The organism is Streptomyces sp. GD-15H (genome assembly GCF_045291515.1).
In the GTDB taxonomy this organism is placed as follows: Bacteria; Actinomycetota; Actinomycetes; order Streptomycetales; family Streptomycetaceae; genus Streptomyces.
Window position 1 is genome coordinate 2582672 of sequence record NZ_CP149447.1, and the last position, 57671, is coordinate 2640342.

Annotated in this window: 44 protein-coding genes, 1 tRNA gene, 6 pseudogenes and 1 riboswitch (2 of these 52 running past the window's edge); of the genes and pseudogenes, 22 read left to right on the plus strand and 29 right to left on the minus strand. The window is 71.2% G+C overall.

Annotated elements, in window-relative coordinates:
* Positions 1 to 803, minus strand: the 5' portion of a protein-coding gene (gene nusA / locus WJ438_RS12030; RefSeq protein WP_406725234.1) for a transcription termination factor NusA. Its footprint begins 184 nt before the window's first position; the window shows 803 of its 987 coding nt (coding positions 1–803); the start codon lies at positions 801 to 803; the stop codon falls past the left edge of the window.
* A gap of 2 nt (positions 804 to 805) precedes the next feature.
* Complete coding sequence (gene rimP / locus WJ438_RS12035) at positions 806 to 1342, minus strand: ribosome maturation factor RimP (RefSeq protein ID WP_406725235.1); 537 nt, start codon at positions 1340 to 1342, stop codon at positions 806 to 808.
* Positions 1343 to 1561: 219 nt separating this feature from the next.
* Between rimP and WJ438_RS12040 the strand changes: the two genes are divergently transcribed.
* From WJ438_RS12040 to WJ438_RS12050, 3 genes and pseudogenes are all read left to right on the plus strand, one after another.
* On the plus strand, positions 1562 to 2110 hold the full coding sequence (locus WJ438_RS12040) for a hypothetical protein (protein WP_406725236.1): 549 nt from the start codon (positions 1562 to 1564) through the stop codon (positions 2108 to 2110).
* A 3-nt stretch (positions 2111 to 2113) separates the two neighbouring features.
* Complete coding sequence (locus tag WJ438_RS12045) at positions 2114 to 2578, plus strand: ferritin-like domain-containing protein (protein ID WP_406725237.1); 465 nt, start codon at positions 2114 to 2116, stop codon at positions 2576 to 2578.
* Positions 2579 to 2640: 62 nt separating this feature from the next.
* A pseudogene (locus WJ438_RS12050) lies at positions 2641 to 3604 on the plus strand (aminoglycoside phosphotransferase family protein).
* A 106-nt stretch (positions 3605 to 3710) separates the two neighbouring features.
* On the opposite strand, the gene WJ438_RS12055 reads toward WJ438_RS12050, so the two are convergent.
* The 9 genes from WJ438_RS12055 to WJ438_RS12095 form a co-directional block, all read right to left on the minus strand.
* A complete protein-coding gene (locus WJ438_RS12055) occupies positions 3711 to 5411 on the minus strand; it encodes a proline--tRNA ligase (protein ID WP_406725238.1) in 1701 nt (566 codons plus the stop codon).
* 106 nt (positions 5412 to 5517) lie between these two features.
* Positions 5518 to 6084 carry an N-acetyltransferase family protein gene (locus tag WJ438_RS12060; RefSeq protein ID WP_406725239.1) on the minus strand — a complete coding sequence of 189 codons (567 nt, stop codon included), beginning with the start codon at positions 6082 to 6084 and terminating at the stop codon, positions 5518 to 5520.
* Between the two features lie 98 nt (positions 6085 to 6182).
* Positions 6183 to 7031 carry a GNAT family N-acetyltransferase gene (locus tag WJ438_RS12065; protein WP_406725240.1) on the minus strand — a complete coding sequence of 283 codons (849 nt, stop codon included), beginning with the start codon at positions 7029 to 7031 and terminating at the stop codon, positions 6183 to 6185.
* 143 nt (positions 7032 to 7174) lie between these two features.
* A complete protein-coding gene (gene ispG / locus WJ438_RS12070; RefSeq protein ID WP_406725241.1) occupies positions 7175 to 8332 on the minus strand; it encodes a flavodoxin-dependent (E)-4-hydroxy-3-methylbut-2-enyl-diphosphate synthase in 1158 nt (385 codons plus the stop codon).
* A gap of 239 nt (positions 8333 to 8571) precedes the next feature.
* Complete coding sequence (locus WJ438_RS12075; protein ID WP_406729660.1) at positions 8572 to 9864, minus strand: M50 family metallopeptidase; 1293 nt, start codon at positions 9862 to 9864, stop codon at positions 8572 to 8574.
* An 8-nt stretch (positions 9865 to 9872) separates the two neighbouring features.
* Positions 9873 to 11135 (minus strand): 1-deoxy-D-xylulose-5-phosphate reductoisomerase, encoded by a 1263-nt coding sequence (gene dxr / locus WJ438_RS12080; protein ID WP_406725242.1) that lies wholly within the window; start codon positions 11133 to 11135, stop codon positions 9873 to 9875.
* Between the two features lie 171 nt (positions 11136 to 11306).
* Positions 11307 to 13259, minus strand: coding sequence for an acyl-CoA dehydrogenase family protein (locus WJ438_RS12085; protein WP_406725243.1), 1953 nt, complete (start codon positions 13257 to 13259; stop codon positions 11307 to 11309).
* 102 nt (positions 13260 to 13361) lie between these two features.
* A complete protein-coding gene (locus WJ438_RS12090) occupies positions 13362 to 14096 on the minus strand; it encodes an ABC transporter ATP-binding protein (RefSeq protein WP_406725244.1) in 735 nt (244 codons plus the stop codon).
* Complete coding sequence (locus WJ438_RS12095) at positions 14093 to 15199, minus strand: ABC transporter permease (protein ID WP_406725245.1); 1107 nt, start codon at positions 15197 to 15199, stop codon at positions 14093 to 14095. Before WJ438_RS12095 ends, WJ438_RS12090 begins: the two co-directional genes overlap by 4 nt.
* Before the next feature lie 168 nt (positions 15200 to 15367).
* Between WJ438_RS12095 and WJ438_RS12100 the strand changes: the two are divergent.
* From WJ438_RS12100 to WJ438_RS12110, 3 genes and pseudogenes are all read left to right on the plus strand, one after another.
* Positions 15368 to 16566: pseudogene (locus tag WJ438_RS12100) on the plus strand (sensor histidine kinase); the annotation flags it as partial.
* Positions 16567 to 16671: 105 nt separating this feature from the next.
* Positions 16672 to 17307: a response regulator gene (locus WJ438_RS12105; protein ID WP_406725246.1), complete on the plus strand. Its 636-nt coding sequence runs from the start codon at positions 16672 to 16674 to the stop codon at positions 17305 to 17307.
* Positions 17308 to 17442: 135 nt separating this feature from the next.
* Positions 17443 to 17544: pseudogene (locus tag WJ438_RS12110) on the plus strand (LacI family transcriptional regulator); the annotation flags it as partial.
* A 4-nt stretch (positions 17545 to 17548) separates the two neighbouring features.
* Here WJ438_RS12110 and WJ438_RS12115 read toward each other — a convergent pair.
* From WJ438_RS12115 to WJ438_RS12130, 4 genes are all read right to left on the minus strand, one after another.
* Complete coding sequence (locus WJ438_RS12115) at positions 17549 to 17758, minus strand: hypothetical protein (RefSeq protein WP_406725247.1); 210 nt, start codon at positions 17756 to 17758, stop codon at positions 17549 to 17551.
* Between the two features lie 1325 nt (positions 17759 to 19083).
* Positions 19084 to 20544 carry an aldehyde dehydrogenase family protein gene (locus WJ438_RS12120; RefSeq protein WP_406725248.1) on the minus strand — a complete coding sequence of 487 codons (1461 nt, stop codon included), beginning with the start codon at positions 20542 to 20544 and terminating at the stop codon, positions 19084 to 19086.
* Positions 20545 to 20753: 209 nt separating this feature from the next.
* Positions 20754 to 22367, minus strand: a complete 1614-nt coding sequence (locus tag WJ438_RS12125; protein ID WP_406725249.1) for a PucR family transcriptional regulator — start codon at positions 22365 to 22367, stop codon at positions 20754 to 20756.
* Between the two features lie 278 nt (positions 22368 to 22645).
* Complete coding sequence (locus WJ438_RS12130; RefSeq protein WP_406725250.1) at positions 22646 to 24793, minus strand: ATP-binding protein; 2148 nt, start codon at positions 24791 to 24793, stop codon at positions 22646 to 22648.
* Between the two features lie 272 nt (positions 24794 to 25065).
* Here WJ438_RS12130 and gabT point away from each other — a divergent pair, with 272 nt between their 5' ends.
* Both gabT and WJ438_RS12140 read left to right on the plus strand, forming a co-directional pair.
* Positions 25066 to 26400 (plus strand): 4-aminobutyrate--2-oxoglutarate transaminase, encoded by a 1335-nt coding sequence (gabT, locus tag WJ438_RS12135; RefSeq protein WP_406725251.1) that lies wholly within the window; start codon positions 25066 to 25068, stop codon positions 26398 to 26400.
* A gap of 471 nt (positions 26401 to 26871) precedes the next feature.
* Entirely contained in the window at positions 26872 to 27510 is a 639-nt protein-coding gene (locus tag WJ438_RS12140) for a phosphatase PAP2 family protein (RefSeq protein WP_406725252.1), read from the plus strand.
* A gap of 133 nt (positions 27511 to 27643) precedes the next feature.
* Here the strand turns inward: WJ438_RS12140 and WJ438_RS12145 are convergent.
* The 7 genes and pseudogenes from WJ438_RS12145 to WJ438_RS12175 all read right to left on the minus strand — a co-directional run.
* Positions 27644 to 27938 (minus strand): annotated as a pseudogene (locus tag WJ438_RS12145) (hypothetical protein); the annotation flags it as partial.
* A 5-nt stretch (positions 27939 to 27943) separates the two neighbouring features.
* On the minus strand, positions 27944 to 29347 hold the full coding sequence (locus WJ438_RS12150) for an NAD(P)/FAD-dependent oxidoreductase (RefSeq protein WP_406725253.1): 1404 nt from the start codon (positions 29345 to 29347) through the stop codon (positions 27944 to 27946).
* 6 nt (positions 29348 to 29353) lie between these two features.
* Complete coding sequence (locus tag WJ438_RS12155; protein ID WP_406725254.1) at positions 29354 to 30154, minus strand: ABC transporter permease; 801 nt, start codon at positions 30152 to 30154, stop codon at positions 29354 to 29356.
* Positions 30155 to 31078, minus strand: a complete 924-nt coding sequence (locus WJ438_RS12160; protein ID WP_406725255.1) for an ABC transporter permease — start codon at positions 31076 to 31078, stop codon at positions 30155 to 30157. It lies immediately after the preceding gene.
* The gene (locus WJ438_RS12165) at positions 31078 to 32244 is read right to left on the minus strand and encodes an ABC transporter ATP-binding protein (RefSeq protein WP_406725256.1); all 1167 of its coding nucleotides are present in this window, start codon (positions 32242 to 32244) and stop codon (positions 31078 to 31080) included. Before WJ438_RS12165 ends, WJ438_RS12160 begins: the two co-directional genes overlap by 1 nt.
* 4 nt (positions 32245 to 32248) lie before the next feature.
* Positions 32249 to 33496: a PotD/PotF family extracellular solute-binding protein gene (locus WJ438_RS12170; protein ID WP_406725257.1), complete on the minus strand. Its 1248-nt coding sequence runs from the start codon at positions 33494 to 33496 to the stop codon at positions 32249 to 32251.
* Positions 33497 to 33545: 49 nt separating this feature from the next.
* The gene (locus WJ438_RS12175; protein WP_406725258.1) at positions 33546 to 35081 is read right to left on the minus strand and encodes a gamma-aminobutyraldehyde dehydrogenase; all 1536 of its coding nucleotides are present in this window, start codon (positions 35079 to 35081) and stop codon (positions 33546 to 33548) included.
* 222 nt (positions 35082 to 35303) lie between these two features.
* Between WJ438_RS12175 and WJ438_RS12180 the strand changes: the two genes are divergently transcribed.
* Entirely contained in the window at positions 35304 to 35960 is a 657-nt protein-coding gene (locus WJ438_RS12180) for an NADAR family protein (protein WP_406725259.1), read from the plus strand.
* A gap of 206 nt (positions 35961 to 36166) precedes the next feature.
* On the opposite strand, the gene WJ438_RS12185 is transcribed toward WJ438_RS12180, so the two are convergent.
* Positions 36167 to 36760, minus strand: coding sequence for a DUF4190 domain-containing protein (locus tag WJ438_RS12185; RefSeq protein WP_406725260.1), 594 nt, complete (start codon positions 36758 to 36760; stop codon positions 36167 to 36169).
* Between the two features lie 469 nt (positions 36761 to 37229).
* Here WJ438_RS12185 and WJ438_RS12190 point away from each other — a divergent pair, with 469 nt between their 5' ends.
* Positions 37230 to 38297, plus strand: coding sequence for an adenosine deaminase (locus tag WJ438_RS12190; RefSeq protein ID WP_406725261.1), 1068 nt, complete (start codon positions 37230 to 37232; stop codon positions 38295 to 38297).
* Positions 38298 to 38350: 53 nt separating this feature from the next.
* Entirely contained in the window at positions 38351 to 39055 is a 705-nt protein-coding gene (locus WJ438_RS12195; RefSeq protein ID WP_406725262.1) for a glycerophosphodiester phosphodiesterase, read from the plus strand.
* 204 nt (positions 39056 to 39259) lie between these two features.
* Here the strand turns inward: WJ438_RS12195 and WJ438_RS12200 are convergent, their stop codons facing one another.
* Positions 39260 to 40699 (minus strand): gamma-aminobutyraldehyde dehydrogenase, encoded by a 1440-nt coding sequence (locus tag WJ438_RS12200; protein ID WP_406725263.1) that lies wholly within the window; start codon positions 40697 to 40699, stop codon positions 39260 to 39262.
* A gap of 181 nt (positions 40700 to 40880) precedes the next feature.
* Between WJ438_RS12200 and WJ438_RS12205 the strand changes: the two genes are divergently transcribed.
* The 6 genes from WJ438_RS12205 to WJ438_RS12230 all read left to right on the plus strand — a co-directional run bounded on the left by WJ438_RS12205 (position 40881) and on the right by WJ438_RS12230 (position 46682).
* A complete protein-coding gene (locus WJ438_RS12205; protein WP_406725264.1) occupies positions 40881 to 41399 on the plus strand; it encodes an Lrp/AsnC family transcriptional regulator in 519 nt (172 codons plus the stop codon).
* A gap of 2 nt (positions 41400 to 41401) precedes the next feature.
* Positions 41402 to 42784 carry an aspartate aminotransferase family protein gene (locus WJ438_RS12210; RefSeq protein WP_406725265.1) on the plus strand — a complete coding sequence of 461 codons (1383 nt, stop codon included), beginning with the start codon at positions 41402 to 41404 and terminating at the stop codon, positions 42782 to 42784.
* Positions 42785 to 43044: 260 nt separating this feature from the next.
* The gene (locus WJ438_RS12215) at positions 43045 to 43794 is read left to right on the plus strand and encodes an ABC transporter ATP-binding protein (RefSeq protein ID WP_406725266.1); all 750 of its coding nucleotides are present in this window, start codon (positions 43045 to 43047) and stop codon (positions 43792 to 43794) included.
* On the plus strand, positions 43776 to 45182 hold the full coding sequence (locus WJ438_RS12220; protein ID WP_406725267.1) for a hypothetical protein: 1407 nt from the start codon (positions 43776 to 43778) through the stop codon (positions 45180 to 45182). The genes WJ438_RS12215 and WJ438_RS12220 overlap by 19 nt, the downstream gene beginning before the upstream one ends.
* A gap of 110 nt (positions 45183 to 45292) precedes the next feature.
* Positions 45293 to 45700 carry a VOC family protein gene (locus WJ438_RS12225; protein ID WP_406725268.1) on the plus strand — a complete coding sequence of 136 codons (408 nt, stop codon included), beginning with the start codon at positions 45293 to 45295 and terminating at the stop codon, positions 45698 to 45700.
* Positions 45701 to 46019: 319 nt separating this feature from the next.
* Positions 46020 to 46682: an LAETG motif-containing sortase-dependent surface protein gene (locus tag WJ438_RS12230; protein WP_406725269.1), complete on the plus strand. Its 663-nt coding sequence runs from the start codon at positions 46020 to 46022 to the stop codon at positions 46680 to 46682.
* Positions 46683 to 46746: 64 nt separating this feature from the next.
* Here the strand turns inward: WJ438_RS12230 and WJ438_RS12235 are convergent, their stop codons facing one another.
* From WJ438_RS12235 to rlmN, 4 genes and pseudogenes are all read right to left on the minus strand, one after another.
* Complete coding sequence (locus WJ438_RS12235; RefSeq protein ID WP_406725270.1) at positions 46747 to 47766, minus strand: ABC transporter ATP-binding protein; 1020 nt, start codon at positions 47764 to 47766, stop codon at positions 46747 to 46749.
* Positions 47767 to 49461, minus strand: a complete 1695-nt coding sequence (locus tag WJ438_RS12240) for an ABC transporter permease (RefSeq protein WP_406729661.1) — start codon at positions 49459 to 49461, stop codon at positions 47767 to 47769.
* A pseudogene (locus tag WJ438_RS12245) lies at positions 49437 to 50566 on the minus strand (thiamine ABC transporter substrate binding subunit). The gene WJ438_RS12240 and the pseudogene WJ438_RS12245 overlap by 25 nt, the downstream one beginning before the upstream one ends.
* An 80-nt stretch (positions 50567 to 50646) precedes the next feature.
* Positions 50647 to 50752, minus strand: a riboswitch (TPP riboswitch).
* A 60-nt stretch (positions 50753 to 50812) separates the two neighbouring features.
* Positions 50813 to 51919: a 23S rRNA (adenine(2503)-C(2))-methyltransferase RlmN gene (rlmN, locus tag WJ438_RS12250; protein ID WP_406725271.1), complete on the minus strand. Its 1107-nt coding sequence runs from the start codon at positions 51917 to 51919 to the stop codon at positions 50813 to 50815.
* A 257-nt stretch (positions 51920 to 52176) separates the two neighbouring features.
* On the opposite strand from rlmN, the gene WJ438_RS12255 reads away from it, so the two are divergent.
* Complete coding sequence (locus tag WJ438_RS12255; protein ID WP_406725272.1) at positions 52177 to 52467, plus strand: hypothetical protein; 291 nt, start codon at positions 52177 to 52179, stop codon at positions 52465 to 52467.
* A 966-nt stretch (positions 52468 to 53433) separates the two neighbouring features.
* Positions 53434 to 54599 (plus strand): annotated as a pseudogene (locus WJ438_RS12260) (tyrosine-type recombinase/integrase).
* A gap of 49 nt (positions 54600 to 54648) precedes the next feature.
* Here WJ438_RS12260 and WJ438_RS12265 read toward each other — a convergent pair.
* Positions 54649 to 54747: transfer RNA gene (locus tag WJ438_RS12265), tRNA-OTHER, on the minus strand.
* A gap of 259 nt (positions 54748 to 55006) precedes the next feature.
* Here WJ438_RS12265 and WJ438_RS12270 point away from each other — a divergent pair.
* From WJ438_RS12270 to istB, 3 genes are all read left to right on the plus strand, one after another.
* On the plus strand, positions 55007 to 55699 hold the full coding sequence (locus WJ438_RS12270) for a formylglycine-generating enzyme family protein (RefSeq protein WP_406725273.1): 693 nt from the start codon (positions 55007 to 55009) through the stop codon (positions 55697 to 55699).
* Positions 55700 to 56013: 314 nt separating this feature from the next.
* Positions 56014 to 57285, plus strand: a complete 1272-nt coding sequence (gene istA, locus WJ438_RS12275; protein ID WP_406725274.1) for an IS21 family transposase — start codon at positions 56014 to 56016, stop codon at positions 57283 to 57285.
* A 145-nt stretch (positions 57286 to 57430) separates the two neighbouring features.
* On the plus strand, positions 57431 to 57671 hold the beginning of the coding sequence (gene istB / locus WJ438_RS12280) for an IS21-like element helper ATPase IstB (protein WP_406729662.1). Its footprint extends 458 nt past the window's final position; 241 of the gene's 699 nt are visible here — the first part of the coding sequence; it begins with the start codon at positions 57431 to 57433; the stop codon falls past the right edge of the window.

Genomic DNA, 57671 nt, shown 5'->3' on the forward strand with positions numbered 1-57671 from the left:
AGCGCGTTCGCCACCATCTCGGCCGGGTCGTCCGACCAGTCGACGATGTCGATCTTCTCGCCGTTCAGCTCGCCCATGACATTGCGTACACGGCCGCCCATGGGGCCGATGCAGGCGCCCTTGGCGTTCAGCCCGGACCGGGTGGAGCGGACGGCGACCTTCGTACGGTGGCCGGCCTCGCGGGCGATGGCGGAGATCTCCACGGAGCCGTCGGCGATCTCCGGCACCTCCAGGGCGAAGAGTTTCTTCACCAGGTTGGGGTGCGTACGCGACAGGGTGACCGACGGGCCGCGCACGCCCTTCGCGACCCGGACGACATAACTGCGCAGCCGCATGCCGTGCGGGTAGGTTTCGCCCGGCACCTGCTCCTGCGCCGGCAGGATGGCCTCCAACCTGCCGATGTCGACCAGGACGTTCTTCGGGTCGCGGCCCTGCTGGACCACGCCGGTGACGATGTCGCCCTCGCGGCCGGCGTACTCACCGAGCGTCGCGTCGTCCTCGGCGTCGCGCAGGCGCTGCAGGATGACCTGCTTGGCCGTGGTGGCCGCGATGCGGCCGAAGTCGGACGGGGTGTCGTCGAACTCGCGGGCCTCCTGGCCCTCTTCGAGGTCCTCGGGGTCCTCCTTCGCCCACACCGTCACATGTCCGGACTCCCGGTTGAGCTCCACACGCGCGTGGCGGCGGCTTCCCTCGGTGCGGTGGTAGGCGATGAGGAGGGCCGATTCGATCGCCTTGACCAGCAGGTCGAGGGAGATCTCCTTCTCCCGTACCAAGAGCCGAAGGGCACTCATGTCGATGTCCACGGTTACGCCTCCTCTTCCGTCTCGTCGTTCTTGACGTTCTTGTCGTTCGTGCCGGTCTCGTCTTCCTTGCGGTTGAACTCGACCTGGACGCGCGCCCTGCTGATGTCGTCGAAGGCGAGGCTGCGCGCGGTGGCCTTGCGGCCCTTGACCCCGGGCACCTCGAGGTCGAGGCCTTCGTCGTCGACCCGCAGGATCCTGGCGACCAGTTCGTCGCCCGCGGTCAGCCGGAAGCTCACCAGACGGCCCGTGGCACGCACGTAGTGCCGGTGTTCGGTGAGGGGGCGCTCCGCGCCCGGGGTGCCGACCTCGAGGGTGTACTCCCCGCTGCCCATCGCGTCGGTCTCGTCGAGTTTCGCCGAGAGCGCGCGGCTCACATCGGCGATCCGGTCCAGGTCTGCACCGGTGTCGGAGTCGACGACGACGCGCAGCACACGCTTGCGGCCGACCGCGTCCACGGCGATCTCCTCGAGATCGAGGCCCTGCGAGCTGACGAGCGGTTCCAGAAGTTCTCGAAGCCTCTCGCTCTGGGTGGTGCTCATCCGGGTGACTCCTCGGCCGCGTGTGCTGTTGTGGGATGGGGCGCGTGTCTGGTCAAAGAGTATCCGGTCGCGAGGGGTGATGCCGTCCACCCTGTCACGGAGGGTGCCGCTGACCGCCGTCGGGCGGATGCCCGGGTACCGTGATCACGGGCCTGTGGCCCTCCTTCCCGTTCGTTCTTTCCGTCGCCACGTTCGTACGAGCCCCCGAGGACGCCTGCCGTGCCGTTCCCCCACGCTCCCCGCGCCCGCTCGGGGCCGCGCAGAAGGAGCCTGTTCACCGTCGCCTCGACGGCCCTGCTCGTGACGGGTTGTTCCGCCGGGTCCGAGAAGTCCGACACCACCGCCGGCAGCCGTCCCTCGCCCGCCGAGCGGGCACGCGCGCGTGCGGCGGGCGACAGCAGGAAGCTGGCCGAGCGGTACGACGCCGTGATCGCGGCGCACGCCGGGCTCGCGCCGCGGCTGCGTCCGCTGCGCGAGGAGGTCGTGCGGCACGCGGAGGCCCTCGGGAGCACGGCGACGCCCACGGCGTCGGCGTCGCCGGGGTCGCAGGGGTCGCCGTCCCCCTCCGGGGCGCAGCGGTCCGCCTCGCCGACGGCCTCCGTGCCCGCGACGGAGAAGGACGCCCTCGCCGGGCTCGCCGCCGCGGAGCGGGAGATCGCCGACCGGCGCCTGGAGGCGCTGCTGGACGCGCCGGCCGAGCTGGCCCGGCTGCTGGCCTCGGTGGCGGCGGCCGGGGCGGCGCACGTGTATCTGCTGACGAAGGGGTGACGGGTGAGCGAGGCGAAGGACCGGGAGCTGCGGGCACTCCAGGCGGCCCTGGCCGCGGAGCACGCGGCGGTGTACGGCTACGGGGTCGTCGGCGGACGGATCGCGAAGGAGCGTCGCACCGACGCGCGTGCGGCGTACGACGCGCACCGCGCGCGCCGGGACGCGCTGGTGCGCGACGTGGAGGACACGGGCGGCGAGCCCGTCGTGGCCGCCGCGGGATACGCGCTGCCGTTCCCGGTGCCGGACGCGGCCGCGGCGGTAAGGCTCGCGGCGGAGCTGGAGAACCGGGTGGCCGGGGTGTACTCGGACCTGGTGCGCGCGAGCCGTGGCGCGCGGCGCCGTGCGGCGGCCGAGGCGCTGCGGGAGGCCGCGGTGCGGGCGGTGCGCTGGAGCGGGGAGAGCGTAGCCTTCCCTGGGCTCGCCGAGCGGGCCGACCCGGCCTCGGGGGCTCCGACGCCGACGGCGTGACGGGGCTGCGGGCCGGAAGTGGCGGCAGGCATCGCTTACAGCACGAAGGGAACTACTCGCGCATGGTCCTCGAACCGCCGCAGCGCCTGGTGAGGGCGCTCGGTGAGACGGCTCCCGACGGTGCGGAGTGGCTGGAGAAGCTGCCCGAGACGGCGCGCGAGGCCGTCGCGGTGCGCGGGCTGACCGTGGAACGGGTGCAGGTGCCCGGGGGACGCAGCAGCCTGGTGGTGCTGGTGCGGACGTCCGAGGGCGGTCCCGCGGTGCTGAAGCTGGCTCCGGCGAGGGCCCGGCCGGAGAGTGAGCGGGCCGCGCTGGCCCACTGGAACGGTCTGGGCGCGGTCCGGTTGCTGGAGCCTCCCCAAGCTCTCGGCTTCTCCCCACTCTCGGCTCCGCTCGAGCGGGGAGGGACTCCCGTCCACCGATGGCGCGCTGCTGCTGGAGCGGCTGCATCCGGATGTCTCGGTGCGGTCGCTGCCGGAGGCGAAGGCGCTGCTGGAGGCGGCCGGGACGCTGCGGCGGCTGTGGGTCGAGCCGCCCTCGGGCGATGCCGCCCACCTCTTCGAGACGGTGGCGGAGCGGACCGGCCGGCAGGCCGAGGCCATGCGGGCGGCCACCGCGGGCGACCCGGAGGTGACACCGCTGGTGTCGGCGGCGCTGGCAGTACGCGAGGAGCTGCTGGCCGGACCACCGGAGCACCGGCTGCTGCACGGTATGTTCCGGCAGAGCAAGGTGCTCTCCGGCGAGCGGATGCCGTGGCTGGCGGTGGGCCCGGACCCGGTGGTCGGGGAGTGTGCCTTCGACCTGGCCCGGCTGGTCCGCGACCGGGTGGAGGACCTCGTCGCCCAGACCTCCGGCGCGGCGACGACCCGCCGCCGGGTGAAGCGCCTCGCGGAGTCCCTGGAGGTCGATCAGGAACGTCTGCGCGGCTGGACGCTGTTCCGCGCGGTGGAGTCCGGCGTACGCGCCCGCCGCGTTGGCCGCGCCCAGGACGCCGAACTCCTCCTGGAGTTCGCCACCTGGCTCTGACCCACACCCGCCGCCCCATGCCTGCACCGCCCCGCACCCGCCGTCGGGACGAGCCCCGGGAGGGTGCCCCGCGCGGGAGTGGTTCCGCGCGGGGCCACCGGGTGGGTCAGGTGGTGAGGCGGGTGACGGCCTCGTCGACGGTGAGTTCCTCGCGTTCGCCGGTACGGCGGTCCTTCAGCTCGACGACGCCCTCGGCGGAGCGGCGGCCGGCGACCAGGATCTGCGGGACGCCGATCAGCTCGGAGTCGGTGAACTTCACGCCCGGGGAGACACCCGCGCGGTCGTCGACCAGGACGCGGACCCCGGCGGCGGCGAGCTTCTGGGAGACGTCGAGGGCGAGCTCGTTCTGGAGCGCCTTGCCGGCGGCGACCACGTGGACGTCGGCCGGGGCGATCTCCTTGGACCAGCACAGGCCCTTGTCGTCGGCGGTCTGCTCCGCGAGGGCCGCCACCGCGCGGGAGACGCCGATGCCGTAGGAGCCCATGGTGACGCGGGCCGGCTTGCCGTTCTGCCCGAGGACGTCGAGCTTGAGGGCGTCGGCGTACTTGCGGCCCAGCTGGAAGATGTGGCCGATCTCGATGGCGCGGTCGAGCCGGAGGCCGGTGCCGCACTTCGGGCAGGGGTCGCCCTCGTCGACCACCACGACGTCCACGTACGCGTCGACCTCGAAGTCGCGCCCGGCGACCACGTTCTTGGTGTGGGTGTCGGCCTTGTTGGCGCCGGTGATCCAGGCGGTGCCCGGCGCCACCCGCGGGTCGGCGATGTAGCGGACCTTCTCCAGGCCCTGCGGACCGACGTAGCCGCGGACCAGGTCGGGGCGGCCGGCGAAGTCCTCGGCGGTGACGAGTTCGACGGCGGCCGGGGCGAAGTGCGCCTCGACCTTGCCCATGTCGACCTCGCGGTCACCGGGGACGCCCACGGCGACGATCTCGCCGCCGACCTTGACCAGCAAATTCTTCAGCGTGGCCGAGGCCGGGACGCCGAGCGAGGCGGCGAGGGTCTCGATGGTGGGGGTGTCGGGCGTCGGGATGTCCTCGGCGGCCGGGACGGCGGAGCCGTCGACGGGCTTCAGCTCGTAGGAGATCGCCTCGGTGTTGGCGGCGAAGTCGCAGTTCGGGCAGTCCGCGAAGATGTCCTCGCCCGCCTCGGCGGGGGCGAGGAACTCCTCGGACTTGGAGCCGCCCATCGCGCCGGCGGTGGCGGCACAGATGCGGTAGTCGAGGCCGAGGCGCTCGAAGATCCGCTGGTACGCCTGGCGGTGCAGGGCGTACGACTGGGCCAGCCCCTCGTCGTCGAGGTCGAAGGAGTAGGAGTCCTTCATCAGGAACTCGCGGCCGCGCAGGATGCCCGCGCGGGGGCGCGCCTCGTCGCGGTACTTGCTCTGGATCTGGTAGAGGATCACCGGCAGGTCCTTGTAGGAGGACGCCTGGTCCTTCACCAGGAGGGTGAAGATCTCCTCGTGGGTGGGGCCGAGGAGGTAGTCGCCGCCCTTGCGGTCCTGGAGGCGGAACAGCTCGGGGCCGTACTCCTCCCAGCGGCCGGTCGCCTCGTAGGGCTCACGCGGCAGGATGGCGGGGAGCAGCACCTCCTGGGCGCCGATGGCGTCCATCTCCTCGCGGACGACGCGTTCGACGTTGGCGAGGACCTTCTTGCCGAGCGGCAGCCAGCTCCAGATACCGGCGGCGGTGCGGCGCACATCGCCGGCTCGGACGAGGAGCTTGTGGCTGAGGACCTCGGCGTCCGCCGGGTCGTCGCGCAGCGTCTTCGCCATCAACTGGGACATGCGCTGGACCGGTGCGTTCGCCATGGTTCTCGTACTCCTGCTGATGGGGGTCCCCCGCTCGAGCGCAGCCGAGAGCGGGGGAGGGTGATGACAGGAGGTTAGCCGGGCGGGACGGGGCGGTGGAAATCGGTTACGGGCGCCGGAGCGGCAAAGGTGCTCCCATCACCGCGTACGGCTTGGGGGCGCTGGGGAAATGGACCCGGCGGGCGAGGTCCTCGTATCCCAGGGAGCGGTACAGGCCGCGGGCGGGACTCTCGATGTCGATGGCGGAGAGGATCGAGCGGGGTTCGTCGGCTCCGTCGGTGATCGTGGTGATCAGGGCGCGGCCGATGCCGTGCTTCTGGTGGCGCGGGTGGACGTGCAGTTCGGTGATGACGAAGGAGTCGTCGAGCCAGTGGTCTTGACCCTGGGCGCGCAGGTGGGGCTCGACGACGGTGGACCACCAGTGGGCGCGGTCGTTGGGCATGCCGTAGACGAAGCCGACGAGACGGCCGGCGACGGTGGCGCCGAAGGCTCTGGCTCCGCGCAGGGTCATGTGGCGCAGCACGATCTGCCGGCGTACGGCCACCTCGTCGGGGCCGAGGCCGAACGCCGCCGCCTGGACCGCCAGTGCCTCGTCGACGTGGGCGGCGAGGTCGAGGGGGCCGATCACGACGTCGTCGGGATGGGGGTGCCCGTGACCGGGAAAGCGCAGCATGCCGGGGAGACTACAGGGCATCGGCATGGGTCGGGACGCCACCGCGGACCGCACTTCGAGGCCGGGACGGGCGGTGCGGGAGCCTCGGTGCGGGCGGTTCAGAACAGGATGCTCATGAACGCGCCGACCTCCTGGAAGCCCACCTTCTGGTAGGTCCGGCGCGCGGGGGTGTTGAAGTCGTTGACGTAGAGGCTGGCCACGGGGGCGACGTCCGCGAGGGCGTAGCGGAGCACGGCCGCCATGCCGGGGGCGGCGATGCCCCTGCCCCGGTACTCGGGGGCCACCCATACGCCCTGTATCTGGCAGGTCCGGTCGGTGGCGGCTCCGATCTCGGCCTTGAAGACGACCTTGCCGTCGGCGTCGAAGCGGGCGAAGGCGCGTCCGGCGCCGACGAGTTCGGCGACCCTGGCCTGGTAGAGCAGGCCGCCGTCGCCCGCCAGCGGGGAGATCCCGACTTCCTCGGTGAACATCGCCACACAGGCCGGCATGATCTTTTCCATCTCGTCCTTGCGGACGCGGCGGACGTAGGGGTCCGGGGCGATGGTGTCGGGCAGCCTGTCGGTGACCATGAGGGGCTGGTGGGCGCGGACCTCCCTGGCGGGACCCCACTGGGGTTCGAGCAGCCGCCACAGCTCGGCGGTGGGTGCCGCGGGGCCGACGACGGAGGAGCAGCGCCGGCCGGCCCGGCGGGCGCGGTCGGCGAAGGCGCGGACGGCCCGGGGGGTGGCGCAGATGGGGACCAGGTTGGCGCCGGCGTAGCAGAGGGAGGTGAGCATGCCGTCCTCGTACCAGCCCCACATCTCGCCGCCGAGCCGCCATGGGTCCAGGCCCGCGACCTGTACCCGGGATGTCACGAAGGCGTTCGCCACCGGCTCGCGGTCGAGGACGGCGAGGGCGGCGTCCAGGTCACTCGGTTCGAGGACCCGGGAGGTGGTCTGCGTCAACACGCGCGGGGGGCCTCACACATTTGGGTCTGCTGGTTTCCGCACTGTACCTGCCGAATTTGTGTGCTGCCGCTCCGCGGCGGGGAAACGTTTCCTGCCCGGGGGTGTCCCGGGCAGGAACGGCCTGACCAGCCGGGTCGACCGGCTCAGCCGGCGACCGAGATCCGGGGTTCGCCGGAGGCCACGCCGTCGGCCTCCATCCGCTCGGCGATCTTCATGGCCTCCTCGATGAGGGTCTCCACGATCTTCGACTCCGGGACGGTCTTGATCACCTCACCCTTCACGAAGATCTGCCCCTTGCCGTTGCCCGAGGCCACCCCCAGATCGGCCTCACGCGCCTCCCCCGGCCCGTTCACCACACAGCCCATCACCGCCACCCGCAGCGGCACGTCCATCCCCTCCAGCCCGGCCGTCACCTCGTCCGCCAGCCTGTACACATCCACCTGCGCGCGGCCGCACGACGGACACGAGACGATCTCCAGACCCCGCTGCTTGAGATTCAGCGACTCCAGGATCTGCAGACCCACCTTGACCTCCTCCGCCGGCGGAGCCGACAGCGACACCCGGATCGTGTCCCCGATGCCCTGCGAGAGCAGCGCCCCGAACGCGACCGCCGACTTGATCGTCCCCTGGAACGCCGGACCCGCCTCCGTCACCCCCAGGTGCAGCGGATAGTCGCACTGCGCCGCGAGCTGCCGGTACGCCTCCACCATCACCACCGGGTCGTTGTGCTTGACCGAGATCTTGATGTCCCCGAACCCGTGCTCCTCGAACAGCGACGCCTCCCACAGCGCCGACTCCGCCAGCGCCTCCGGCGTCGCCCTCCCGTACTTCCGCAGCAGCCGCCGGTCCAGCGACCCGGCGTTGACCCCGATCCGGATCGGCGTGCCGTGCTCGTGCGCCGCCTGCGCGATCTCCTTGACCTTGTCGTCGAACTGCTTGATGTTGCCCGGGTTGACCCGCACCGCCGCACAGCCCGCCTCGATCGCCGCGAACACGTACTTCGGCTGGAAGTGGATGTCCGCGATCACCGGGATCTGCGACTTGCGCGCGATCGTCGCCAGCGCGTCCGCGTCGTCCTGGGTGGGACACGCCACCCGCACGATCTGGCAGCCCGACGCGGTCAGCTCGGCGATCTGCTGCAACGTGGCACCGATGTCCGCGGTACGCGTCGTCGTCATCGACTGCACCGATACCGGCGCGTCCCCACCCACCGCCACCGACCCGACCTGGATCCTCCGGCTCTTGCGGCGCGGGGCCAGGGTGATCGGAACGGACGGCATGCCGAGAGAAATCGCAGTCATCTGCTGTGCAACCCCAAGTCGTGGATCAAGGTCCGGCTCCCGGTGAGCAGCGGGCTCCGCGCTTCGAGATTACGGCACGGGCGTCGGCCCGAGCACATCCCGTCCGCGAACCCGCCCAAAGGGCGATGGCCCGGAACGAAAGGGTTCCAGGCCATCGTGAACGGCAGATGTCCGGCGGATCCGCACCCGGTGGTGACGTGGGGGTCCGCACCGGTCCGCCCAGCCCGGTCCGGTCCCGGCTAGGAGATCCGTACCGGGTTCACCACGTCCGCGACGAGGACGAGGAGCGTGAAGCAGACGAAGATCCCGGCCACCACGTAGGCCACCGGCATCAGTTTCGCCACGTCGAACGGGCCCGGGTCGGGGCGGCGCAGCACCTTGGCGAGGTTGCGGCGCAGCGACTCCCACAGGGCGCCCGCGATGTGCCCGCCGTCGAGCGGGAGCAGCGGGAGCATGTTGAACAGGAACAGGGAGAGGTTGAACATCCCGAGCATCATCACGAACATGGCCACCTGCTGGGAGGCCGGGATGTCGAGTGTGGCGATCTCGCCGCCGACCCGGGCCGCTCCGACGACGCCCATCGGGGAGTCCGGCTCGCGCGGACCGTCGCCGAAGGCCGCGTCCCACAGGGCGGGCACCTTGGACGGCAGGGCGGCGAGGGAGTCGACGGCGTCGCCGACCCGGTCGGTCATCCAGACCGCGGAGTCCCCGAAGTCCTGTTTGACGACGCCGGTGGCCGCGCTGAAGCCGAGGAAGCCGGCCTTGACGTACTCACCCTCGACGTAGGTCCCGTGGGAGTCCCTCTTCGCGACCTGGTTGGTGGCGATCTTCGCCTGGAGGGTGACCTCCAGGCCGTCGCGGTCGACGACGATCGGCACGGCCTTGCCGGCGCTGTCGCGGATGAGGTCGGAGAGCGTGCCCCAGTCGTTGGTCCTGACGCCGTCGAACGCGACGATCTTGTCACCCGCCTCCATGCCGGCCGCCGCGGCCGGAGACCGGGGGTCGGACTTCACGCACTCGTCGCGGTTCTCGCTCTGCGAGATGACGCACGGGGAGACCGAGCTGACGGTGGTGGTCTGCTGCTGGATGCCGAAGCCCATCAGCACGGTGAGGAACAGCGCCACCGCGAGGATCAGGTTCATGAACGGGCCCGCGAACATCACGATGACCCGTTTCCACGGTTTGCGCGTGTAGAACAGGCGTTTCTCGTCGCCGGGCCGCAGTTCCTCGAAGGCAGCGGAGCGGGCGTCCTCGATCATGCCGCGCCACGGCGAGGTGGAGCGGGCCTCCAGCCGTCCGTCGGCGCCGGGCGGGAACATGCCGATCATGCGGATGTAGCCGCCGAGCGGGATCGCCTTGACGCCGTACTCGGTCTCGCCCTTCTTCCGTGACCAGAGGGTCGGGCCGAAGCCGACCATGTACTGGGGCACCCGGATGCCGAAGAGCTTGGCGGTGGACAGGTGTCCCAGCTCGTGCCAGGCGATCGAGAACAGCAGGCCGACCGCGAAGACGACTATGCCGAGGATGAACATCATGGTCGTCATGCACGCGCCTCCGCGCTCGCCGTACGGGCAGTCAGTTCCCGGGTCCTCGCTCGCGCCCAGGTCTCCGCTTCGAGGACGTCCGGGACGGTCAAGGAGGTTCCCGTCCGCGGGGTGCCGTGCTCCTCGACCACCCGCGTGACGGTATCGATGATCCCGTTGAACGGCAGCGCGCCGGCGCGGAACGCCTCCACGCACTCCTCGTTCGCCGCATTGAACACCGCCGGGGCGGTGCCCGCGAGCCCGCCCACGTGCCGGGCCAGGTCCACCGAGGGGAACGCCTCGTTGTCGAGGGGGAAGAACTCCCAGGTGGACGCCTTGCTCCAGTCGAAGACCGGGGCGGCGTCGGGGACCCTTTCGGGCCAGCCGAGGCCGATGGCGATGGGCCCGCGCATGTCGGGGGGCGTCGCCTGGGCCAGTGTCGACCCGTCCGTGAACTCGACCATCGAGTGGACATACGACTGCGGGTGCACGACGACCTCGATGCGGTCGAAGGGAATGTCGTACAGCAGATGCGCCTCGATGACTTCGAGTCCCTTGTTGACGAGGGTGGCGGAGTTGATCGTGATCACCGGGCCCATGGCCCAGGTGGGATGGGCGAGGGCGTCCTCGACGGTGACGTTCGCCAGCTCGTCCCTGGTGCGGCCGCGGAAGGGGCCGCCGGAGGCGGTGACGACGAGTTTGCGCACGTCCGCGCGGGTTCCGGCGGCCAGCGCCTGGAACAGCGCGGCGTGCTCGGAGTCGACCGGGATGATCTGCCCCGGCTTGGCCAGCTCCTTGACCAGCGGGCCGCCGACGATCAGCGACTCCTTGTTGGCGAGCGCGAGGGTGCGGCCGGCTTCGAGGGCGGCGAGCGTGGGGGCCAGTCCGATGGAGCCGGTGATGCCGTTGAGGACGGTGTGGCAGTCGGAGGCGGCGAGCTGCGTGGCCGCGTCCGCTCCGGCCAGGATCTCGGGCAGCGGCTCCCCCGCCCCGTACCGCGCCGACAGCGCGTCGCGCAGCGCGCCCGCGACGTCCTCGCGGGCGACGGCGACCGTGCGCACCCGCAGCCGGTGGGCCTGCTCGGCGAGGAGGGAGACGCGGCCGCCGTTGGCGGACAGGCCGGTGACCCGGAAGCGGTCGGGGTTGCGCAGCACGAGGTCGATGGCCTGGGTGCCGATCGACCCGGTGGAGCCGAGGATCACCACGTCCTTGGGGCCGTCCCCCGCCACGGGGTCGTACACCAGGTGCGGGTCGGCGAGCGGAGCTGGAGCGTCGGTCATGGAGCCCATTGTGTCCGGTCGCGGGCACTGCCGGGGCCCCGCCCCGGCAGCTCGTGTGTCATGTCCCGCGCCCATGTCCTGTCGCCGTGTCTTCCTGTTCTCTCCCGGCCTCGGCCGTTACCGGCCCGGCCCGGGCTGCCCCGCGCCGGGCCGGGACAGCCCCGGCCCGCCTCAGCGGATCGGTCGGTGCACGTTCTTCCGTGTGCTGGGGCCGGGCGCGGCGTCCGCGATCCAGGGGCCGTCGCCCGACGGGTTGACGACGCCCTGCTCCAGCCACTCGTAGGTGCCGGACAGCACACCCTTGACGACCTTGCGGTCGATGTCGTCGGTGTTGGTCCACAGCCGGTTGAAGAGCTCGTCGACGCGGACGCGGGACTGGCGGCAGAAGGCGTCGGCGAGCTGGTAGGCCTCACGGCCGTGGTCGCCGCGACCGCGCAGCAGTTCGGCGCGGACGCAGGCGGCGCTCATCGCGAACAGTTCGGCACCGATGTCGACGATCCGGCCCAGGAAGCCCTGCTTGGTCTCCATCCGGCCCTGCCAGCGGGACATGGCGTAGAAGGTGGAGCGGGCGAGTTTGCGGGCCGTGCGCTCGACGTACCGCAGGTGCGGGGAGAGGTCGATCCCGTGTTTGAACTCGCCGTAGGTGCCGGGGAGCTGTCCGGGGCCGGCGACCAGTTTGGGCAGCCACTTCGCGTAGAAGACGCCCGCGTTCGCGCCCGCCTTCGCCTTGTCGCCCAGGGATTTCTCGGGGTCGATGAGATCGCCGGCGACCGACAGATGGGCGTCGACGGCCTCCCGCGCGATCAGCAGGTGCATGATCTCGGTGGAGCCCTCGAAGATGCGGTTGATGCGCAGGTCGCGCAGGATCTGCTCGGCGGGCACCGCCCGCTCGCCGCGCGCCCGGAGGGAGTCGGCGGTCTCGAAGCCGCGTCCGCCGCGGATCTGGACCAGTTCGTCGGCCATCAGCCAGGCCATCTCCGAGCCGTACAGCTTGGCGAGCGCGGCCTCGATCCGGATGTCGTTGCGGTTCTCGTCGGCAATCTGGGAGGAGAGGTCGAGCATGGCCTCCAGGGCGAAGGTGGTCGCCGCGATGAACGCGATCTTCGAGCCGACCGCCTCGTGCAGCGCCACCGGCTTGCCCCACTGCTCCCGGGCAGCCGACCACTCACGGGCGATCTTCAGGCACCATTTCCCGGCTCCGACACACATCGCGGGCAGGGACAGCCGTCCGGTGTTGAGCGTGGTGAGCGCGATCTTCAGGCCCTGGCCCTCCTCACCGATGCGGTGGCCGGCGGGAACGCGGACCTGGTGGAAGCGGGTGACGCCGTTCTCCAGCCCGCGCAGGCCCATGAAGGCGTTGCGGTTCTCGACGGTGATGCCCTCGGAGGCCGCCTCCACGACGAAGGCGGTGATGCCGCCCCGATGGCCCTCGCTCTTGGGCACGCGCGCCATGACCACGAGGAGGTCGGCGACCACTCCGTTGGTCGTCCACAGCTTCACGCCGTCGAGGACGTAGCCGCCCTCGCCGTCCGGGACGGCGGTGGTGGCGAGCCGTGCCGGGTCCGAGCCCACGTCGGGCTCGGTGAGCAGGAAGGCCGAGATGTCGGTGCGGGCGCAGCGCGGCAGGAACGTGTCCTTCTGCTCCTGGGTGCCGAAGATCTTCAGCGGCTGCGGGACGCCGATCGACTGGTGGGCGGAGAGCAGCGCGCCGATCGCGGGGCTGGCTGAGCCGACCAGGGCGAGGGCCTTGTTGTAGTAGACCTGCGTCAGACCGAGGCCGCCGTACTTGGTGTCGATCTTCATGCCGAAGGCGCCGAGCTCCTTGAGCCCGGTGACCACCGCGTCGGGGATCCGCGCCTCGCGCTCGATCCGGGTTCCGTCGATCTTCGTCTCGCAGAAGTCGCGGAGTTTGGCGAGGAACTCCTCGCCGCGCTCGGCGTCCTCGTCGGCCGGGAGGGGGTGGGGGTGGATGAGGTCGAGCCGGAAGCGGCCCAGGAACAGTTCCTTGGCGAAGCTGGGCTTGCGCCAGTCCTGTTCCCGCGCGGCCTCCGCAACCTGGCGGGCCTCACGTTCGGTGACGGTGGGTCGGGACGGAGTCCGGGGTGTCTCGGGTGTTGCGGACATGAGGCTCACCTCGCCGCGAATCGGGATGCGTGGACGGCGGCCCGCGAGATCGATGTCCATGATCTTGTGGGCCTGCGTGGTGCTTTACGTTACTGACTGGTGCTACCCGTTCGTATCTACCTGATGTGTAGCGACTCCACCACCCTTTGTGCGTCCGTTCGGCCCACACGCCGACGTGAGGCGTCCGTCGTGGACCTCGGCGATCCGGTCGGCGGCGGCGAGCAGGGCGCGGTCGTGGGTGACCAGGACGGTGGCGGTGGCCCGTTGGTGGGTGAGCCGGGTGATGAGTTCCATGACGGCCGCGCCGCGTTCGTGGTCGAGGGCGCTGGTGGGCTCGTCGACCAGGAGCACGGTGGGGTCGTTCATCAGGGCGCGGGCGATGTTCACCCGCTGGCACTGGCCGCCGGAGAGCTGGTGCGGGCGGCGCCCGGCCTGGTCGGCGAGCCCGACGGCGTCGAGCAGTTCCATGGCCCGGTCACGGGCGCCGCGCGGCCTTCGGCCGTCGATGTGGGCCATGACCTGGAGCTGTTCGGCGGCGGTGAGGGAGGGCAGCAGGTTCGGCTGCTGGAAGACGATGCCGATGCTGCGGCGGCGCAGGTCGGTGAGGTCGCCTCGGCTCATCCCGGTGGTGGGGGTGCCGTTGACGGTGACGGTCCCGGAGTCGGGTGCGACGAGGGTGGCGGCGACGGCGAGCAGGCTGGACTTGCCCGAGCCGGACGGACCGACGACGGCGGTGAGGCTGCCCCTGGGCACGTCGAGGCCGACGCGGTCGAGAGCGGTCAGCCGGAAGTCGCCGTCGGGGTAGGTGAGGGTGACATCGGTCAGTTCGAGGCTCATCGGGCGCTCCCCAGTGCGGTCAGCGGATCGACGGAGGTGATACGGCGGATGGAGAGGGCGGCCCCGAGAGCGCCGAGGACGATCATCACGGCGGCGGGGACGAGGACGGTCCCGGGGGTCAGCTCGAAGGGAACGGCGGAGCCGGAGAGGGCGGCGCCGGTCGCGGCGGCGAGAGCGCCACCGAGGAGGGTTCCGCCGGTCAGCAGGACCAGGGCCTGGCCGAGGGCGTCCGCCAGCAGGCTGCGTGTGGTGGCGCCCAGCGCCTTGAGGACGGCGACGTCACCGCTGCGCTGGATGGTCCACACGGTGAAGAAGGCGCCGATGACCAGCGCGGAGATCGCGAACAGGAAGCCGCGCATCAGCTGCAGGGAACCGTTCTCGGCGGTGTAGGAGCCGATCGCGGACAGGGAGTCGTCCTTCTCGACGGCCAGGGTGCCGGCGGCCCGGTCGATGGACGCGGTGTCCGCGTCCGGGCCGGTGTTCAGGGCGATGACGGTCGCGGTACGGCCGTCGGCGGCGCCGGTGTCCGCGGTGGCACCGGCGGGCGGGGTGATCCCGTCCCAGGTGCCGAGCGTGGCCCACACCACGGGGGTGTGGCTGAAGAAGGCGTCCCCGCTCACCGCGGCGACGGTCAGCCGCCGGTCGGCGAGGGTGACGGTGTCGCCCGGCCCGGCCCCCAGTTCGGTGGCGGCGGTGCTGGACAGCACCACCGTGCGGTCGTCGATCCGGTCGCTTTCGGGGGCGAGCGGCGAGCCCGGTGGCACGCCGAGTACCGAGACCCCGGTGGTCCGTTCTCCGGCGCTCGCCCGGGTGGTGGTGATGCCCAGCGGCTGGGCACGGGTCACGCCGGGCGCCGCCGACCAGGTCCGCCACTGTTCCTCGGTGACGGTGGAGTCGGCGTACGAGAGGTCCTGGCCGTCGGCGGGGGCGGCGAAGGCGATCCGGTCGGCCGGCAGGCCGGTCACGGCCGAGACGTTCTGCCGCGCGAGCCCCGCGGTCAGGCCGGAGAGCAGCCCGACCAGCAGGGTGATCAGCACGACGACGGTGCCCATCAGCGCGAATCGCCCCTTGGCGAATGTGAGATCCCTCCAGGCGACGAACATGTCCCGGCCTGCCCTTTCGATCGGTGGAAGCGATACGTCCCACCCTCGCGGCACGGCCCGGGGCCGGGCATCGCACGCAGGGCCGGATTTTGCGAATCGAAGGATCGGCAGGCGACTCCACCTTTTGATCGATGCCGGTGAGGGGATTTCTCCGTAGGGTGGTGGGTGATGAACGTTCTCACTCCCACCACTCGGCCTCTCGCCCGGTGCCTGCATCTGCTCGTGGCCGGGCTCCTCGTCCTGACCGCCGCGCGGGCGCTGGTCACGCGCGATCCGCAGGCGGGTGCCGTCGTGGCAGTGTGCACCGCCGTGGCAGGGGTCTACGCGGTCGGCCCGCTGACGCCGCTCATGTCCGTCTCCCGCCGGGCCGCCGGGTGGTGGCTCGCGGGGCTGGGCGCGGTCTGGCTGCTGTTGCTGGTGCTGGCCCCGGACGCGGTGTGGCTGGCGTTCCCGCTGTACTTCCTCCAGTTGCACCTGCTCTCCCGGCGCGGCGGGCTGGTCGCGGTCGCCGCCACCGCCGTCGCCGCGATCACCGCGTTCGCCGTCCATGAGCGGGCCTTCTCCCCGCCGGGGCGGTCGGGCCCGCGCTGGGGGCGGCCGTCGCGGCTGCCGTGGTGTGGGGGTACCAGGCGCTGTACCGGGAGAGTGAACAGCGCCGCCGGCTGATCGAGGAACTCACCGTCACCCGCGCCGATCTGGCCACCGCCCAGCACACCGCCGGTGTGCTGGCCGAGCGTGAACGGCTGGCCCGGGAGATCCACGACACCTTGGCCCAGGGCCTGTCCAGCATCCAGCTCCTGCTGCGCGCCGCCGAACGTGTGCTGCCGGAGCGGCCCGAGGCGGCCGGCGCGTATGTCGTGCAGGCCCGGCAGGCGGCCGTCGACAACCTCGCCGAGGCCCGCCGGTTCGTGGCCGCCCTCAGCCCGCCCGCGCTGGAGGGCACCACCGTGGCGGGTGCCCTGGAGCGGCTGTGCGCCACCACCAGCGCCCAGCACCCCGTCACGGTCCGCTTCCGCCGTACCGGTACGCCGCTGACGCTGCCCACCGCGGTGGAGGTGGCCCTGCTGCGCATCGCGCAGTCCGCGCTGTCCAACACCGTCCGGCACTCCGGGGCCCGGGGCGGCACGGTCACGCTCTCCTATCTGGGCGACGCCGTGGCGCTCGACGTGGTGGACGACGGCACCGGGTTCGATCCCGAGCGCCTGGGTGCCCCGGACCCGGCCGCGGGCGGCTTCGGCATCGCCGGGATGCGAGCCCGCACCCGCGCCCTCGGCGGCGCCCTCGCCATCGAGTCGTCGCCGGGCCGGGGCACCGCCCTGTCCGCCCGCTTCCCACTCCGGGCCACCGAGGCAGGGGACGAGCACCCGACCCGGGACGCACACCGGTACGCGAACGAGATCCGGACCGAGAACGAGTTGCCGTCCCGGACCGAGAACGAGTTGCCGTCCCGGATCGGGAGCGAGGTGTAACCGGTGAACGACACCCCCATCCGCATCCTGATCGCCGACGACCACCCGGTGGTCCGGGCGGGCCTGCGCGCCGTTCTGGAGACCGAGCCCGGCTTCAGCATCGTCGGGGCGGCCGCCACCGCCGAGGAGGCCGTGGCCCTCGCGGCAGCCGGCGGGGCCGACGTCGTCCTGATGGACCTGCAGTTCGGCGCCGGGATGAACGGAACACAGGCCACCGCCGCCATCACGGCCCGCCCCGGAGCGCCCCGCGTGCTGATCGTCACCACCTACGACACCGACGCCGACACCCTCCCGGCCATCGAGGCCGGCGCCACCGGATACCTGCTCAAGGACGCCCCGCCCGAGGAACTGGCCGCCGCCGTCCGTACCGCCGCCGCCGGACGCACCACACTCGCGCCGACGGTCGCCGACCGGCTGATGAACCGGCTGCGCACACCGCACACCGCACTGACCCGGCGCGAGACGGAAGTGCTCTCCCTGGTCGCCGAGGGCCTGTCCAACCAGGCCGTCGGCGCGCGGCTGAACCTCACCCAGGCCACCGTGAAGTCGCACCTGGCCCGCGTCTACGCCAAACTCGGCGTGGACTCCCGTACGGCCGCGGTCGCCGCCGCTCTCGCGCTGGGCGTCATCCGCCGCTGAGAGCGGGCCGGGCCCCCTCGGTGTCGTACCGAAGGGTTCGTGGGAACCTGGCCGTGTCGGGGACGGCTCGCATTCCACCCCCCGGGACGGTGGGAGAAAGACCGTCGAGGCGCTTCACGAGAATGGGAGAGCTGGATGGTCGCCCTCGCCGAGGTCGCCCAGCACGCCGGAGCCTTGGCGCGCACGGTGAGCCATGTCCTCAGCGGCAAGCGGTCCATCCCCGCGCACACCCGGCAGTGGCTCAGTCCGTGTCGATCGCGAGCATGCGTATCGCCTTCTTGACCAGTGGCAACGCGGCCCGTAGCCGCTTGTCCCCGCCCGGCTGCTTCGGCAGGTACGAGAACTCGGAATCCGTCAACTGCGGCGGTCTGCCCAGACACCGCTGCCCTTCCAGCTCGTCGCCGATCTTCACGTACGGTGCGGTGAGGAGGGTGTCCAGGGCGGTCTTCACCCCCTGATCCCGGATGTCCTCCTCTGGTGTTCAGTCACGGCTGGCAGGAGATCGACCGCCGTGCCGGCAGACAGTACGGCCGGCCCCGCATCGTCATGCACAAGCAACCGACCTGAGCCTTTGGAACAGCTCGTTCTGAGGCGCCCTGCCTCTGGCCCACAGAGGTCGAAGGCCAAGAAGGAGACGGCCTGGACCAGGTGAACGGATTCCTGCGGCAGTACGGTGCGCTGCCTCCAGGACGTGTCCGGCGGATCATGACGACTCCCATGCGGGAGGTGCTACGCCGTGCGAGGGCGGGGCAACCGCCTGACTACCATGACCTACGCCCGCATACGGCGGCGGGAGGAAATATGGGCGAGAGAACCGATGGTCCGACTGCCAGGGGGCGAAGCGCCGGAGCTTCACATTCCGCACTGCGGCACCTTGGCGCCATGCATCTGAGCGGAGCCATACTCCTGCTCACGTTCTTGGTGCCGCCGTTGTGGATGCTGGACGCCGCCTACGCGACCCCGCCAGGCAATCCCACCGCGGATGCTCCCTTCATCCTCCTCTTCGCTGTGCCGCTGGCATGCGCAAGCTTCCACGTGATGGTGCAGATCCCGGCCGGGCTTTTGGGAGCCTGGCTGGGCAGAAGCCGCACGACACTGGTCAGGTACGGGAGCGCGGTCGTAGCGGCAAGCGCACTGAGTCTGCTCCTCTTCTGGAGCCTGGGAGGGAGCGCCTGGGGCAGCATCTTGCCCGCGTGGGCTGACGCCATGGTGCGCGGATCACTTGGTCTGGCCGGGTACATGTGGGTCATGCGGGCGCGGCCCGGATCCGTGCGCCACGGACAGAGCTGATCGCCGAACCCCGGATTCCGTCCAGTGGATCAGGTGTCAGGCTTGTACAGGCCCACTGAACCACCCCGGCTCTGCCGGCCACGGGACCTACGACTGGGCGCAGACCGTCCTGTCCACCATGCCGCGCTCCGGGGGCTCGGACGGACTCGAGGTCTCCGGCGCCGGAGACGGCGCGACCGCCGTCCGTAAGGCATCGACCACCTCGGCACCCCTTACGCCCACTGTCTGGCCCGTACGACCACGTCACACTCGGCGCGTCCAACGCCGTCGACGGCGTTGCACGGCGTACAGGACCTGCCACCGAGGCCGCGCGGCCCGCTGCGGCTCGCGCGGGTCGGCTTCTTGTCCGGTTGAGGGCCGGGGGCGGCCGACGCGAAGAAGGGGTCCGGCGCCGGAAGGTATCGGTGCCGGACCCCTTCGGACGACGGGCCACTTCCCCGCGAAGCTACCTGAGGAAGGTCGCCGAGAACCGGGGAACGGTCCGCCTCACAGGTCGAGGCCGGTCAGGACCATCACCCGCTCGTAGGTGTAGTCGTCCATCGCGAACCTCACGCCCTCGCGGCCCACACCGGACTGCTTGGTACCGCCGTACGGCATCTGGTCGGCACGGTAGGAGGGCACGTCGCCGACGACCACGCCACCGACCTCCAGGGCACGGTGGGCCCGGAAGGCGGCCTGCAGGTCGTGGGTGAACACCCCTGCCTGGAGGCCGTACTTGGAGTCGTTGACGGCTGCGAAGGCCGCCTCCTCCCCTTCCACCTTCAGCACGTTCAGGACGGGTCCGAAGACCTCCTCGCAGGAGATCCGCACATCGGCCGGTACGTCGGTGAGCACGGTCGGCGCGTAGGAGGCGCCGTCGCGCTTGCCCCCGGTGAGCAGGGTGGCACCGGCGTCGACGGCCTCCTGCACCCACGCCTCGACGCGCTCGGCGGCGTCCTGGCTGACCAGCGGGCCGACGTCGGTGGCGTCATCGGCCGGGTCGCCGGTGACCTGGGCCTCCACGGCGGCGACGATGCGCGGCAGCAGCCGGTCGTAGACGGAGGCGTCCGCGATGACCCGCTGCACGGAGATGCAGGACTGGCCGCCCTGGTAGTTGGAGAAGGTGGCGATGCGGCTCGCCGCCCGGTCCAGGTCCTCGTCGCTCGCCCAGTCGGCGAGGACGACGGCCGCGCCGTTGCCGCCGAGCTCCAGGGTGCAGTGCTTGCGCGGCACCGAATCCATGATCGCGTAACCGACCTGCTCGGAACCGGTGAAGGAGATCACCGGCAGCCGCTCGTCCTGGACGAGGGCGGGCATACGGTCGTTGGGGACCGGGAGGATGCTCCAGGAACCGGCCGGCAGCTCGGTCTCGGCGAGCAGCTCACCGATGAGCAGCCCGGACAGCGGGGTCGCCGGGGCGGGCTTGAGGACGATGGGGGCGCCGGCGGCGATGGCCGGGGCGATCTTGTGGGCACACAGGTTCAGCGGGAAGTTGAACGGCGCGATGCCCAGCACGACGCCCTTGGGGAACCGCCGGGTGAGGGCGAGTCGTCCCCGGCCGCCGGCGTCGGTGTCGAGCCGTTGGGCCTCGCCGCCGTTGAACCGGCGGGCCTCCTCGGCGGCGAACCGGAACACGGACACGGCCCGGCCGACCTCGCCGCGCGCCCACTTGACCGGCTTGCCGTTCTCGGCGGAGATCAGCCGGGCGATCTCCTCGGTGCGCTCGACGAGCCGGCGGCTGACGTGGTCGAGGGCGGCGGCGCGGACGTGGGCGGGGGTGGCGGCGAACTCGTCCCGTACGGCGTACGCGGCGGCCACGGCCTCCTCGACCTGAGCGTCGGACGGCACGCTCACGGTGCCGACGACCCGGCCGTCCCACGGAGAGGTGACGTCGAAGGCAGCCTCGCCCGTGGCCTGGCGGCCGGCGAGCCAGAAGGCGTGGGTGGCTGCCGATTCTTCCTTTGGCATGGCGAGTCCCGGCCCTTCCGCGTTGGAGATGAGTTGGTTCTGAATCCACGGTAGGGCCGGGGTGACGACGGGTCGTTTGTCCAAGTCGTAGCAGTCGGGTGCCGACGCACGCCGTTTTGGCCGAGCGGTCGCCGGCATGCCCGCCGCGCCCGGCACCGGCCCTGCCTCTCGGCCCGTCGTCAGTCGCACCCGGGCCGTCGCGTCAGTCGTCAGTCGGACGAGGTCGCCTTCAGTGCCAGCCACAATTCCATGCGTACGTCCGGGTCGTCCAGGGAGCGGCCGAGGATCTCCTCGACGCGACGCATGCGGTAGCGCAGGGTGTGGCGGTGGACGCCGAGGTCGGCCGCCGCGGCGTCCCACTGCCCGTGCCGGGAGAGCCAGGCGCGCACCGAGGCGACGAGGTCGCCACGCCCGGTCGCGTCGTGTGCGTAGAGAGGGCGCAGCAGCCCGTCGGCGAACGCGCGGACCGCGTCGTCGGCGAGCAGCGGTATCACGGACCCGGCGGCCATCTGCTCGTGCTCCACCAGCACCCGCCCCCGCCTCCGCGCCACCGACAGCGCCTGTCCGGCCTGCTTGTAGGCGGCGGACGCGGCGATGGGGCCGACCGGTGCGGAGAGGCCCACGACCAGTTCATCCTCGTCGGCGCCGACCAGGGGCTCGTGGGCTTCCCCGCCGCTCCGCGCCGCTTCCAGGCCGGCCGCGTGGTCGCAGCACGCGGCCACCGCCGCGCCGCCGTCGGCGGCCAGCACCACCAGCCGCTCCCGCTCCGGCACCACCAGGACCGCCTCGCCGGAGCGGGCGGCGGCCGATTCCATGGCCTCCGCCAGGGCGCCGAGGGCGTCGCCGTTCGGGTCGCCCTGGGCACGGACGGCAGGCGCCGTCCCCGTCTCGGCCACGACGATCCGGAAGGGCGCGTCCAGGAGACCGCCGTACAGGTGTCCGGCCACCGCGCGGGCGTGGTCGGGCTCCCCGGCGAGCAGCATGCGCAGCACGGCGGCACCGATCCGCTGTTCGGCCGCACGCAGGGAGCCGGAGCGTTCCGTGGTCAGGGTGAGCAGCGCGACGGCGGAGTGGACGGCGTACCGCTGGGCGGTGCCGAGCGCGGCCGCCGTGCCCACGGCGAGCGCGGCCCGGGGGCGCCGGCCGGTGCCCAGGGAGTGCAGTTCGACCCGGTCGTCGTCCTCCGGCCCGGCCACCACCGACGAGGCGGGTGCGGACCGCTCCCGCAGCCGGCGCACATCGGCCGTGAGCCGTGCCGCGCGCCTGCCCGCCCACTCCGGTGCCGCGGCGACGACGGCGCCCGAGGCGTCGTACAGCGCGGCCCATCCCTCGATCTGGGAGGCGAGGGCGGTCAGCAGCCCCTCGGGACCGCCGGTCAGCCCCTGCTTGGTCAGCTCCCGCTGGGCCGCGAACCCCGCGGTCACCGCGCGGTACTGGTCGGCGGCGATGGCGGCGGAGACGGCCTTGCTGATCGCGAGGAAGGGGGTGCGGCGCGGCACCTCCAGCAGGGGCAGTCCCTCCTCCCTCGCCGCGTCCACGAGCGCCTCGGGGATGTCCTCGTAGTGGACGCCAACGGCGAAGCCGAGCCCTACGACACCCGCCCCCACCAGTCGTTTCACATAGCGGCGCATCGCCGCCGGATCCTCCGCGTCCAGCTTCAGGGCGGTGATCAGCAGCAGTTCCCCGCCCTCCATGTAGGGCACGGGGTCGGCCAGCTCACTGGCATGAGCCCAGCGGACCGGCACGTCGAGGCCGTCCTCGCCCGCCCGCACGGTCAGTTTGAGCGTGGAGTGGTGGACGAGCGAAGCGAGCGTCGGGGGCATGGGACCTTCAGGTCGGCGGAGATCGGCGGATCCGGCGATCGGAGGAGCCGATGGTCGGTGATCAGGCATGCGCGTGGTCGGGGCCAGGACACCGGACGGCAGGGCGTCGGGTGAGTGTGGTGAATTTTTGGCCGTCACGTATGAACGACCTATGTCGATTCTGCCCCACCGTACGGTCGAGGCGTCACCGCATATTCGGACGGCTCTCCCTCCGGCTCGTTCACCCCTTGTCCGGACGACCGGGCAGCCGGACGAGCGGGCAGCCGGGCAGCCGCGGCTCAGCCCCGCAGGTTCACCAGCAGCGGTGGCGCGTGCTCGCCCTTGACGTTGGTCAGGGAGAGCACCGCGTGTCCCGCCGGCATCGCGTGCGCCAGCTCGGACGCGGACCACCGCTCCCGCTCGACCTGCCGCACGGTGACGGCCCGCGCGGTCGGCGCCTTGCCGGTGATGGCCCGCCGCACCGCGTGCCAGGCCTTGCCCGCGGGACTGTCCGCGATGATCTGCCGGTCGGTGACGTCCCGCGCCTCGGTCCACTCCTTGCCCCACACCTCGGCGAAGTCCTGCCCGTCCCACGGGGTGAGCCCGGCCAGTGCCATCCTGCACCCGACGGTCCCGAGCAGCGGTCCGCGCAGCGGCCTCGCCACGTCGTCCAGGGTGCGCAGGGTGAGTACCGCCCCGGCGTTGGCCGACCGCAGCCGCTGGATGCCGCGCACGGCCTCGGGGGTGATCACGCCGGTCGCGTCGTCCAGCACCAGGCAGGCGAACAGGGACCTGTCCTCCCGTACCGTCACACTCGCCGTGAACTGCGCCAGTACCAGCCGTGCCAGCACCCGCGAGGCGTCGGCATGACCCCGCTCGGGCAGGTCGACACGGACCCGCACCGGATGGTCCAGCGCCTTGAGGCTGAACGGCCGGGACTGCCCGGAGGCGGCCGCGCTCTTGAAGGCCGTGCTTTTGAAGAACGTGGCGAAGGCCGGCCGGTCCAACAGCGCCACCCGGTCGGCGAGGACCCCGCCCACGTCGCCGGGGTGGGCCATCTGCCTTTCCCGGGCGTCGAGTTCGCGCAGCAGCGACTCCTGCCCCGTCTCCGTCAGGCCCTGGCGCAGCGCGGTCAGCGGGCCGGGCGAGCCGTCGAGCAGCCCGCGCAGTTCCGGAACGGAGGGGAAGCGGCCGTGCACCGCGCGGAAGGGGCCGAGGAGCTGGGCGAGGACGGTGGTGGCGCGCCGGCTGTCGCTGCCGGGGTGCGGGTCGGCCAGGTCCCCGGCCAGCGCCTCGGCGAGCACCGCGGCGGCCTCGTCGGGGTCGGTGGTGCCGCCGTACAGGTCGAGGTCGTACGCGGAGTCGGGGTTGCCGATCCGTACCACGACGTCGTACGCGTCGGCCGGGCCGAGTCCGGCTCCCGCGGCGCCGACGACGACCACGGCGGCCCGTCCGGCGAGCGCGTGCAGGCACAGCGATTCGGCGAGCGGCCGGACGACACCGCCGGTCTTGCCGGAGCCGGCCGGTCCGACCGCGAGCAGGGAGGTGCCGAGCAGTTCGGGGCCGAGCGCGAGGCCGGCGCCCCGGTAGGCATACGGGTTGCGGACGTCGTCGGCGGTGGTGCCGAGCCGCACCTGCCCCGTGATCAGGTCGTGCCGGGCCTGCCGGGCGGGCAGGTCGCGCGCGCCGGACGGGTGCGGGCAGGCGGCGGCGCCGTGGCTGAGCACCGCACTCGTGAAGGTGGCGAGGGAGTGCCGGCCGGTGCGTACACCCTGCCAGGCGCGGGCGATGCGGGCGTGGTCGACGTCCCGCATCAGCCCGGCGCGCGCGTCGGCGGCGAGCCGCTCCGCGGCGTCCGCGGCGCCCGCGGCGCGCAGTGCGGGCCAGGTGGCGGGGTCGGCCTCGGGGGCGGGTGGGCGCCCGCTCTCCGGGGGCGTCCGGCGCCATGCGGGCGGCCCGTAGCGGCGCCAGATCTCGTCCCAGCGGCCGAGCCGCCCCACTCCGATCACGAGGGCGCCCGCGATCAGCAGGTAATAGGCGTAGACGGCCACGACGGCGCCGAAGCTGTGGGGTTCGGCCCAGGAGTCGGGGATCATCGCGTAGAGCGGCAGCAGCCACCAGCCGCCGAGGTACCCGTTCCACAGCAGCGACCAGATCAGCCAGCCCACGAGGAACGCGATCAGGGCCCCGCTGAACAGCTGCCGCCCCGGGATCCGCTCCGGTTCCTCCTCCGGGCGCGGCCGGTGTCCGAACCGCCACACGCCGGGCAGTGCCTCCGGGCGGGGTGTGCGCAGCCAGATCAGGAACGCCGACCCGTCCGGCAGCGGCGGCACGCCCGGTGCCCTGACCGGCCTCGGGGGCACCGCGGGCACCTCCGGCGGCCCCGCAGGGCGCGGCACGGGGTTCGTATGCGTACCCCGAGCGTCCTGCGTCCCGTCGCTGTCCATCGCCCTGCCCCCTGACCAGCCGCGCCGTTCACCGTCAGCGAGTCAATCTAACGCCCCGGCAGGGCGAGTTCACCGTTTACCCGGCCAGGTCGCGCCACGGCGAAAGGCCCGTCCGCGCCAAGCCCTCGCCGTGTCCCGTGCCACCGCTATGTCCATCACGGACAACCCGGCCCCCGGAACAACGCCCACATGGAGCATGCCCAGCTTCCCCTCACCGTCCTAGCCTGCGAGAAAAGGAACCAAGTGTCCGTTACACCCCCCAGGAGCCCCTCATGACCGCACTTCCGCAGGAGCGCCGCGTCGTCACCGCCATCCCCGGCCCGAAGTCGCAGGAGCTGCAGGCCCGTCGTACCGCCGCGGTCGCACAGGGCGTGGGCTCGGTGCTGCCCGTGTTCGCCGCGCGGGCGGGCGGCGGGATCATCGAGGACGTCGACGGCAACCGGCTGATCGACTTCGGCTCGGGCATCGCGGTGACCTCCGTCGGCGCCTCCGCCGAGGCCGTCGTACGCCGCGCCTCCGCCCAGCTCACCGACTTCACGCACACCTGTTTCATGGTCACGCCGTACGAGGGGTACGTGGCCGTGGCCGAGGCGCTCGCCGAGCTGACGCCCGGCGACCACGCCAAGAAGTCGGCCTTGTTCAACAGCGGCGCCGAGGCCGTCGAGAACGCCGTCAAGATCGCGCGGGCCTACACGAAGCGGCAGGCGGTCGTCGTGTTCGACCACGGCTACCACGGCCGCACCAACCTCACCATGGCGCTGACCGCGAAGAACATGCCGTACAAGCACGGCTTCGGCCCGTTCGCGCCCGAGGTGTACCGCGTCCCGGTGGCCTACGGCTACCGCTGGCCGACCGGCCCCGAGAACGCGGGTCCGGAGGCCGCCGCGCAGGCCATCGACCAGATCTCCAAGCAGGTCGGCGCGGAGAACGTGGCCGCGATCGTCATCGAGCCGGTGCTCGGCGAGGGCGGCTTCATCGAGCCGGCGAAGGGCTTCCTGCCCGCGCTCAGCAAGTTCGCGCAGGACAACGGCATCGTGTTCGTCGCCGACGAGATCCAGTCCGGTTTCTGCCGCACCGGCCAGTGGTTCGCCTGCGAGGACGAGGGTGTCGTCCCGGACCTGATCACCACCGCCAAGGGCATCGCCGGCGGGCTGCCGCTCGCCGCGGTGACCGGCCGCGCGGAGATCATGGACGCGGCGCACTCGGGCGGCCTCGGCGGCACGTACGGCGGCAACCCGGTGGCCTGCGCGGGTGCGCTCGGCGCCATCGAGATGATGAAGGAGCTGGACCTCAACGGGAAGGCCAAGGCGATCGAGGCGGTCATGAAGGCCCGGCTGACCGCGATGGCCGAGAAGTTCGACGTCATCGGTGAGGTCCGGGGCCGCGGCGCGATGATCGCCGTCGAGCTGGTCAAGGACCGTACGACCAAGGAGCCGAACCCGGAGGCGACCGCCGCGCTGGCCAAGGCCTGCCACCAGGAGGGCCTGCTGGTGCTGACCTGCGGCACCTACGGCAATGTGCTGCGTTTCCTGCCGCCGCTGGTCATCGGCGAGGACCTGCTGACCGAGGGCCTGGACATCATCGAGCAGGCGTTCGCACGTGTCTGAGCAGGCTTTCGCGCACATCTGAGCCGTCGCAGGAGCGGGTGAGCCGCCCCGGATTCCATTGCCGGGGCGGCGAGCGGCAGAGCGTGTGAAGAACGTGTGCGGGGTGGATGACAGGTATCCGTCGGCCCTGTCGCGGGCCCACCCCCTGCCGTAGGTTCTACCGAGATGAGAGATACGGCCGCTCACAGGGGACTGTGAGCGGTTCGGGCCGAGGCCTCCCCAGCTTCGACCTGGTCGTGCCCTCGCGCACACAACCGGAGCCCCCAGGTTCGGGTCTCCTCCCCGATCGGACAGTCGCCCGCCCCAAACCCCCCGGGGCGCGCGGCGTTCCGATCCGGACGGCCGCCCGCGCCTCACGGACGGCGGGCCGTTCCCCGAAGGGCCAGTGCTCCCCCCTTGCACTGGCCCTTCGGCATGCCACGACACACTGGCTCTTCGGCCCGCCCCGGCCCGCCTGCGAAGCTGGGCACCATGCTGCTGCTCGGACCGCCCGTTCTCCTCTTCGCGCTGATCACCTGGCAGGTCGTCGTCGACGGTCCCCTGGTGGGCCTGGACGAGCGGCTGAGCAGGGCCCTCGTCCGTCCGGACCGGGCCTCCGAGGTGTTCGCCGACCTCGGCAACGTCGAAGTGGCCGTGCCCGCCCTGGTGAGCGCGCTGGGGTATGCCGCGTGGCACGGGCGTGCCGCGGGTACGGACCGCTGGTGGCTGGCGCCCGCCGCCGGAAGCGTGGCGATGGGCCTGGTGCCGGTGCTCGTCGTGCCCCTGAAGGCGTGGACCGACCGCCCCGGCACCCCGGCCGTGCCTCCGGCGCTCGGCTACTACCCCTCCGGCCACACCGTCACCGCCGTCGTGGCGTACGGCGCGGCGGCCCTGCTCCTCCTTCCGCTGCTGCGCTCGGCGGCGGTCCGCCGCGCGCTCGTGCTGCTCTGCGCCGCCCTCGTCGCCGCCGTCTCCTTCGGTCTGGTGCGCCGGGGCTACCACTGGCCGCTGGACGTGGCGGCGGGCTGGTGCCTGGGGGCGGTACTGCTGATCTGCCTGTCACTGCTGGTCGGCAAAGACAGCCGTTCACAGTCCGCCGGAGCTCCCGGCGCCGAAACCGGTCCCCGCTGACGGGCCATGCCGCTCTCACGCCCCACCACTCGCTTCCTTGTGCGCGCTCACTCGCCTTCCCCGGCACCACTCGCTCCCCCTTCGAGAGGCCCAGCGGCACCTTGGGGCGCTGACTGTCCGGTCCCGGCTGCACGTCCTCCCGCCCGGCGAGCCCCGCCGCCGCCTCGTGCACGGCCGGTCCGAGCAGTGCCGGATCGGTGAGTGTGCCCGGCCCGTCCGGCGGAACAGCCGGCGCGTCCCGTCGGCCGACACGCGGCCCGGGCAGGGCGCCAGGATCCAGGTGCCGTCGTCCGCCGTGCGGATCCCGGTGCCGACCCAGCGGCCGCGGGCCCGCGGTGCCCGGCGGCACGAGGGAGCCCGTCCGCGCGTCGCCGAAGTCGCCCAGCACGGGGCCCGGGCCGGTCGGGGACGCGGGTGGGCACGTCGAGCGGCCTCAGCTGTCGAAGCCCAGCCCCAGCCGGTCCATCGTGCGCAGCCACAGGTTCCGGCGTCCGTCGTGCGCGTCGGCCCGCGCCAGGGACCACTGGGTGAGCGCGATACCGGTCCAGGCGAAGGGCTCCGGCGGGAACGGCAGCGGCTTCCTGCGCACCATCTCCAGCTCCGTGCGCTCGGTGCGCTCCCCCGCCAGCAGGTCCAGCATCACCTCGGCGCCGAAGCGGGTGGCGCCGACGCCGAGCCCCGTGTAGCCCGCCGCGTAGGCGACCCTGCCCCGGTGGGCGGTTCCGTAGAACGCCGAGAAGCGGGAGCAGGTGTCGATCGCGCCGCCCCAGGCATGGGTGAAGCGGACGCCCTCCAGCTGCGGGAAGCTGGTGAAGAAGTGGTCCGCGAGCTTCGCGTAGGTCTCCGGACGGTCGTCGTACTCGGCGCGCACCCGGCCGCCGTACGGGTAGACCGCGTCGTAGCCGCCCCACAGGACGCGGTTGTCGGCGGTCAGCCGGAAGTAGTGGAACCGGTTGGCGGTGTCCGCGAGCCCCTGCCGGTTCTGCCAGCCGACGGACGCCAGTCGGTCGGCGGTGAGCGGCTCGGTCATCAGCGCGTAGTCGTAGACCGGGACGGTGTAGGCGCGGGCCCGTCGGACCAGGCTGGGGAAGACGTTGGTGCCGAGCGCCGTGGTCCGGGCGCGGATCTGCCCGTAGGGGGTGCGTACGGCCAGTCCGGCGCCGTACGTGCGCAGGCTGAGGGCGGGGGTGTGCTCGTACACGCGGACGCCGAGGCCGAGACAGGCCCGTTTCAGTCCCCAGGCGAGTTTCGCCGGGTGGAGCATGGCCACCCCCCGGTGGTCCCACAGGCCGCCCCGGAAGGTGGGCGAGTCGACCTGGGCGCGGACCGCGTCGGCGTCCAGGAACTCCACGCCGCCGGAGAGCCCCCGGCGGTCCATCTCCTGGTACCAGTCGCGCAGTGCCCGTTCCTGGTAGGGCTCGGTGGCGACGTCGATCTCGCCGGTGCGTTCGAAGTCGCAGTCGATGGCGTGGCGGGCGACCGTCTCCTCGATGGCGTCGAGGTTGCGGGCGCCCAGCCGCTCCAGCTCGTGGATCTCGTCGGGCCAGCGGGTCAGGCCGTTGGCCAGGCCGTGGGTGAGGGAGGCGGCGCAGAATCCGCCGTTGCGGCCCGAGGCGGCCCAGCCCACCTCGCGCCCCTCGACCAGGACGACGTCGCGGCCCGGATCCCGCTCCTTGGCGATCAGCGCCGTCCACAGTCCGCTGTATCCGCCGCCCACGACCAGCAGGTCGCAGGTCTCGGTACCGGTGAGGGCGGGCTCGGGCCGCGGCCTGCCGGGGTCGTCCAGCCAGTACGGGAGGGGCCGGACCTCGGAGAGGGATGCCGTCCAACGGCTCATGGTGGCCTACGCCTTCTGCCGGTTGCGGCGGTCGCCGACGGCCATGGAAACCAGTACCAGCAGGACGGCGACGACGAACATGGCCGTGCCGATGACGTTGATCTGCACGGGAGTTCCGCGCTGGGCGGAGCCCCAGACGAACATCGGGAACGTGACGGTGGAGCCCGCGTTGAAGTTGGTGATGATGAAGTCGTCGAAGGAGAGCGCGAAGGCGAGCAGCGCGCCCGCCGCGATGCCGGGTGCGGCGATCGGCAGGGTGACCCGCAGGAAGGTCTGGAACGGGCCGGCGTACAGGTCCTGGGCGGCCTGCTCGAGGCGCGGGTCCATGGACATCACCCGGGCCTTGACGGCGACCACGACGAAGCTGAGACAGAACATGATGTGGGCGATCAGGATCGTCCAGAAGCCCAGCTGGGCGCCCATGTTGAGGAACAGGGTCAGCAGTGAGGCCGCCATGACCACCTCGGGCATCGCCATGGGCAGGAAGATCAGCGAGTTCACGGCGCCGCGGGCGCGGAACCGGTAGCGGACCAGCGCGAACGCGATCAGCGTGCCGAGCAGGGTGGCGCCGAGGGTCGCCCACAGGGCGATCTGGAGGCTGAGCGACAGGGAGCCGCACAGGCCGGAGACCCCGCACGGGTCCTTCCAGGCGTCGGTGGAGAACTCCTGCCACTCGTAGTTGAAGCGGCCCTTCGGGTTGTTGAAGGAGAACACGGTGACGACGATGTTCGGCAGCAGCAGATACGCGAGCGTCAGCAGTCCCGCGATGACGACGAGACGGCGCTTGAGCCAGTGGACGAAGGCCATTTACACCAGATCCTCCGTGCCGGACTTACGGATGTAGAGCGTGACCATGACGAGGATCGCGGCCATCAGGATGAACGAGAGCGCGGCGGCCGTCGGGTAGTCGAGGACGCGCAGGAACTGCGACTGGATCACGTTGCCGACCATGCGGGTGTCGGTGGAGCCGAGCAGGTCCGCGTTGATGTAGTCGCCGGTGGCCGGGATGAAGGTCAGCAGCGTGCCGGAGACGACGCCCGGCATCGACAGCGGGAAGGTGACCTTGCGGAAGGTGGTCGAGGGCCTGGCGTACAGGTCGTTCGCCGCCTCGTGCAGCCGCGGGTCGAGGCGTTCCAGTGAGGTGTAGAGCGGCAGGATCATGAACGGCAGGAAGTTGTACGTCAGACCGCAGACGACGGCGAGCGGTGTGGCCAGCACCCGGTCGTCCGCCGTCCAGCCGAGCCAGGCGGTGACGTCCAGGACGTGCAGGGTGTTCAGGGCGTCGACCACCGGACCGCCGTCGGCGAGGATCGTCTTCCAGGCGAGGGTGCGGATCAGGAAGCTGGTGAAGAACGGCGCGATCACCAGGATCATGATCAGGTTCCGCCAGCGTCCCGCGCGGAAGGCGATCAGATACGCCAGCGGGTAGCCGAGCAGCAGGCACAGCACGGTCGCGGAGGCCGCGTAGAGCACCGAGCGGACGAACTGCGGCCAGTACGCGGACAGGGCGTCCCAGTAGACGGCGACGTTCCAGGTGACCCGGTAGCCCTCCTCCAGGGACCCCGTCTGGACGGAGGTGGAGGCCTGGTAGATCACCGGCAGCGCGAAGAAGACGACCAGCCACAGCAGGCCGGGCAGCAGGAGCAGGTACGGCGTCCAGCGGCCCCGCCTGCGCGGTGGTTTCGTCTCCGGGGCGGGCGCCAGGGGCGGCGCCTCGGTGGCCGTGGCCATCAGACGACCTCCTCCTCGACGGTCTCGACGCCCGCGTCCACATCCTGCGCGGCGTCCAGGCCGAAGGTGTGCGCGGGGTTCCAGTGCAGGACGACCTCCGCGCCGGGCACCAGGCGGTCGTCGCGGTCGATGTTCTGGACGTAGACCTCGAACGCGGTGCAGACCGGGCTGTCGACGACGAACTGCGTGGAGACACCGATGAAGCTGGAGGCGGCGATCCGGCCGGTGATCCGGTTGCGGCCCCCGGGGATCTGTCCGGCGTCGTCGGCGTGGGCGAGGGAGATCTTCTCCGGGCGCACCCCCAGCAGCACCTTGCCGCCGGTCGTGGTGGGGCCGCTGTTGCGCGCCGAGGGCAGGACGAGTTTGCCGCCGCCCGCCTTCAGCACGAGGTCGTCGCCGGACCTGGAGTCGACATCGGCCTCGATGAAGTTGGACGTGCCGAGGAAGTTGGCGACGAACGTGGTGCGCGGGTTCTCGTACAGGTCGGTGGGCGGGCCGAGTTGCTCGACGCGGCCGGCGTTCATCACGGCGACCGTGTCGGCCATGGTCATGGCCTCCTCCTGGTCGTGCGTGACATGCACGAAGGTGATGCCGACCTCGGTCTGGATGCGCTTGAGCTCCAGCTGCATCTGGCGGCGCAGTTTGAGGTCGAGGGCGCCGAGCGGCTCGTCGAGCAGCAGCACCTTGGGGTGGTTGATCAGGGCACGGGCCACCGCGACGCGCTGCTGCTGGCCGCCGGAGAGCTGGTGCGGTTTCCTGCGCGCCTGCTCGCCGAGCTGGACGAGGTCGAGCATCTCCCCGACCTGCTTCTTCACCGACTTGATGCCGCGCCGACGCAGGCCGAAGGCGACGTTCTCGAAGATGTCGAGGTGCGGGAAGAGGGCGTAGGACTGGAAGACGGTGTTCACCGGCCGCTTGTACGGCGGGAGCGCGGTGACGTCCTGGTCGCCGAGGTGGACGGTGCCGGCGGTGGGTTCCTCCAGGCCGGCGATCATCCGCAGCGTGGTGGTCTTGCCGCAGCCGGACGCGCCGAGCAGCGCGAAGAAGGAGCCCTGGGGCACGGTCAGGTCGAGGGGGTGTACGGCGGTGAACGCGCCGTAGGTCTTGCTGATGCCGGTGAGTCGGACGTCCCCGCCGTGGGCGGCCGTGTCGTTCGTCGTCTTCATCTCGTCACGCCCCCGTGAGTTTCGCGAACCTGGCTTCGAATGCCGGCTCTTCCTCGGAGTTCAGCGAGCGGAAGGCACGGGACTTGGCCTGCATGGCCTGGTCGGGGAGGATCAGCGGGTTGTTCGCCGCGTCCTCGTCGATCTTCGCGAGCTCGTCCTTCACCCCGTCGACTGGACAGACGAAGTTGATGTAGGCGGCGAGTTCGGCGGCCGGCTGCGGCTCGAAGTAGTAGTCGATGAGCCGCTCGGCGTTGGTCTTGTGCCGGGCCTTGTTGGGAATCAGCAGGTTGTCGCTGGACGTCAGGTAACCGCTGTCGGGGATGAGGAAGTCGATGTCCGGGTTGTCCGCCTTGAGCTGGACGATGTCTCCGGCCCAGGCCAGGCAGGCGGCGAGGTCGCCCTTGGTGAGGTCGGCGGTGTAGTCGTTGCCGGTGAAGCGGCGTATCTGGCTCTTGTCGACTGCCTTCTGGATACGGGCGATGGCCGCGTCGTAGTCGTCGGCGGTGAACTTCGCCGGGTCCTTGTCCATGTCGAGCAGGGTCATGCCCATGGTGTCGCGCATCTCGGTGAGGAGGCCGACGCGCCCCTTCAGCTCCGGGTTGTCCAGCAGGTCGGAGAGGGTCTTCACCTCGATGCCGTCGAGTGCCTTCCGGTTGTAGGCGATGACGGTCGAGATGCCCTGCCAGGGGTAGGAGTAGGCGCGGCCCGGGTCCCAGTCGGGGTTGCGGAACTGGGGCGACAGGTGGGTGAAGGCGTGCGGCAGGTTGGACGGATCCAGTTTCTGGACCCAGCCGAGGCGGATCAGACGGGCGGCCAGCCAGTCGGTGAGGACGATGAGGTCGCGGCCGGTGTCCTGGCCGGCGGCGAGCTGGGGTTTGATCTTGCCGAAGAACTCGGTGTTGTCGTTGATGTCCTCGGTGTACTTGACCCTGATGCCGGTACGCCCGGAGAACGCGTCCAGCGTGGGATGCCTGCGCCCGCTCTCGTCGACGTCCATGTACTCGGTCCAGTTGGAGAAGCTGACGGTCTTCTCCTCCTTCGAGCGGTCCTCCGCCGGGACCCCGCCCCGGGTGGTGCCGGCCGCGGGGATGCCGCAGGCGCTCAGCGTCCCGAGTCCGCCGGCCGCGAGCACGCCGCCCGTGGCGGCGCGCAGCAGGGAACGGCGGCTCGGAGCCGCCCTTCCGGTGCGGAATCCGCTCCGCACGGCGGCCGGCCGGGCCGGTGGGAGGCGGTCGGGCTCGTACTGTTCCATGCGCGTGGTGCCTTTCGGGTCAGTGGCCGAGGGTCGGTCGGCCCGGCTGCTATCGGTCCCCGAAGATCGTGCGGTGCCAGTCCTTGCGGACGACCGCCGTGTTGTCGAACATGACGTGCTTGAGCTGGGTGTACTCATCGAACGAGTACACGGACATGTCCTTTCCGAAGCCGGACGCCTTGTAGCCGCCGTGCGGCATCTCGCTGATGATCGGGATGTGGTCGTTGATCCACACGCAGCCCGCCTTGATCTCCCGCGTGGCGCGGCCGGTCCGGTACACGTCCCGGCTCCACGCGGAGGCGGCGAGCCCGTACGGCGTGTCGTTGGCGAGCGCGATGCCCTCGTCGTCGGTGTCGAAGGGCAGGACGACCAGTACCGGTCCGAAGATCTCGGACTGCACGACCTCGCTGTCCTGCGGGGCGTCGGCGATGAGGGTGGGGCGGTAGTACGCGCCCCGCGCGAGGTCCGCGCCCGGGGCCTCGCCGCCGGTCACCACGCGCGCGTAGGCACGCGCCCGGTCGACGAAGCCGGCCACCCGGTCGCGCTGGGCGTGCGAGATCAGCGGGCCGAGGTCGGTGCCGGGAGCGAAGGGATCGCCGAGCCGCACGGTCTCCATCAGCGCGGCCGTGCGCTCGACGAACGCGTCGTAGAGGGGCCGTTGCACGTACGCGCGCGTGGCGGCCGTGCAGTCCTGGCCGGTGTTGATGAGCGCGCCCGCGACCGCTCCGTTGACGGCGGCGTCGAGGTCGGCGTCGTCGAAGACGAGGAAGGGTGCCTTGCCGCCGAGTTCGAGATGGACGCGCTTGACGGTGGCGGTGGCTATCTCGGCGACCCGCCTGCCCACGGCGGTGGAGCCGGTGAAGGAGGTCATGGCGACGTCGGGATGGCCGACGAGGTGTTCGCCCGCCTCCTTGCCGGTGCCGGTGACGACGTTGATCACGCCGTCCGGGATGCCCGCGTCGGTGGCGGCCCGCGCGAACAGGAGGGAGGTCAGCGGGGTGAGCTCGGCGGGCTTGAGGACGATGGTGTTGCCCGCGGCGATCGCCGGGAGGATCTTCCACGCGGCCATCTGGAGCGGGTAGTTCCAGGGCGCGACGGAGCCGACGACACCGATGGGCTCGCGGCGGACGTAGGAGGTGTGGTCACCGGAGTACTCACCGGCCGACTGGCCCTGCAGTCGCCGGGCGGCGCCGGCGAAGAAGGCGATGTTGTCGATGCTCCCGGGGACGTCGAACTCCCGGCTCAGCTTCAGGGGTTTGCCGCACTGCAGGGACTCGGCGAGGGCGAAGTCCTCCGCGCGCTCGGCGACCACGGCGGCGAATCGGTACAGGGCGTCGGAACGCTCGCCCGGGGTGGCACCGGCCCACCCCGGGAACGCCTCTCGCGCGGCGGCGACGGCCGCGTCCACGTCATCGGTGCCGGCGAGTTCGTAGGTGTACACCTCCTCACCGGTGGCCGGGTCGACGACCGTGTGCGTACGGCCCGAGGTGCCCTTCGCCGGATGTCCCGCGACGAAGTGCGGCCCGTCGGCGAACCGGTCCTGGGCGGGACGTCGTTCCGGTGCGGCATGGCCCGGGTGCTGCATGTCGCTCTCCTCCGTCTCCCCGAGGGGGCGGCGTGGCTCCAGCTCGATTTGGATGCCGATCCTGACAGAGCAATGCGACCTCAACAAGTGATTCCGTTGTTTCCATTTGGTTACGCGACGAAATCTGTCGACGGGGTGCCGAGGTGTCGTGGAACGGCGGACCGGGCTGGTGGACCGGACTCTCGGACCGGACTGTCGGTGGCGCCTGCCAGACTCGCGCACATGGAGAAAATCACGGGGACGGAGGGCGCCACGGGAACGCAGAGCGCCACGGGAACGGCGGTGGGCGCGACAGGGGACACGACGGGGGCGATCGGTTCCCGGGAGGCTCTGATCGAGGCGCTGAGGGCCGGGAAGCGGGTCAAGTACCTGCACTTCTGGGGGCACCGGCCGCTGCCCGACGGCCGGATCGGAGCGAGCTGCCTGAGCCAGTGGTGGCCGGCGCCGTTCACGGTGGGCGGCGTGACCTACGCGACCGCCGAGCACTGGATGATGGCGGCCAAGGCCCGGATGTTCGCAGACCCGGAGGGGGAGCAGCGGGTACTGGCCGCGAAGCACCCGGCGCAGGCGAAGGAGGCGGGGCGGCTGGTGCGGGACTTCGACGAGGCGACATGGCGGCGGGAGCGGTTCCGCGTGGTCGTCGAGGGCAGCACGCACAAGTTCGCGGCCCATGCGGACCTGCGGGACTTCCTGCTGGGCACGGGCGAGCGCGTACTGGTCGAGGCGAGCCCGGTGGACCGGGTGTGGGGCATCGGCCTCGCGGCCGCCGACGACAGGGCGACGGACCCCGAACAGTGGCGCGGCCCGAACCTCCTGGGCTTCGCCCTGATGCGGGCCCGCACCCGCCTCCGGAAGAACCGGAACGCGATGGACGCGTGATCGGCCACGCGGCACGCTTCGCTCGAAGCCGCCGGACCGACACGCTGAGGCCGATCCGCCCGGGCCGGCGAGCGCCGTCCGGATCCGCGCCGACGCGGTGTCCGGACCGGAACGGACGTGGCGGTCCCTTCGTGCCCGATCCGGCCCCGAGCGGGCGTGACGACGTCCGCTCGGGGCCGGGTCGGGGCTCTCTGAGGTGTCTGGGGTCAGTAGGACGACGTGGCGAGGACGAGCACGCCGAAGCCGATGCCCAGGACGATGCCGACCGCGCCGCAGATGAGACCGGCCAGGGCGTGTCCCGGGTTCGTGGCCTCGCCGCGGGCCGCCTTGCCCCGGCCGAGCGCGCTGAAGATCACGGCCAGGACGCCGAGCCCGATGGCCACCGGCCAGAAGCAGAAGATCACGGCCGAGATGATGCCGAGCACGAGTCCGGTGACGCCCATGCCGTTGCTCGGCATCGGTGCCATGCCGGTCCAGCCGTAGTAGCCCGGGTCGGGTACGCCGCCATAACCGGGTGCGCCGCCGTAACCGGGCGGCTGCGGGGCCGGGTGGCCGTAACCGCTCGGGTGGCCGCCCGGGTAGCCGTACGGAACCCGGCCGGGGCCGTCGGGGGCGAGGGGCGGTGGCGGGACCGGCTCGGCGGCCGGGGGCGCGAAGGGGTTGGGGGCCGCCGCGCCGGGGCCGACGGGCGGTGCCTGTGGGGTGGCGGGGCCGGCCCAGGGCTGGGCGGGCGGCTGCGCCGGGGTGGCGGCGGGGGCGCCCATCGCGGGGAAGGACGTCACCGTCTGCTGCTCGTGCACGGAGGGGGCGCTGGGGGCCGAGGGAGCGGCCGCCGCGCCGGTCGCACCCGTGCCGGGGCCGGCGGGTCGAACTCCGGGAGTGCCCACGGGTCCACGGCTCCGGTGGAGCCCGACGGGTCGGATGCGCCCTGAGCGCCCAGGTCCACCTGGGTGACTTGGGACGCCACGTCCTGCGGCGGGCGCTGGGGCGGCTGCGCCCGAGCGGCCCCGCTGTCGGCCGGCGCCGCCCACACGTCGTCATGGTCATGCGGGCCCCGGGGCGGTGTACCGCCCGTCGTGCTCCCCCGCGCCTCTGGCGCCTGCGCGTCGTCGGACATGCGCTGGACCCCCTCCGTCGAACGTCCCGCCATGTTACGGCCCCGGCGCCCCGTCGGGCGCACCCGTCCTACGATGATCCCCGATCCACCGATCAGCCGATCATCCGTGTCCCGCCGCACACCGGCCGAGGACGCCGTTCCGGGGAGGAACAATGACCGACCGCCTCGACACGTCCACCGGAATACCGGGCCGTGACCCGCGTGCCTTCATCGCCGGACTGCCCAAGGCCGAACTGCACGTGCACCACGTCGGCTCCGCCTCCCCCCGCATCGTCTCGGAGCTGGCCGCCCGTCACCCCGACTCCAAGGTCCCCACCGACCCCGAGGCGCTCGTCGACTACTTCACCTTCACGGACTTCGCCCACTTCATCGACGTGTACCTGACCGTCGTCGACCTGATCCGCACGCCCGAGGACGTCCGGCTGCTGACCTTCGAGGTGGGGCGTGAGCTGGCCCGGCAGCAGGTGCGGTACGCCGAGTTGACCATCACCCCGTTCTCGTCGACCCGCCGCGGGATCGACGCGCGTGCCTTCATGGACGCGATCGAGGACGCCCGGAAGGCGGTCGAGTCCGAGTTCGGGACGGTGCTGCGCTGGTGCTTCGACATCCCCGGCGAGGCAGGCCTGGAGGCCGCCGAGGAGACGGCGCGGCTCGCCACCGACGACCGGCTGCGCCCGGAGGGCCTGGTCTCCTTCGGTCTGGGCGGGCCCGAGATCGGGGTGCCCCGGCCGCAGTTCAAGCCGTACTTCGACCGCGCCATCGCCGCGGGCCTGCGCTCGGTGCCGCACGCCGGTGAGACCACCGGCCCGGAAACGGTGTGGGACGCCCTGCGCGACCTGCGCGCCGAGCGGATCGGGCACGGCACCAGCGCCGCCCGGGACCCCGAGCTGCTCGCGCATCTCGCCGAGCGGCGCATCGCGCTGGAGGTGTGCCCCACCTCCAACCTCGCCACCCGCGCGGTCACCACCCTCGACGAGCACCCCCTGAAGGCGTTCGTCCAGGCCGGTGTCCTGGTGACCGTCAACTCCGACGATCCGCCGATGTTCGGCACCGACCTCAACAAAGAGTACCTGCTCGCCGCGCGACTGCTGGACCTCGACGAGCGGGGCCTGGCCGAGCTGGCGAAGAACGCGGTGGAGGCGTCCTTCCTGGACCGGCCCGCCAAGGCGCGGCTGGCCGCCGAGATCGACACCTACACCACGTCCTGGCTCGCCCGCTGACCGCCCCGGCGGACCAGCCACCACGTGATGAACCGACCCCGCGAAGGGCTGCCATGCACCAGGTGACCGCCGTTGCCCACCGCGGCGACCCCTACCGCGTCCGCGAGAACACGCTCGCCTCGCTGCGTTCCGCGCTCCACCGGGGCGCGGACGCGGTCGAGTTCGACGTGCGCCTCACCCGGGACGGCGTGCCGGTCCTGCTGCACGACGAGACGCTGAAGCGACTCTGGGAGCACGACCGCCCGCTGCGGTCGCTGTCCTGGGAGGAGGTGCGCGGCCTGACCGACGGCGGCGTGCCGACCCTGCCGGACGCGCTGTCGGCGACCGAGGGCAGCAGGGTCATGCTGGACCTGCCGGGCGCCCCGCACCCGCGGGCGATGCGCCGGATCGTGGACGTCGTACGGGAGCACGGGGCTCGGGACCGCGTGTACTACTGCGCGGGCGCCGCCGCCATGCTCGCCGTACGCGCGGCGGACCCGTTCGCCGAGATCGCCCTCACCCGCACGACGCTGGCCCCGCCGCGCGCCGGTCTCCTGGAGGCGATCCGCCCGCGCTGGCTGAACTACCGCTTCAGCCTGGTCGACCGGGCCCTGGCCGACCGCGTACACCGCGACGGCTACCTGCTGTCCGTGTGGACCCCGGACACCCGCCGCTCCATGCGCCGCCTGCTGGCGATGGGCGCCGACTCGATCACGACCAACCGCGTCGACGTCCTGTGCGCCCTGCGCGACGGCCGGGCGGGCCCCCCACGGACGTGAACGGCCGGCCGTGACTGCTCCCCCACCCCGAAGGGGCGCGGGGAACTGCGCGACCAGCCACCCCGAAGGGGCGCGGGGAACTGCGCGACCAGCCACCCCGAAGGGGCGCGGGGAACTGCGCGACCAGCCGCGCACGGCCCGCGGCCCCCGGACGGCCCGGGCCGGACGGCGGCCGGGGGAACCACTGCTCCCCCGGCGGAGCGCCTACGCGTCCAGCGACGTCATCACGTGCTTGATGCGCGTGTAGTCCTCGAAGCCGTACCCCGACAGGTCCTTGCCGTAGCCGGACTTCTTGAAGCCGCCGTGCGGCATCTCCGCGACCAGCGGGATGTGGGTGTTGATCCACACGCAGCCGAAGTCGAGCTTCTTGGACATGCGCATCGCGCGGGAGTGGTCCTTGGTCCACACCGAGGAGGCCAGCGCGTACTCGACGCCGTTGGCGTACTCGACGGCCTGGTCCTCGTCGGTGAAGGTCTGGACGGTGATGACCGGGCCGAAGACCTCCTTCTGGATGATCTCGTCGTCCTGCTTCAGGCCCGAGACGACGGTCGGTGCGTAGAAGAAGCCCTGTTCGCCGACGCGCTTGCCGCCGGCCTCCACGCGCGCGTGCGCGGGCAGCCGGTCGATGAAGCCCTCGACCTGGGCCAGCTGGTGAGGGTTGTTGAGCGGGCCGAACAGCACGTCCTCGTCGTCCGGCATGCCGGTCTTGGTGTCGGCGGCCGCCTTGGCGAGCGCGGAGACGAACTCGTCGTGGATCGACTCGTGGACGAGGACGCGGGTGGCGGCCGTACAGTCCTGGCCGGCGTTGAAGAAGCCCGCGACGGAGATGTCCTCGACGGCCTTGGCGATGTCGGTGTCCTCGAAGACCACGACCGGAGCCTTGCCGCCCAGCTCCAGGTGGACGCGCTTGAGGTCCTTGGACGCGGCCTCGGCGACCTGCATGCCGGCGCGCACCGAACCGGTGATGGACGCCATCGCCGGGGTCTCGTGCTCGACCATCATGCGGCCGGTGTCGCGGTCGCCGCAGATGACGTTGAAGACGCCCTTGGGCAGGACCGAGCCGAGGATCTCGGCGAGCAGGACGGTGGACGCCGGCGTGGTGTCGGACGGCTTCAGAACGACCGTGTTGCCCGCCGCGATCGCCGGAGCGAACTTCCACACGGCCATCATCATCGGGTAGTTCCAGGGGGCGACCTGGGCACAGACACCGACCGGCTCGCGGCGCACGAGGGAGGTCAGACCCTCCATGTACTCGCCGGCCGAGCGGCCCTCCAGCATCCGGGCCGCACCCGCGAAGAAGCGGATCTGGTCGACCATCGGCGGGATCTCCTCGGTGCGGGTCAGCCCGATGGGCTTGCCCGTGTTCTCCACCTCGGCGGCGATCAGTTCCTCGGCACGCTCCTCGAAGGCGTCCGCGACCTTCAGCAGGGCCTTCTGCCGCTCGGCCGGCGTGGTGTCGCGCCAGCCGGGAAACGCCTCGGCGGCGGCCGCCATCGCGGCGTCCACATCCGCCTGTCCGGACAGCGGCGCGGTCGCATACGCCTCACCGGTCACGGGGTTGACCACCTCGGTGGTCCGTCCGTCGGCGGCGTCGCGGAACTCACCGCCGATGTAGTTGCGCAGACGACGCAGCTCGGTACTCACTGCAGGCCCTCCTGGTGTTCCTCGCGGATGTCCGAGGTGTCCAACCTCTGAGACACCCACCCTAGACGGACCACTGACGTTTTCAACACCCCCGCCCGCTCCGAGTCTGCGAAATCCGCAAACTTAAACCCTCAAGACAACGAATTTCATCGAATACGCCTTGCAAAACAGTCGAGACCTCGTGCACAGTGACCATGTGGCCAGTCGAAGCGCAGAACCGAGGGACTCCCGCGAGTCCAGGAACGGCGGCGGTCCCCACCTGGACACCGTCTCCCTCGCCATCATCGAGCAGCTCCAGGAGGACGGCCGCCGGCCCTACGCCGCGATCGGCAAGGCAGTCGGTCTGTCGGAGGCGGCCGTGCGCCAGCGCGTCCAGAAACTGCTCGACCAGGGCGTGATGCAGATCGTCGCCGTCACGGACCCGCTCACCGTGGGCTTCCGCCGGCAGGCGATGGTCGGCGTCAACGTCGAGGGGGACGTGGAGTCCGTCGCCGACGCGCTGAGCGCCATGGACGAGTGCGAGTACGTGGTGATGACCGCGGGCTCCTTCGACCTCATGGTCGAGATCGTCTGCGAGGACGACGACCACCTCCTGGAGGTCATCAACAGACGCATCAGGGCCGTGACCGGTGTGCGCTCCACCGAGAGTTTCGTCTACCTCAAGCTCAAGAAGCAGACCTACATGTGGGGAACCCGATAATCGTGAGCACCGACAGCCCCAAGGATCTCAGCGACCTCAGCAGGTCCGCGTACGACCACCTGTGGATGCACTTCACCCGCATGTCCTCGTACGAGAACTCCCCCGTCCCCACCATCGTCCGCGGCGAGGGCACCCACATCTACGACGACAAGGGCAAGCGATACCTCGACGGTCTCGCCGGCCTGTTCGTGGTCCAGGCGGGGCACGGCCGCGTCGAACTCGCCGAGACCGCCTTCAAGCAGGCGCAGGAACTGTCCTTCTTCCCCGTCTGGTCCTACGCCCACCCCAAGGCCGTGGAACTGGCGGAGCGGCTCGCCGCCGAGGCCCCGGGCGACCTGAACAAGGTCTTCTTCACCACGGGCGGCGGCGAGGCGGTGGAGACCGCCTGGAAGCTCGCCAAGCAGTACTTCAAACTGACCGGCAAGCCGACCAAGTACAAGGTCATCTCTCGCGCGGTGGCCTACCACGGCACCCCCCAGGGCGCCCTGTCGATCACCGGGCTGCCCGCCCTGAAGGCCCCGTTCGAGCCGCTGGTGCCGGGCGCCCACAAGGTCCCGAACACCAACATCTACCGCGCCCCGATCCACGGCGACGACCCGGAGGCGTTCGGCCGCTGGGCCGCCGACCAGATCGAGCAGCAGATCCTCTTCGAGGGGCCGGACACGGTCGCCGCGGTCTTCCTGGAGCCGGTGCAGAACGCGGGCGGCTGCTTCCCGCCGCCGCCCGGCTACTTCCAGCGGGTCCGGGAGATCTGCGACCAGTACGACGTACTGCTCGTCTCCGACGAGGTCATCTGCGCCTTCGGCCGCCTGGGCACGACGTTCGCCTGCGACAAGTTCGGGTACGTCCCGGACATGATCACCTGCGCCAAGGGCATGACCTCGGGCTACTCGCCCATCGGCGCGTGCGTCATCTCGGACCGCCTCGCCGAGCCGTTCTACCGGGGTGACAACGTCTTCCTGCACGGTTACACCTTCGGCGGCCACCCCGTCTCGGCCGCGGTGGCCGTGGCCAACCTCGACCTGTTCGCGCGCGAGGGCCTCAACCAGCACGTCCTGGACAACGAGGGCGCCTTCCGCTCGACGCTGGAGAAGCTGTACGACCTGCCGATCGTCGGCGACGTCCGCGGCAACGGCTTCTTCTACGGCATCGAGCTGGTCAAGGACAAGCACACCAAGGAGAGCTTCGACGACGAGGAGACCGAGCGCGTCCTGTACGGCTTCCTGTCCAAGAAGCTGTACGAGAACGGCCTGTACTGCCGTGCCGACGACCGCGGCGACCCGGTCATCCAGCTCGCCCCGCCGCTGATCTCCGACCAGGAGACCTTCGACGAGATCGAGCAGATCCTGCGCGCCACGCTGACGGAGGCGTGGACGAAGCTGTGACCCACCACTGCGACCCACCGCTGTGATCCACTGCCGTGCTTCACTGATCCACCGCTGTGATCTTCGGCTGGAATGATCAATTACGGCCCCGGTGCCGCCCGTTCGAGTGAGAAACGGCGGCCCGGGGCCGCGTGCTGTCCGGCCTCCCGCCGTGTCCTGCCTAGCGTTCCCAGTGACCGATCGGCCTTGCCTTCGTTCCCCCGCATAGGGGGTTTCACGAATCTCGTACGGCATTTCTGATCCGAATCGAGGTGTACGCCATGGTGGCCCCACCGGACAACGACGTGCTCTGGGCACGCGCCCTGCACTTCCGGCACAAAGACGGCTCTCCCGGACTGAGCGGGGTCTCGCTCGGCGTCGGGGAGGGCGAGATCCTCGCCGTCGGCGGCCCGCGCGGCAGCGGCAAGACGACCCTGCTGCGGTGTCTCTCCGGACTGGTGCCCGTGCGCAGCGGCGAGGTCTGGTTCAACAGCGTGCCCGTGCACACGATGAGTCCCGCCACCCGCGAGCGGCTGCGCCGGGAACGCTTCGGCTGGATCGACCCGGCCCCGACGCTCGTCCCCGAGCTGAATGTCTGGGAGAACACCGCCCTCCCCCTGATGCTGCGCGGCACCGCCCGGCGCCTGGCCAAGTCGACGGCCATGGAGTGGCTGGAGCGCCTCGACATCGGCGACAAGGCCCGCAAGCGCCCCGCGGACCTGGTGCACGCGGAGCGCCAGCGGGTCTGTATCGCCCGCGCCCTCGCCCCGGCCCCCTCGGTGCTGTTCGCCGACGAGCCGACCGCGCCGCTGCACCGCGCCGACCGCCGACACGTCCTGCGCACGCTCACCACGGCAGCCCGTTCGCACGGCATCACGGTGCTCCTCGCGACCGCCGACGCGGACACCGCGGCCCTCGCCGACCGCACCGTCTCGCTGCTCGACGGGCGCCAGGTGCGCACCGTGCATCTGCCTCCGATCTCCGGGACCGTCGAGACGGAGGGCCGGGCCGCGTGCTCGCTCTTCGTCTGACCCGAGGTGCCCGCCCCGCCGTCCAGCTGCGCCGCCTCCTGGTCGCCGCCGCCTCCGCGGGCACGGGCTTTCTGCTCCTGTGCGCTCTCGGCCACGCGATCGGCCACCCGGACACGCCGTCCGTCTCACTGCTCCGGCTGGCCTGGTGCGCGGCCCCGCTGGCGGCCACGGTGTACTTCACCGTCGCGGTGGCCCGGACCGACCCGGGGACCAGGCCCCGGTCCGGGCTCTCGGCGATCGGCCTCGGCCCCGTCCGGCTGATGGCCGTCTCCGCGACGACCACGGCACTGGCCTGCACCCTGGGATCGATGGTCGCCCTGCTCGTCTTCCTCCACCTGCGCGGCGACCTCACCGGGAGGCCCTTCGACGGGGCCGCCCCCGAGTTCCTGGCCGCGGGCAGGCCACTGCCGCTCCCGGCGGCCCTGACGCTGCTGGCGCTGCTGCCGGTGAGCGCGTCGGCGGCGGTGGCGGTGGCGCTGCGTCCACGCGAGCAGACCACGGGCGCGTCCCGCGCGGAACGGGTGTACGGCCGCTTCGGTGCGTACCGGAGTACGGCGGAGCGGGAGACGTTCGGCGCGTACGGACGCTTCGGCAGGCACCTGGCGGCGGCCCACGGCCGACGGCCGAGCGCCGCCCAGCGGCCACCGGAACCGGAGGCCGTCCCCGAGGAGACGCAGGTGCGGGCGCACGGGCCGGACGGCGCGAGCGACGGCCCCGTGCCGGTCCCCGAGAAGCCGGCTGCCGTCCCGACCACCGCCCCGACCGCCCTCGCCCGGGTTGCCGAGGAGCCGACCGGCGTCACCCGCTCGGCACCTTCCGGTCTGCCCTGGGGCATTGCCGTGCTGGCCGCGGGACTGGCCGTGGAGGCCTATGCGAGCCATGGCGGTGCCGCCACCTCCCCCGGGGACCGGCCCGGAGTCCTGGCCGGACTGGCGCTGACCGCCGTCGGCCTCGCCTGGGTCGGCCCCGGTCTCACCCATCTGTGCGGCCGTCTGCTGCAGTCGGTCCGCCCGGGTGCCCTGCGGTTGCTGGCCGGTCGGTTCCTCATGACGGAGGCCCCCCGGATCGGCCGTCCGCTGGGTGTGGTCTGCGCCGTGCTGTCGGCCGCGTACGCCATGGGCTCGCACTACGCCGACGGCCTGTCGGCCGGGCCGCTCACCCTGCTCGGGGTGCTGGTGGTGATGGGGTGCACCATGGCGACCCTGCTGACGGCCGCCGTCGAGGCCAAGCACGCGCACGCCGGTACCACGGCCGCGCTGCTCCGTCTGGGCGCTCCCGCCTCGACTCCGCGCCGGGCCGCGGTCCTCAGGGCCGGCGCGCTCCTCGCCCTGTTCGGGCCGCTGACCGTGGTCGTGGCCGGGCTGTCGGCGCTGCCCCTGTCCGCCTGAGGGGCAGGAAACCGCGGAGGGGATCTCCGCCGGACGATGAGTTCCGAGCCGGCCCCCGGTCTCCCCGTCGAACGCTACGGAACCCGGCACACCGCGGAAAGAGACGCGACATGTACCAGCAGATGATCTTCGTGAACCTGGCCGTCAACGACCTCGACGCCTCGAAGGAGTTCTTCACGGAGCTCGGCTACTCGATCAACGCGCAGTTCAGCGACGAGCACACCGCCTCCGTCGTGATCAGCGACACCATCGTGGCGATGGTGCACACCAAGCAGCGCTACGCGGAGTTCACGAAGAAGGAGATCGCCGACTCCACGAAGACCAGTGAGGTGCTGCTGGCCCTGAGCTCCGAGAGCCGCGAGAAGGTCGACGAACTGGTCGAGAAGGCCGTCGCGGCGGGCGGCTCGGTCAGCGGCGAGACCCAGGACCAGGGCTTCATGTACGGCCGCGCCTTCGACGACCCGGACGGCCACACCTGGGAGGTCGTGTGGATGGACCCGTCCGTCGTGGAGGGCTGAGGAGAGGCCCGTACGCACGGCCCGGCATGAGCGGGTGAAGACGCTCCCCGCTCATGCCGCCCCCTCCCGGGCGCCGCCGGACGGGATCGAGGAGGCTCCGGGGGCGTTGAAACACCCGGGTGGGCAATAAGAAGGTAAAGCCACGGCCTGCTATCGGCACATGCGTTGACACTACTTATGCGCCGCTTATAGATCTGGGAGCCTCACGGGAGTGCTGATGCTCTGTCAACTCTCCCTCCACCCCCCGCATTTGAGTATCCCGTAAAGGACAAACGCGGCAGTTCTGTCCGTATCACGCCGTACGGCCTCGCGCCGTACCGTGCGCGCCCTCGGCGTCGTCTCCGCGTCGGCCGCGCTCACCATCGGTCTCGCAGGCAGCGCGGCCGCCTGCAACATCAACGAGTTCTCGGCCGAGGCGAAGTGCGTCGGTGACAAGGGTGTCATCACCGTCACCGACGTGGACCCGGCCGGTGTTCCCGCCACCGTCACCGTGTTCCTGGAGAACAACGGTGCCGATGAGAAGAAGATCGGCGAGCAGGTGGTCAAGGGCTCCCGCGAGGGCGTCACCCTCACCTTCGAGGAGGACTGGAAGCCCAACGCCGAGTACCGCATCCACGTCAAGGCCAAGCCCTACGTGGACGAGGACATCAAGCCGAACCTGACCACCCCGGCCGTGGCCTGCGAGGGAGAGGAGGAGACCCCGGCTCCGGAACCCACGCCGACGCCGTCGGCCTCCGCCTCGACCCCGGCCGAGGACGAGCCCGGCACGCCGGCCCCGTCGGAGTCGGAGCCCGGGACCACCGCCTCGGCGGACACCTCGGACAACGCTCCGTCGCCCGCCGTCGGTGACTCGAACCTCGCCGAGACCGGCGCGGACTCCCACACCGGTCTGATCGCCGGTATCGCGGCGGCCCTGGTCGTCGTCGGTGGCGGGGCGGTCTTCTTCGGCATGCGCCGTCGCGGGGCGAGCAGCGACAGCTGACGCCTCACGCACAGCAGGATGGCCCGTCCCCGCTGGGGGCGGGCCATCGCGCGTCCGCCGCGGATCAGTCCAGTACGACGACCTCGGCCGCGTCGAACTCCACCCCGACCTCGTCCCCGACCTCCGGTGCCGCTCTGAGCGCGCAGGCGGCCTCCAGTCGGGGCGCCTCCTCGGGCTGGAGGCGGACCGCGACATGGGTGCCCCGGAAGGTACGCGCGGTCACCGTGCAGCGCAGGCCCGCCTCGGCCGCAACCAGCCGGACCCCGGCGGGCCGGACGAGCAGCGTCCGCGTACCCTGCGGGGCGTCCGCCGGCACCGGGACCTTGCCCCACGGCGTCACCGCGACGTCCGCGCCGATCGGCGCCTCGACCACGTTCTCGAAGCCGAGGAAGCGGGCCACGAACGCGTCGGCCGGACGCTGCCACACCTCAAGGGGCGTACCGGACTGGGCGATTCGTCCGTCCCGCATCACGACGACCCGGTCGGCCAGCGCGAACGCCTCGCCCTGGTCGTGCGTCACGGCGAGCACAGTGGTGCCCAAGCGGCCGAACAGCTCCCGCAGTTCGACGACCAGCCGCTCCCTGAGCGTCCGGTCGAGCTGACCGAGCGGTTCGTCGAGCATCAGCAGCCTTGGGCTGGGCGCCAGGGCGCGGGCCAGGGCGACACGTTGCTGCTCTCCTCCGGACAGCGCCGCCACCGCCCGCCCGGCCGCCCCGGGGAGTCCGACGAGTTCCAGCAACTCCTCTACACGGCCGGCCTGTTCGGTCCGTGACGCGCCACGCATCCGCAGCCCGAAGGCCACGTTGCCGCCCACGTCCCGCTGCGGGAACAGCTGGTGGTCCTGGAACATCAGCCCGACCCCGCGCCGGTGCGCGGGCACGTCCGCCTGATCGCGCCCGGCGAGCGAGATCCGCCCCGTGTCGAGGGGCTGCAGCCCGGCCACCGCCCGCAGCAGCGTGGACTTGCCGCTGCCGCTGGGCCCGAGCACGCACACGATCTCGTGCTCGGCGACCCCCAGGTCGACGGCGTCCAGCACCGCCCGTCCGCCGAAGCGGACGGTGGCGGCCTCGAGGCTCAACAGCATCTAGAACTCCCCGGATCGGTCGGTCCGCAGTCGCTCCAGCGCCAGCAGCGCCACCGCGCACACGATCATCAGAATCGTCGACAGGGCCATCGCCTGGCCGTAGTGGAGGTCACCCGGCCGGCTGAGCAGCCGTGCCACGGCCACCGGCAGTGTCGGGTTGTCCGGTCGGGCGATGAACACCGTCGCGCCGAACTCGCCCAGCGACACCGCGAAGGCGAACCCGGCCGCGATGAGCATCGCCCGCCGCACCATCGGCAGGTCCACCTCGCGCCAGGCCCGCCACGGCGACGCCCCGAGCACCGCCGCCGCCTCCCGCAGCCGCACGTCCACGGCCCGCAGCACGGGCAGCATGGTCCGTACCACGAACGGGACGCCGACCAGCGCCTGCGCGAGCGGCACCAGGATCCAGGAGGACCTCAGGTCCAGTGGCGGCTCGTCGAGAGCGATCAGGAACCCGAAGCCGACGGTCACGGCGGACACCCCGAGCGGCAGCATCAGCAGGGCGTCGAAGCCGCGCACCAGCCGTCCCGCGTCCCGCCGGGTGAGCGCGACGGACGCCAGGGAGCCGATCACCACCGCGATGGCGGTGGCCGCGACCGCGTACCGCAGGGAGTTGCCGACCGCCTCGATCGGCGCGACCAGGAACACTCCCCCGTCGTTCCGGGTCAGCGCCCGGTAGTAGCCGGTTCCGACGTCGCCGAAGGACCGTTCCACCAGCACCGCGAGCGGCAGGATCAGCAGGACGGCGACGGTGGCGACGACCCCGGCGAGCAGCGCCCACTGCCCGGCACCGCGCGGCCGGCGCGCGGTCACGGAGGCGTCCACCAGCCGCAGCGCGGTCTCCCGCCGCCGTACGGTCCAGGCGTGCAGGGCGAGGATCGCGCCCACCGCGACGAACTGGATCATCGTCAGGACGGCGGCGGTGGCCAGGTCGAAGATCTCCGAAGTCTGCCGGTAGATCTCCACTTCGAGAGTGGAGAAGGTGGGCCCGCCGAGGATCTGCACCACGCCGAAGGAGGTGAAGGTGAACAGGAAGACCATCAGCGCCGCGGCGGCCACGGCGGGCGCGAGCGCGGGCAGGGTGACGGTCCGCCAGGCCGTGAACCGTGAGGCGCCGAGCATCCGCGCGGCCTCCTCCTGCCTCGGGTCGAGCTGCCCCCAGAGTCCGCCGACGGTCCGCACGACGACGGCGTAGTTGAAGAACACGTGCGCGAGCAGGATCGCCCACACGGTGGTGTCCAGCCGTACGCCCCACAGCTCGTCGAGCAGTCCACCACGCCCGACGAGTGCCATGAACGCCGTGCCGACGACGACCGTCGGCAGCACGAAGGGAACGGTGACCACCGCCCGCAGCAGCTGTCTGCCGGGGAAGTCGAAGCGGGCGAGGACATACGCGCCGGGCAGGGCGATCAACAGGGTGAGGGCGGTGGAGACCAGCGCCTGCCAGGTGGTGAACCACAGCACCTGCCGGACGTCGGACTGCGCCAGTACGTCCCCGATCCGCCCGAGCCGCCAGACCCCGTCGGCCTTCAGACCGCGCGCGACGATCGCGGTGACGGGGTAGGCGAAGAAGGCGGCGAAGAACGCGACGGGCACGGCCATCAGGCCGAGCCGCGCCGCGGTCCCGCGCCGCCGCCTCCGCCCGCGCCCTCGCGCGGCGGCGGCTCGGCTCACTTCAGTACGAGCGAAGTCCACGACTTGACCCACTGGTCACGATGGTCGGCGATCTTCACCGGGTCCATGGTCTCGGGGTTCTCGGCCTGCGGACCGTACTTCGCGAAGTCCTCGGGCACCTGGGCGCCCTCGCGCACCGGGTAGACGAACATGTTCAGCGGCATGTCGTCCTGGAACTCCTTGGTGAGCAGGAAGTCGAGCAGTGCCTTGCCGCCCTCGGGGTTCTCCGCGTTGCTGAGCAGTCCCGCGTACTCGACCTGGCGGAAGCAGGTGCCGTCGGCGACACCGGTGGGAGCGGTCGTCGGCCTCGGGTCGGCGTAGATCACCTCGGCGGGCGGCGAGGAGGCGTAGGACACCACCAGCGGCCGGTCGCCCTTGGCCTGCTTGCCGCCGGCCGAGCCGGAGAACTCCTCGTTGTAGGCCTGCTCCCAGCCGCCGACCACCTTCACGCCGTTGGCCTTGAGCTTCTTCCAGTAGTCCGTCCAGCCTCCCCGCTCTCGGCTTCACTCGAGCGGGAGGTGCCCCCATCGCCGTACTTCGCGACGGTGCCGAGCAGGAAGCCGAGGCCGGGCGAGGAGGTGGAGGCGTTCTCGGTGACGAGGAGGTTCTTGTACTCGGGCTTGATCAGGTCGTCGAAGGTCCGCGGTGGGGTCAGATCGCGCTCACTGAACCACTCCTTGTCGTAGTTGACACAGACGTCGCCGGTGTCGACGGGCGTGACCCGGTGCTTGTCCTCGTCGGCGCGGTACTCGGGAAGGACCAGGTCGGAGCCCTTGGCCTCGTACGACTGGAAGAGGCCGTTGTCGAGTGCGCGGGAGAGCAGGGTGTTGTCGACGCCGAAGAAGACGTCGCCCTGGGGGTTGTCCTTGGTCAGGATGGCCTTGTTCACCGCCTGTCCGGCGTCGCCGTCCTCCAGGACCCTGACCTTGTAGCCGGACTCCTCCTCGAAGGCGGCGATGACGTCCTTCGACGCGGCCCACGAGTTGTGGCTGACGAGGGTCACGGTTCTGGACCCGCCGGACCCGGATCCGGACCCCTGGTTGTCACCGTCGGACGAGCCGCAGGCGGACAGGGTGACCAGACCCAGCCCGAGGGCCAGGATCGTGACCTTCTTGGTGATGCTCACCGGATTCCTCCTGGGGGTGACCAGGAAGAGACGCGGCCCTGTCCGGGACCCTCACGGGTGTCCCGGGCAGGGCACAACAGCTCGAGTGATGACCGATCTCCCTACCCAGAATGACCTGGGCGAGGTTCGGAGGGTCTGCGGCCGGTGCCGCACTCTCAGCGCTGTGGCGCTCCCCTGTCGGAATATGAACGTGTGGTGACCCGATATGAAGTTGTTGCTCTCGCAACCTCTCCTACGCCGGCAAGGCTACCTCTCGCTCGCGGCGAGCTGGCCACAGGCCCCGTCGATCTCCTGCCCACGGGTGTCCCGGATCGTCACCGGCACACCGTGCGCGGCGATCGCGTCCACGAACGCCTTCTCGTCCTCGGGCCGCGAGGCGGTCCACTTGGAGCCGGGCGTCGGGTTGAGCGGGATGAGGTTGACGTGCACGGGCCTGCCCTTCAGCAGCCGCCCGAGCCGGTCGCCGCGCCACGCCTGGTCGTTGATGTCCCGGATCAGCGCGTACTCGATGGACAGCCGCCGCCCCGACCTGGCCGCGTACTCGAAACCGGCGTCGAGGACCTCGCGCACCTTCCACCGCGTGTTCACGGGGACGAGGGTGTCGCGCAGTTCGTCGTCGGGCGCGTGCAGGGAGACGGCGAGGCGGCACTTGAAGCCCTCGTCGGAGAACCGGTTGATCGCCGGCACCAGCCCGACGGTCGAGACGGTGATCCCGCGCTGCGACAGTCCGAGCCCGTCGGGCTCCGGGTCGGTCAGACGGCGGATCGAGCCCACCACCCGGTTGTAGTTGGCGAGCGGCTCGCCCATCCCCATGAAGACGATGTTGCTCAGCCGCGCCGGTCCTCCGGGGACCTCGCCGTCCCGCAGCGCCCGCATCCCGTCCACGATCTGGTGCACGATCTCCGCGGTGGACAGGTTCCGGTCGAGCCCTGCCTGCCCGGTCGCGCAGAAGGGGCAGTTCATGCCGCAGCCCGCCTGCGAGCTGATGCACATCGTCACCCGGTCCGGATACCGCATGAGCACCGACTCGACGAGGGTTCCGTCGAACAGCTTCCACAGCGTCTTGCGGGTGGTGCCCTGGTCGGTCGACAGATGCCGGACGACCGTCATCAGCTCGGGAAGCAACGCCTCCTGGAGCTTGGCGCGGGAACCGGCGGGAATGTCGGTCCACTGCTCCGGATCGTGCGCGTACCGCGAGAAGTAGTGCTGCGAGAGCTGCTTGGCGCGAAACGGCTTCTCACCGGCCGCTGCGACCGCTTCCTTGCGCTCGGCGGGCGTAAGGTCGGCAAGGTGCCGCGGCGGCTTCTTGGCAGCAAGCGGCGCGACAAAAGTGAGTTCTCCGGGCTTAGGCATGGCGGTACCAGTGTCGCAGATCCAAACGGGTGACCTGCGGCTGTCGCTCGTTACGACTGTCGTTAGTAGTCGTCATCGGTGGCCAGTGAGCGGCCTCGGACGGCCCAGAGACGGCCCGGGTGGGGTGTCGCGGTGTGCCCTGCGATGCGAACTACGGGCGGGGCGGTTGCTGAGGTCTGGTGGGCTGGTCAGACGGGCTGTGAGGTGAGGTCACCAGAGGGGACATTCGCGTGCCACGATCTCCGCTGGGAGGTGCGGTGATCTACGTGGTCCTGTTGGCGATGATGGCCTTCGCTCTGGGCATGGTGGGGCTGGGCGTGGCGGGGCTCACCGCCGGCTGGATCCACCCATGGGAGCGAGGCCGGGTCCTGCGCCCCGTGGCCCACGGGCTCGGCCACATCTTTTCGGGATGCGGCTTCTTCTGCTTCTGCGTGTTCTTCCTCTTCGCGTTGTCGGGCGATGCCTCGCTGAAGTTGCTCGCAGTGGGGGCAGCCCTCTTCTTGATCGGGATTGTCCTACGCGGCGTGGCCAGCTTCCCGGACCGCTGACATGGAGGGCCTGGGTGTCCGCGGGCTTGTCCAGATGGCACACGCTGAGGTCGGCGTAGCGGCTTTGGCCTGGAGTTTTAATGACCCGGTCAAGCGCCGCACTCGGATCCTGGAGCACCAGTTTGGAAGATCGCGTATGCGGACAGCGGCTGAGCTGGCGATACGCTGACCTGTGCGTTCTCTGGGGACTCGCCGTGGCTCCCCGGTGTTCCCTGTCGCGCACTGCTCGATCGGGCACGTGCAGGGCACGAGAACCCTTCGCTCAGCGGTCCGGGGCGGCTTTACTCCTGGCGGCTGGCCAGTCGCTCAAGCTCTGCGACGCGGTTCTGCAAGTCCTTGAGTTCTTGATCGAGGCGCGGTGAGACGAACTTCCGTGGCGGGGAGGCCGGTGCGTGCTGTCCTGGTCTCTCGTGCAGCCGTGGCCTACGCTCCATCACATGGTCATTAGGTGGGGGGCGTTCGTCCTGCTCGTATTCAGTGTTACGGGATTGGCCTGGGGGATCGCGGACTGGATCGACGTCGCCGACTGTGCGGCGGGACGCCGTTACTGCGATACGGAACCGGGGAAGCAAGAGCACAACGGCAGGAACATGCTCTTGGTTCTTGGAGGATCCCCGGCCCTGTGCCTGGGCGTCGTCCTGGCGGACCGTGTACAGGATTGGCGGCCTACGCTCGGCCTGCCTGCGGGGGCACTCATCGGCACTGTGGTCGCCTTGTCCGTCAGCCGGGAGTCGGGAGTCTGGATTTTCGTGAGCGTGCTTCTGACCGTCTGCGCGGCCATACCGATCGGCCTCCGCCAATGGATGGCCGCGGAGTTCGGATCCAGGCCGTCGTCCCCAGCCGGCTGATTTCGTCGTATGGAACCGCGTGAGCGCCCACGGCGCCGTCTCCGAGCCTCGACCGGCCGACCCACACCGCTGGGACTGGTGCGGCAACGTCCCCTGGCCGCAGTCGCAGCCGTGGCCGATGGCCGGTGACCGCGGTTGGCCGACCGGCCAGTGGTGGCCGAGAGCCGGAGCGCGGTGGAGGCCCGCACCGTCGGGTCCGGACCTGCCGCGTGACAGTGCCCCCTTCACCTTTGAGTCGATGGCCGACGCGGATGACTGGCTCGCTGAGAAGCAGACGGAGATCCGCCGCGGCGAGTGGAGGGATGCCGAGGCCGGCGCGGTGGGCTTCCGGGCCTACGCCGACAAGTGGGTGGAGGAGCGGAGTTGGCTCCGCTGACCCGGGACCTCTACCGCTATCTCCTTGACAAGCACCTGACCGCCTTCGCGGACCTGGACCTGGACGAGATCACCGCACCTTGTGTCCGTGAGCGGCGAGCCGAGCGGTTGCGGGGCACGGGTGCCAAGACGATCACGGCGAAGGCGTACCGGCTCCTGAAAGCCATCATGGAAACGGCCGTCGATGACGAGCTGATCCAGCGCAACCCGTGCCGGATCAAGGGCGCCGGTAAGGAGAAGGCGGCCGAGCGGCGCATCGCCACCGTCGCCCAGGTCGACGCCCTCGCCAACGCCGTGGGGATGCGGTGGCGGCTGATGGTGTACCTCGGCGCCTACGGCCCGATGCGGCCGGAGGAGCTGGCCGGCCTCCGTCGCAGGGACGTCGACGTCGAGACCCTTCGCATTCAAATCCGCCTCGCTGAGCCGGAACGGATGAACGGCCGGCGGGTCCAGGGCGACACCAAGTCGGAGGCGGGGACCCGGACTGTGATCCTTCCCGCGTTCCTCCGCCGGGAGCTCCGCCGGCATCTGGAGTCGTACGCCGAGCCGGGACCGGACGGGTTGGTCTTCGTCGGGGAGAAGGGGGCACCCTTCCGGCGCAGCACCTTCGGACGGAAGTGGCGGCGGGCGCGGGAGATCGTCGGCATGCCCGAGGGCTTCCGGTTCTACGACCTCCGGCACACCGGGCACACGCTCTCCACCCGGTCCGGCGCCACGCTGAAGGACACGATGGTGCGGGCCGGGCAGTCGTCCGAGAAGGCCGCGCTGATCTATCAGCACTCCGACGAGGAGCGTCAGGAAGAGGTGGCCGCCGGCCTCGACGCGACCGTGAGGAAGGCTCGGGCTGCCGCCGCTGCCCGGAAGACCGCTGAGGAGTCTTCTGGCACGGATCTGGCATGCGACGACTGATCACGGCGGACAGCAGAAAGGCCCGGGGCTCTGACCTGGGCCTTCTTCGTGGAGCGGGTGACGAGAATCGAACTCGCGCTCTCAGCTTGGGAAGCTGCGGTTGTTCGCGGACGGTTCGAGCGCTGAACCGGGCGGACGTACGACCCGCGCTCCTACTGGGCTCGACTGTCTTCACCGTGGTTCCCCGCTGTTCCCCGCTCGATCCGGTGCGGTAGTGGTGCAGCGCTGCGGCGTCCAGAAGGTGATCAGTTGACCACGCCCCATTCCTGGATCCCCTCCTTCATTCGGGATGCCCGACTGCTAGCGTCCGGCACCATGTGGGCTCAGAGATCGTGGCCGGCCGACCGGCTTGGCGGCACACTCCCTCCGGAGTGGTCTTCCGGGCTGTTCCCGGTGGGACGTTCCTAATGGGCTTGTCCGACGCGGAACTGGACGCGGTCCGTGCCATCGAGCGGGCCGACGGCGCCGATGACGACCTCGAAGCGTTCTTCGCCGGTGCTGTCCGGGCCCGGCCGGTGCGAGAAGTGCAGGTCGAGCCGTTCCTGATCGCCCGGCATCCGCTGACGGTGGCGCAAGCACGGCGCTGGCTACCCGAGTACGAGGACAGCTTCGCCGACTCGGATTCGAACACGGCCCGGTTCGAGGACGACTTGGATGACCTGCTCGAAGCATTGCCGTTCCGGCTGCCCAGCGAGGCGGAGTGGGAGTATGCGGCCCGGGCGGGCACGACCACTCTGACCTTCCACGGGAATGGGAGGCCGGACAAGGACCAGGTGCTCGACGACTTCGCCGACGAGGAACGCACTGCCGCGGCTGAGAACGCCTTCGGACTGGCGGCGATGGGGTCGGCCAACGAAATCTGCGCCGACGCGTGGATCCCGGATTTCGCGGACGCGCCGGTGGACGCACGCCCCCGCACCGGGGACGGACCGCGGGTGGTGCGAGGAGGGGCCGGCGACCTCTCTCCGTGGCAGGGCTGCGACGAGTGGCTGCTGTTGCTCTCCGCCACCCGCTACGAGTTCCAGGACTTCACCGCAGTCCGCCCGGTCGCACCCGTGCCAACCAGTCAGGAACATGCTGAGCACGGAGGCAACACGTAGACAGGACGCGCGCCCTGGGAGCTCCGGCACAGCGACAGGTCCCCTGCCGGCGGAAGAACCGCGGACAGGGCGCCGCCCCTGACCTGGATGCCCGGTCGGGGGCCGCTCTCATGTCCGCGTGCCGTGACTGCCCGGTGTTCCCCGTGGTTCCCCGCCCGATCGGGCATGGTTGGGGCACGGCCTCCTGATCCGTAGCTCTAGCCGGATCGGTCTCGGCGTCGCTCGAATCCTGACCCTCTGATGGCGGATCAAAAGTGACCCACTTGGTGATCTTCGCCTGAGCCTGATCTTGATCTGAGGTCAGGAGGGAGAGGGTGATCTGCGTGGAGGACTGGGCAGAGATCCGCAGGCTGCACCGGGCCGAGCAGATGCCGATCAGGGCGATCGCGAGGCATCTGGGCATCTCGAAGAACACGGTCAAGCGGGCACTGGCCACCGACCGGCCACCGAAGTACGAGCGTCCGACGAAGGGATCGGTGGTCGACGCGGTCGAGGTGCAGATCCGTGAGCTTTTGCGGGAGACCCCCACGATGCCGGCCACGGTGATCGCTGAGCGGATCGGGTGGGAGCGCGGAATGACGGTCCTCAAGGAGCGGGTGCGTGAACTGCGACCCGCCTACGTTCCCGTCGATCCGGTCTCCCGCACGACTTATCAGCCGGGCGAGCCGGCCCAGTGCGATCTGTGGTTTCCCGAGGCGGACATCCCGCTCGGCTATGGGCAGACGGGGCGCCCGCCGGTGCTGGTGATGGTGTCCGGCTACTCGCGGGTGATCGCCGCACGGATGCTGCCCTCCCGCACAACCGGCGATCTGATCGACGGGCACTGGCGGCTGCTGTCCGCCTGGGGCGCGGTGCCCAAGACGCTGGTCTGGGACAACGAGGCCGGGGTCGGCCGCGGCAGGCCGGCGGCCGAGTTCGCCGCGTTCGCGGGCCTGCTCGCCACGAAGATCCACCTCTGCCGGCCTCGTGATCCGGAAGCGAAGGGCCTGGTCGAGAGGGCCAATGGCTACCTGGAGACGAGTTTCCTGCCCGGTCGCACATTCGGCGGTCCCGGCGACTTCAACACTCAGCTGACGGCCTGGCGGGCGGTCGCCAACCGACGGGTCCACCGCACCCTGCAGACCCGCCCGGTCGAGCGGTGGGAGGCCGACCGGGCCGGGATGCTCACCCTGCCGCCCGTCGACCCGCCCGCCTGGTGGCGGATGCAGACGCGGATCGGCCGCGACCACTACGTCCGCGTCGACACCAACGACTACTCCGTGCACCCCGCCGCGATCGGCCGTACTGTCACCGTGCTCACCGATAACGACGAGGTCATCGCCCTTGCCCCGGGCGGCGAAATCGTCGCCCGGCACCCACGCTGCTGGGCCCGCCACCAGACCATCACCGATCCCGACCACGCGGATGCGGGCAAGACGATGCGCGGACACCTGCACCATCAGCAGGCCGTCCAGTCCAAGGCCACACGCCAGGCCACAACCCAGGATGCTTCCGGCCCACTCGTCGAGGTCGAACAACGCGAACTCGGCTCCTATGACCGGTTGTTCACCGTCATCGACGGCGGCGGCGAGAGGGAGGCCGGCTGATGCCCCGCACCCCCATCACCGTCATCGGCAACGACACCAAGGAGGGTGCTGGCAAACCGGCGGGCCGCAGAACCGGCTCCCAGACCGCTGCTGACCTTGCCTTTTTGGCCCGCGCGATGAAGGCCCCGGCCCTGCTGGACGCCGCCTGCGGCTCGCCGAACGCGCCCGCAAGGAGTCCTGGACCCACGCCGAGTACCTCGTCGCCTGCCTCCAACGCGAGGTCTCCGCCCGTGAATCGCACGGCGGCGAGGCGCGAGTGCGGGCGGCCCGCCTCCCCGCGGTCAAAACGATCGAGGAACTGGACGTCACCCATCTGCGCGGCATGACGCGACAACAGCTCGCACATCTGGGCACGTTGGACTTCATCGCCGGGAAGGAGAACGCCG

Excerpts from the sequence above, each read along its gene's own strand:
- WJ438_RS12195 (WP_406725262.1), top strand. The coding sequence starts at position 38,351 with ATGCACCAGGTGACCGCCGTTGCCCACCGCGGCGACCCCTACCGCGTC.
- rimP (WP_406725235.1), bottom strand. The coding sequence starts at position 1,342 with ATGAGCACCACCCAGAGCGAGAGGCTTCGAGAACTTCTGGAACCGCTC.
- WJ438_RS12075 (WP_406729660.1), bottom strand. The coding sequence starts at position 9,864 with ATGTTCATCCTCGGCATAGTCGTCTTCGCGGTCGGCCTGCTGTTCTCG.
- WJ438_RS12130 (WP_406725250.1), bottom strand. The coding sequence starts at position 24,793 with ATGGACAGCGACGGGACGCAGGACGCTCGGGGTACGCATACGAACCCC.
- WJ438_RS12175 (WP_406725258.1), bottom strand. The coding sequence starts at position 35,081 with ATGCAGCACCCGGGCCATGCCGCACCGGAACGACGTCCCGCCCAGGAC.
- WJ438_RS12190 (WP_406725261.1), top strand. The coding sequence starts at position 37,230 with ATGACCGACCGCCTCGACACGTCCACCGGAATACCGGGCCGTGACCCG.
- WJ438_RS12085 (WP_406725243.1), bottom strand. The coding sequence starts at position 13,259 with ATGTCCGCAACACCCGAGACACCCCGGACTCCGTCCCGACCCACCGTC.
- WJ438_RS12180 (WP_406725259.1), top strand. The coding sequence starts at position 35,304 with ATGGAGAAAATCACGGGGACGGAGGGCGCCACGGGAACGCAGAGCGCC.
- WJ438_RS12160 (WP_406725255.1), bottom strand. The coding sequence starts at position 31,078 with ATGGCCACGGCCACCGAGGCGCCGCCCCTGGCGCCCGCCCCGGAGACG.
- dxr (WP_406725242.1), bottom strand. The coding sequence starts at position 11,135 with ATGACCGACGCTCCAGCTCCGCTCGCCGACCCGCACCTGGTGTACGAC.
- rlmN (WP_406725271.1), bottom strand. The coding sequence starts at position 51,919 with ATGCCTAAGCCCGGAGAACTCACTTTTGTCGCGCCGCTTGCTGCCAAG.
- ispG (WP_406725241.1), bottom strand. The coding sequence starts at position 8,332 with ATGACTGCGATTTCTCTCGGCATGCCGTCCGTTCCGATCACCCTGGCC.
- WJ438_RS12215 (WP_406725266.1), top strand. The coding sequence starts at position 43,045 with ATGGTGGCCCCACCGGACAACGACGTGCTCTGGGCACGCGCCCTGCAC.
- WJ438_RS12165 (WP_406725256.1), bottom strand. The coding sequence starts at position 32,244 with ATGAAGACGACGAACGACACGGCCGCCCACGGCGGGGACGTCCGACTC.
- WJ438_RS12060 (WP_406725239.1), bottom strand. The coding sequence starts at position 6,084 with ATGCTGCGCTTTCCCGGTCACGGGCACCCCCATCCCGACGACGTCGTG.
- WJ438_RS12125 (WP_406725249.1), bottom strand. The coding sequence starts at position 22,367 with ATGCCCCCGACGCTCGCTTCGCTCGTCCACCACTCCACGCTCAAACTG.
- WJ438_RS12270 (WP_406725273.1), top strand. The coding sequence starts at position 55,007 with ATGGGCTTGTCCGACGCGGAACTGGACGCGGTCCGTGCCATCGAGCGG.
- WJ438_RS12095 (WP_406725245.1), bottom strand. The coding sequence starts at position 15,199 with ATGTTCGTCGCCTGGAGGGATCTCACATTCGCCAAGGGGCGATTCGCG.
- WJ438_RS12090 (WP_406725244.1), bottom strand. The coding sequence starts at position 14,096 with ATGAGCCTCGAACTGACCGATGTCACCCTCACCTACCCCGACGGCGAC.
- WJ438_RS12235 (WP_406725270.1), bottom strand. The coding sequence starts at position 47,766 with ATGCTGTTGAGCCTCGAGGCCGCCACCGTCCGCTTCGGCGGACGGGCG.
- WJ438_RS12155 (WP_406725254.1), bottom strand. The coding sequence starts at position 30,154 with ATGGCCTTCGTCCACTGGCTCAAGCGCCGTCTCGTCGTCATCGCGGGA.
- WJ438_RS12140 (WP_406725252.1), top strand. The coding sequence starts at position 26,872 with ATGCTGCTGCTCGGACCGCCCGTTCTCCTCTTCGCGCTGATCACCTGG.
- WJ438_RS12170 (WP_406725257.1), bottom strand. The coding sequence starts at position 33,496 with ATGGAACAGTACGAGCCCGACCGCCTCCCACCGGCCCGGCCGGCCGCC.
- WJ438_RS12150 (WP_406725253.1), bottom strand. The coding sequence starts at position 29,347 with ATGAGCCGTTGGACGGCATCCCTCTCCGAGGTCCGGCCCCTCCCGTAC.
- WJ438_RS12225 (WP_406725268.1), top strand. The coding sequence starts at position 45,293 with ATGTACCAGCAGATGATCTTCGTGAACCTGGCCGTCAACGACCTCGAC.
- gabT (WP_406725251.1), top strand. The coding sequence starts at position 25,066 with ATGACCGCACTTCCGCAGGAGCGCCGCGTCGTCACCGCCATCCCCGGC.
- WJ438_RS12055 (WP_406725238.1), bottom strand. The coding sequence starts at position 5,411 with ATGGCGAACGCACCGGTCCAGCGCATGTCCCAGTTGATGGCGAAGACG.
- WJ438_RS12120 (WP_406725248.1), bottom strand. The coding sequence starts at position 20,544 with ATGCCAAAGGAAGAATCGGCAGCCACCCACGCCTTCTGGCTCGCCGGC.